Genomic DNA, 56352 nt, shown 5'->3' with positions numbered 1-56352 from the left:
AGGCGTGCAGACTTTTGAGAAGAACTGCATCGAGGGTGAAACCCGCGGGCAATGGTATCTGCGACAGATGCTGGGATCGGCAAACATCTCAGGGAATGCCCTGTTGCACTTCATGACTGGGAATCTTTCCTTCCAGATCGAGCACCACCTCTACCCGGACCTGCCCAGCAACCGCTACCAGGAAATCGCCCCCAAAGTGCAGGAATTGTTCGACCGGTACGGGTTGACTTACACAACCGGTTCGCTGCCGCGCCAGGTGGCCTCGGCATGGAAGAAGGTTTTCCGGCTGTCCCTGCCCAACGACTTCGGGCGCAAAGCGTCGGAAGTCCTCCAGCCCTCGGTCCTTCGCGACACGATGTTCGCCAGGCCGCGCCGCCAGGAGCAAGCCGCCTGACCCGGAGAGATCCCGCGTCAATGAATTCAGGCCAAACTCTGATGTTGGAAAACGATCCGTTTACCGAATGTTCGTTGACCGAAAACGGTTAGCTATCAACAACAGTGGGTATCTTGCGGAGATGCAGTGGTGGATGGAACCTGCGCAGGAAGGCGGGCCGCTTCCCCGCTGGGTCGTCCTCGGTTACAGCGGGGTACTCGCATCGACGGCGGGCTTCGTCAACGCCGTAGCCATCTTGCTGCTGGCGTTTCCGGTTGCCAACGTCACCGCGGCCACCACCCAGCTGGGCATGAACACGGCCAATCCTTGGCTTTACGAAGGTCGCCTGCTTGCGGCCATCATCTTCGGTTTCCTGCTCGGAGCGGCGATCTCCGGAGCAGTTCTGGCGCCGACCCGGACGCAGGCGGGTCCCCGTCATGCCGTCCTGCTCGGCGTCGAGGCGGTGCTGTTGGTGTTGGCCGCCGCCGGTCTAGAAGACACTCCGGTCAGGGCGCTACTGTCCACTCTCGGCATGGATCAGCCCATTGTTCAAGCGGTCTGTGCCGCCACAGCACTCGGCATGCAGAACGGGTTGACGTCGAGCTTTCGCGGAATGGCGGTGCGCACCACGCACTTCACCGGCACCATCACCGACCTCGGGTTGATTATCGGTCGCAGTCGCGAGCACGGCTGGGAGAAGTGGAAGGCCACCATGCTCGCCGTCACTTTCGTGCTGTTCCTGGCGGGCGGCGTCATCGGCCTCCTCGTGGCTTCCCGGCTCGGTGGGTACGCGCTGATCATTCCCGCGATGACCTGTCTGGCTGTCGCGTCCGGATGCCTGCTACACAGCCGTGGTCGCGATCGGCACAACCGCGACGCCGACATGGCCACCGTGTCGTAGGACTGCCGGGCCCAGGTGCGGAACTCCGTTATCGCTGATTCCCCCTGGGAAAGTTTGGGCCGGTCCCGGTAGATCTGGTTCTCCCAGACGGGAAGGTCCTGCTCGATCTGCTTGCAGAAGTAGGAACCAGCCCGTGGGGTAGTCCGCGAAGGGAAACCGCTGCGGCATGGTCATGCATCCCGCTTGCTCTTTCATGCACAGCAAAGAAAGAGAGTTGGCCTGCGCGACGCCGTTCCGCGCCCTGTGTGCAGCGCTCGTGGACATTGTGCCCGACTTAGCTGATCGACGCCGCGGGCACCGATGGATTCATGTTGAGTGATCCTTGAAAACAGATGGAATGCGAGTCCGGCTGTTTTGACAGACATCTCATTGCCGGAGACGATTGGGCAAAGCTCGACGCGCGATTTGGTCGCGCCAGAAAGTCACCGTCGCGCGGGTCATTCGGCGGATGCAATTCGTCCCCGCTCGGTTCGGCATTGCGGCACCGAGAAACGCGGTCAGGAAAGGTAGCATAATGAGCTTTCTTCGGTTACCTCCGGAGACTATTTCGGGAATGATGTTTGGCGGCGCGGGGCCGGGTCCGATGCTTTCGGCAGCGGCGGCCCGGGAAGGGTTGGCGGCCGAACTCGATGTCGCGGCGGAGGCGTTCGCGTCGGTGATTTCGGGACTGGCCGGTCAGGGCTGGCAGGGGCCCGCGTCCCGGGCCATGGCCGCCGCGGCGGTCCCTTATGCGGGCTGGTTTGGCACGGCCGCGGCCCACGCGTCGGCGTCGGCGGCGCAGGCCAACGCGGTCGCGGGCGTGTTCGAGTCTGCATTGGCCGCTACCGTGCATCCTGCGCTGATAGCCGCCAATCGTTCCAATCTGGTTTCTCTGGTCGTATCGAACCTGTTCGGACTGAACGCTCCCGCGATCGCTGCTACCGAAGGACTGTACGAAGAGATGTGGGCTCAGGATGCAGCAGCAATGGTCGGCTACCACGGTGGCGCCTCGGCGGCAGCTGCAGAATTGGCGGCGGCGACCACCGCAATTGTGCCGAATTTCGGGTACGGCAATGTTGGCAACGGCAATATCGGCCTCTTCAACAATGGCTTCTACAATGTCGGACTGGGCAATTCAGGCCTTGCGAACATCGGCATCCAAAACGCGGGTACCATGATCAACATCGGTATCGGCAACACGGGGAGCTTCAATTTCGGTATTGGCAACCGGAGTCCGCAAATAGCTATCGACGTCAACAAACCCGTTACTCCCGCGGTAACTTCCTTTGGCGGCGTCGGTGTCTTCAACAACGGCAGCGATCTGATCGGCGGCTGGAACACCGGCTTCCGGAACATCGGCATCGCCAATGTGGGTACCAACACGCGGGCCTCCCATTCAGCTATTTGAGCTTGCTGGGCGTGGGTAACCACGGCGACTTCAACTCGGGCCTGTTCAACACCGGCACCTTCAACACCGGGCTGTTCAACGCAGGCAACTACAACACCGGCATCTGGCTTACCGGCGACCACCTGACGGGCATCGGGCCGCTTCACTTCAGCAATGGTTCGGCCTCGGCAGCGTCTGCGGGACTTCCGAATATCGGCTACGGGAACAACGGCATCAACGACTTCGGCCTGTTCAATACCGGCAACTACAACATCGGTGTCGGGCTTCACGGCGATCACCTGCTGGGCGTCGGTCCACTGCACGTCAGCAGGTAGCGCCGTGCTCACGCGGTGGGGGGTTAGCCGCCCGCTGTGCCTGGGTATAGCTGAGTATGTCCGCCGGGAAATTGCACACGCGCCAGTACGCCTGTGCCGGAATGGAACTCGCGCCGCGGAGGAAGCGGCTGGGCAAACACCTGGGGGGCGCAGCGCTGGTTATCGCGGCCGCGAGCTTATGCGCGTGGCATTCCCGCGCCGTAGCCTATGCCGATACCAACCGCGAACGAGAAGCCTGTGCGCTGATGAGCGATTACGCCGCGGCCATCCACTGGGGCTACGGAAATTCGAGTTTGCATTATGCCTATGCGGTGCTGTCCAGGGAGATGCCGGCCGAGGACGCGGCGCACCTGCTGTATGCCGCCACTCGCGACCAGTGCCCGGATCATGCGGCCGACCTGCCGGCCGGCTGGCGCTGAGCCGCCCGCAGCGCGACCTCCAGCAGCGAAAGTGCCCAGAGTTGCGCCGTCGATACCTCGATCACCGAATCAGGGCCGAACCCGATCGGATCCGTGGATGAGACTCAGGGCCCCTTCGCTGAGCGCGACGGCGGCTTCAATGACGTTGTAGCAGATCGTGGCGGCGCCGAAAAGCCAAATGCGGCGGCCAAGTACCACGCGCCGCGCCTCGGTCAAGCTATCCCGATCCTAGTGAGCCGGGTAGGCGTGGATAAGTGCGGTGCTCAACTTAGGAACGGCGTGGGTCAGGTCGTGTTCGGCGTCATGCGCGATCCAGTGTGCTTCGCTCAGGTTGAGCGTCGGGTCGATGTCCAGCTCAGCATCAGCGTGTAAGCGGTGGCCGATCCAGCGCATGCGGACGCTGCGGACGGATCGCACGCCTGGCCGGGCGGCGAGGGTTCGCTCGGCTGTCTCAACCAGTTCGGGGTCCACACCATCGAGCAGGCGGCGGAACACGTCGCGGACCGCTGTGCGCAGCACGGCCAGGATCGCCACGGTGATCAACAAGCCAACAATTGGATCAGCCAGCGGAAAGCCCATCGCAACGCCTCCTGCGCTTACAAGCACCGCCAATGAGGTGAAGCCGTCAGTGCGCGCGTGCATGCCGTCGGCAACCAGGGCGGCGGAGCCTATCCGGCGACCAACCCTGATTCGGTAGAGGGCGACCCACTCGTTGCCGATGAAGCCGACCACGCCCGCCAGCGCCACCCACCCAACATGCTCAATCGGCTGCGGGTGAATGAGCCGCGCGACCGCCTCGTAGCCCGCGGTGATTGCCGACATCGTGATCATCGCTACGACGAACAGCCCGGCCAAGTCTTCGACGCGCCCGAAGCCGTAGGTGTAGCGGCGGGTCGCCGCCTTGGTGCCCATCGCGAACGCAATCCATAGCGGCACAGCCGTCAGCGCATCGGAGAAGTTGTGGATCGTGTCGGCAGCGAGAGCCACCGATCCCGATACGATCACGATAGCTACCTGAGCGAGCGCGGTAACCCCTAGGACCAGCAGGCTGACCTTGACGGCACGAATACCGGCTGCCGAGGATTCGAGCGCGTTGTCAACGCTGTCCGCCGAGTCGTGAGAGTGCGGCGCGAACATCTCCTTTATCGCGCCCCTGAGTCCTCGGGGATGTTCGTGCGGGTGTCCGTGGTCATGTGAGCGCTCGTCTTGGGACAAGTGGGTCATTGCTACTGAGCCTTCCGGGCTGTCGAATCGGCGAGCAAAGTGGGGTCGCTCCGGTGGTGAGACGGCACACCAGGGCCAGCGTGTTCAGCGTTGAACACCGCGTCAGTGACCAACTGGCGGACGTGTTCGTTTTCTAGGCTGTAGAAAATTGTTGTTCCAGCGCGGCGTGTGCGGACCAACCGCGCCATCCGCAACTTGGCCAAGTGCTGTGAAACAGACGGTGCGGGCTTGCCCACCAGCTCAGCAAGTTCGTTGACCGATAACTCGCGGTCGGCGAGTGCCCACAACACTTGGATGCGCGTCGGGTCGGCCAGCATCCGAAACACCTCGACCACCAAGTGCGCCTGATCGTTGGCAAGAGGCCCAGGATCACCAATACCTGCATTCATACGCAGATAGTAGCTCATGACTCCCGGATGCTCGAACGATTGCCAGGTCCGAGTTTGCCGACTGTTCGGCTCGAATTGCCACGTCGTAGAAGATTGGTTTCCCCAAGTCGCCGAACTACCCTGTGCCACAATGTATCTCGCAAGCTTCTTGCCGCGCTAAGTGGCATGGCCGCCATGATCGCAACCGACAGACCGCCGTCCGTTCGCGTAGCCGGAGCATTGACTCCTGGCGCGCTCGCTCGGCGTCCAGGCATCCACCGCGGCGAGACCGGCGGCCCTCGGGCTGCGCCCCGGTCGGCGTTGTCGTGGAAGCGGCGCGCGTTCACCCGACGTAGAAATGTCAAGCATCAGCCGAGGTCATACACGACATCTGTGCCCCCGGCAGGATTCGAACCTGCGACACCGGCTTTAGGAGAGCCGTGCTCTATCCCCTGAGCTACGGGGGCGGGAACGTGTCAATACCTGTCAAGACCTCGGAACGGTAGGGGTGATTGTCGGCTCGTCATGGCGTCCTGGCCGAGCTGGCGCTCGGTGTTGGCCGGTCAGAAGGGGCAGGCCCGAGTGTAGCGGGCATGATTGGCCGTCGGCGTTCGAGTCCGCAGACATTCGGCTATCGATGGGTCGGACTCCGAAAATCGAAACCATCAGGAGGTGGGCGAAACCACCGTTATCGCAGCGTCATAAGAGCGTTGAATCGCTACCGGCGGACACCGGCTCGCCGCTCGGGCCTCTGGCGGTTGGCCGCGGAACTTCCCCGCCGGAGCTCAGGTTTCGACGGTCGCGCGCGGGCGGGGAAACTGGGTGGCCAGGAAGCAGTCCCACATTCGGTCGCTCATGAGCCGGTTCATCCGGATCAGCACCGAGGCGGACGGCGTCACCCGCATCCGTGGCTTCGGCCGCTTCGCGGTGATCGCTTTCTCGACGGCCTTGGCAACGGTGTCGGGCCCACCTCCGAGCTTGGCCAGCGCCCCTTTCTGGTAGACCTCTTCGGTGTTCTTGGCGACCGAAGCGTTGAAATGCGCATACGGCCCGTTACCGGTGTTGAGCTCGCCGGTCGCGGTGCTGGCGAATTCGGTGCGGATCAGACCAGGTTGCACGATCACGACGTCGACGCCGAAGCCCTTCACCTCGAACCGCAAGGCGTCGCTGAGTGCCTCGACCGCATACTTCGATCCGTGATAGGCGCCGGCACCGGGGAAGGTGAAGTTTGCGCCCATCGAGCTGATGTTGACGATGCGTCCCCATCCCTGCTCGCCCATGCCGGGCAGCACCAGTTGGCACATGCGCACCAGCCCGAACACGTTGGTCTCGAACTGGCGGCGCAGATCAGACATGGGCAGCGTCTCTAGCGCGCCGGATTGCGAATAACCGGCGTTGTTCACCAGCGCACCGACCGCGCCCTGCTCGTCGACGACGCGTTTGACCGCGGCGCTCATCGACGCCTCGTCGGTGACGTCGAGGCTCAACGTGTGGGCGCCGGCTTGACGAAGGTCGGCGATCGACTCCTCGCGGCGGGCGGTGGCGTAGACGATGTGGCCGGCGCGGGCAAGTCGCTCTGCCGTGGCGCGGCCGATGCCGGTGGAGCAGCCGTTGATGAGAACGGTCTTTGATGTATTCGGCATAGTGGACACCCTTTCAGTTGGCTGTTGACAGCGATCCCACCGCGCTCGATGAGCCGGTGGTCTCAGCGCTGGATCTGGAAATCCAGGGCGGCTCGCAGACGCTCGTCGAACGGCGGACGAAGGCCGGCCATCCCGGCGATGTCCTGATCGGACTGCACGGAGACGCCTTTGGCGTGGCTGAAGGTGCGGAAGCCGTGGATGCCGCGATAGGCGCCCCTGCCGCTGGGCCCGACGCCGCCGAAGGGCAGGTCGTCTTGAGTGGTGTGCATGACGACGTCGTTGACGGTGACGTTGCCGGACGTCGTGCGGGCCAGGACATAGGTTTCTTCGTCGGCGTCGTGGCCGAAGTAGTACACGGCCGGCGGCCGATGGTGGGCGTTGAGGTAGGGCGGCGGCCTCGGCGTCCGCACCGGCAGGATCAGGCCGAAGATTTCCTCGTCGGCGATCTTCATGTACTCGCTTGTGTTCAGTACCAGCATCGGCGGGATGCTGCGCTCTGGGCCCGGTGGTCGGTCTGGTAATCGGTCGCGATGGCTTCGGTCATTGCTGCTGCTCTCCTGAGGCGCGCCTGCGCGGCTTCCAGATCATATGTTGACCGTTCAGCATAGGTCAAGGGGCAAGGGACGTGACAGCGGCGGTAGTCGAGCAAGCCGACGGGCCGTATGCACGGGGATCCGCACCGTTGGAGGCGCTACGACCGGGTGAGGTGCTGGTGCGGGTGACGGCGACGGGCATCTGACACAGCGGCGCCCGGGCCGACGGCTCGCACGCCCTCAGCCGAAACGGCGCCACCCTGCACAGCCACTTTTTCGGCCAGTCATCGTTTGCCGCCCCGGTTGTTCTCTGTGCTGCTCTTCGAAGCCCTCGGTCCCCGCCCGGAGCTGGTCCCCGATTTCGCCGCGTGCTGGCTGGATACACCGCGACTGCATCGAGCCCGACCGCGTCTACGCCGACCTCGAACGCACCCTGCTCGCCGGTCTGGCTCCTGGCCGACGACCGAGCGACCATCGTGACCCAGGTCTTTCACCGATCACTGGCCCTGGCCCAGGGAGTAGCCGGGTTGCCCGTCGAATCGGTACAGTCCCTCGGTCTTGATGAAGTCCAGTTCGGCGCTTACCAGCCGCTCGAGCAGCTGCAGGATGTGGCGGTGGGTGGCTGCGCCCGGGCTCGGTGCCTGAAAGCGAGCCCGCCAGTGGTCGGTGCAAAAGGTCTCGGGCAGGCCGTCGGGCCAGACCTTCACACCGCGGTTGGTGATCATCTGCAGCTGCAACCAGCTGTCTCCGGCAGCGGCGCGTAAGGCGGCCGCCAGGTCGTCGGGCCGGGTCTGGGATGCGTGCAGGAAGACGTCGACCCCGTCGAGGGTCTTGGTTGCTCGCGCAGTGGCCCCGCGGCCGGCCGGGACGGTGGGTTGGCTGAGCGGATAGTCCACTGCCGCGAGTTGCCGCGGGCGTTGCCCGAGATGGGCGATGACGGCGTCGGCGAAGGCGCGGGTGCCCAGCGGTGCTTGCCCGGGCGGGGCGATGTCGTAGGTGGCCGCGCCGGACTCCAACGCGGCCAGCCACGCGTTGTGCACGCGGGCGGCGATGTCGCCCTGACCGATGTGGACCAGCATCATCACCGCGGCCAGCAGCAATCCCGACGGGTTCGCGACGTCTTGTCCGGCCCGCCGCGGCGCCGAACCATGAATGGCCTCGAACATGGCCAGCTCGTCACCGATGTTGGCCGAACCCGCCATGCCCACCGACCCGGCGATCTGTGCGGCGACATCGGAGAGAATGTCGCCGTAGAGATTCGGCAAGACGACGACGTCGAAGGCTTCCGGGGAGTCGGCGAGTTTGGCCGCGCCGATGTCGACGATCCAGTGCTCGGCCGCGATGTCGGGATAATCGGCTGCCACCTCGTCGAACACCCGGTGAAAAAGCCCGTCGGTGAGCTTCATGATGTTGTCCTTGGTGAAGCAGCTGACCTTGGAGCGGCCGTGCCGGCGCGCATATTCAAACGCGTAGCGGCAGATCCGCTCACTGCCCGGCCGGGTGATCAGCTTGAGGCACTGAGTGACCTCGTCGGTCTGGCGGTGCTCGATGCCCCCGTAGAGATCCTCCTCGTTTTCACGCACGATGACCACGTCCATGCCCGGATGCCGGGTCGGCACGAACGGCGCGTACGCCACGCAGGGCCGTACGTTGGCGTACAGCCCGAGGCTTTTGCGCACCGTCACGTTGAGCGACTTGAAGCCGCCGCCCTGCGGCGTGGTGATCGGCGCCTTCAGGAACACCCGGGTGCGCCGCAACGACTCCCACGCCTGCGGCTCGATGCCCGCCGTGTGACCGCGGCGGTACACCACCTCCCCGATCTGGACCTCCTCGACCGCGAGCTGCGCCCCGGCGGCCGATAACACGCGCAACGTCGCATCCATGATCTCCGGGCCGATCCCGTCACCGCGGGCCACCGTGATAGGGACTGCCGTGGCTGACTGTGATGGAACCATTACGTTGCTGCCGGGCTGGGTGGGAAGAACCGATTGGGTGGTCATGGTAAGCCTTCCGCTCGGGAACCACATGTGCACTTGCGAACAGCATGACATGATTTGAAACATACGTAAACTACTTCATATTTCACGCGAAAAGCGCGCTAGCGAAACGGTGAATCTCGAAGGTTGAATCGTCGTCGTGACCGGCGCCGGCAGCGGCATCGGTGCGGCGCTGGCCGAACAGGCGGCGGCACGCACACCGTGTTCACCGCCCAGTGCGCCGTCGCGTGCCTGCGCCGGGTCATCGACGGGGATGCTCGGGCGGGCTACCGCACGCCCGCGGGCGCGTGGAGTAGCGACTTCGTGCTTGCGATCCCGGGTGTGACACGCCACGACGTGCCCCGCTGAGTCATCGCCGCGGGCGGACTAGCGAGCCCGCAGCCCGTCCATCGCGAGCTCGTCCAGGCTCCGGTAGAGCGGGTCGAGGTCCAGCTCGGGGTCGATGAGCCGCTGGTAGGCGATGCCGCCCACCGCGCCGATCAGGACGGTGACGACGGCGCGCGGATCGGCGTCGGCACGGATTTCGCCGGCTTTCTGGCCGGCGGCGATCCACTTCTCACAGAGGTTACGAAGATGGGTGTGCAGTTGCGCGAAGCGCACGCGCAGGTCGTCGCGGGGGCCAATGGCGTCGAACATCAGCACGTAGAACAGCCGCAGGCGTGCGGTGTCGCCCTCGAGAAAGCGGCGGTGTGAGCGCAGCGCGGCACGGACGGCGTCAAGTCCGATGGCGTCGCCGACGTCGGGCACCAGGACGGTCGTCTCCCACTGGGCGAAGGCCTCCTCGACGACGGCCCACAACAGCCCATCCTTGGAGCCGAAGTGCCACGCCACCGACCCGCGGCTGATGCCCGAGCGTTCGGCGATGTGCAGGATCGAGGTGCCGGCGTAGCCCTGCTCGGCGAACAGCTCACTGGCGGCGTCGATGAGGCGTTTGCGGGTCTGCGCGGACTGGGCGGCCTTAACGCCGATCGCCGGGGCGGGTTCACTCACCCTGGTGATGATAGCCACTCGACAAATCCGCCCGCCGCAACCTATGCTGAATGTCCAACACAGGAAGGAATCGCGCGTGGACATCAAGGGCAGGCCGGTTCTCGTGGTCGGTGGCGCAACGGGATTGGGGGCCGCCACGGTACGTGCGTTGGCGGCCGAAGGCGCGAACGTCACGGTTGCCGACGTCAACGTGGAGCAGGGCCAAGCGCTCGCCTCGGAACTGGACGCCACGTTTGTGCGGTGCGACGTTCGCGACGAGGTCCAGGTCGCCGCCGCGGTCGACGCGGCGGCCCAGCGCGACGGCGGGCTTCGCGCCGCGGTGTGCTGTGCGGGGACGGGCTGGGCGCAGAAGGTGGCGAGCTCCAAGGGCCCGCATCCGCTGGAGTCTTTCCGGATCATCCAGGAGATCAACCTGTTCGGGACGTTCAACGTGCTGCGCCTGGCGGCGGCGGCGATGCGCGACAACGAGCCCGACGCGGGCGGGGAGCGCGGCGTCTGCGTCCTGACCGCCTCCGGCGCGGCGTTCGAGGGCCAGATCGGACAGGTCGCGTACGCGGCCTCCAAGGCGGCGATCGTCGGCCTGACGCTGCCGGCCGCCCGCGACCTGGCCGACCGCGGAATCCGGGTGGTGTCGATCGCCCCGGGCCTGTTCGACACCCAGCTGCTGGCCGCGCTGGGCGACGAGGCCAAGGCGGCACTCGGCGCGACGGTCCCCTTCCCGCCGCGCCTCGGCGTTCCGGCCGAGTTCGCCGCCCTGGTGCAGGCGGTGGTGGCCAACCCGATGCTGAACGGCACCACGATCCGCCTCGACGGTGGGTTGCGGATGGCGCCGCGCTGATGGCCGCCTCGCGACACCCGTCGCTGCATAGCCCGGCACGTGCCGGCGAGCGGGTCGCACTGCACGGGTCGCGCTGCGCGCGCTGCGGTTTTTTGGCGCTGCCGCCCGAAGCGCTGGGGTGTCGGCGCTGCGGCGCGCCCGCTGCCGAACATGAGCCGCTGACACTCGACGGCTCGGCGCTGGTGCGCGTGTGCACGATCGTCCACAGCGATCCGATGGGCACCATCCCGACCCCGTACACGCTGGCGCGGCTGGCTCTCGACGCTCCCGGCGGCCAGCCGCTCGTGGCGGACGGGCTGTTGGCCGGCGGCCCGGTCGAGACCGGCAGCCGCGTTCAGGCTCGGCTGGTCGAGCTGGGCGAGGATCGCCTCGAGGTACGTTTCGCGGCCGAAAGCGAGGAACCGTGACCGGCCGCGAGGTGGTGGTGGCCGGCGTCGGCTGGCATCCCTACCAGCGCCCCAGTGCCGCTCCATACCCGGTGCTGGGCCTGACCGCGGCGCGGGCCGCGCTGGCCGACGCGGGTGTGGCCTGGACCGCGGTGCAAGCGGCCTGCGTCGGCACGGCGATGCTGGGCATGGCGGCCGGCTGGACGATGCTGCGCCACCTCGGCGCGACGGGCATCCCGGTCACGCAGGTGGAGAACGCGTCGGCGACCGGCTCGACCGCAGTGGCGGCCGGGGTCACCGAGGTGGCGTCCGGGCGCTCGGATCTGGTGCTGGTGGTCGGCGTCGACAAGGTCGACCTGCCGCGTCTGGCGCCGTTCAAAACGGGCGCGCAGCGGCTGGGGCCGGACGGTTTCCTGCCGGCGGCGGGGTTCGCCCTGGACGCGCTCGAGCACATGGCCGCCTACGGCACCACGCGCGAGCAGCTGGCCGCCGTGGCCGCCAAGGCCCACGCCAACGCCGCGCAGAATCCCAACGCGCAGCGCCGCAAGCCGCGCAGCGCCGACGAGATCCTGGCGGCGACCCCGGTCGTCGACCCGTTCACCGCGCCGATGTGCACACCGCTCGGCGAGGGCGCCGCGGCGCTGGTGCTGGCCGCCGGCGACGCGCTGGGCCGGCTGGGCATCCACCGCCGCCGCGCGGTGCGTGTCCGCGCGTCGGTCACCGCATCCGAGCCGCTCACCGATCCCACCCGATCCATGCAGGCTCAGCTGACCGCCTCGACCGCGACCGCGGCCTACACCCAGGCGGGTGTGGGACCGTCCCATCTCGACGTGGTGGAGGTGCACGACGCGTTCGCCATCGAAGAAATCCTCTACGCCGAGGCGCTCGGCCTCGTCGATGAGGGCAAGGGCGGTCCCGCGGTGGCGGCCGGCGCCACCGCGATCGGCTCCGGATGCGCGGTCAACCCGTCCGGCGGGCTGATCGCGATGGGTCATCCGTTCGGCCCCACCGGCGTCGGGCAGATCGGCGAGCTCACCAGACAGCTGCGCGGCGAGGCCGGCCCACGCCAGCAGCCGAACGCCCGCATCGGGCTGGCCCAGATGGTCGGCATCGGCGAAGTCTGCGTCATCCACATCCTCGAAAAGGCAGCCACATGACCGATCCCGTGACCACCGAGGTCGTCGACGAACGCATCCTCGTCGTGACCATCGACCGCCAGGACGTGCGCAACGCCCTGGACCCCAAGACCAGCCGGCAGATGGCCGAGGTGTTCGAAGCCTTCGCCGCCGACGACGACCTGTGGGTCGGCGTGCTCACCGGCGCCGGCGACAAGGCCTTCTGCGCCGGGATGGACCTGCGCGTGCAGGCCAGCGAGGGACTGGACTTAAACGCGTTTCCACCGTCGGGCTTCGGCGGGTTGACGCACCGCACCGATCTGGACAAGCCGGTGATCGCCGCGGTCAACGGCCTGGCGCTGGGCGGCGGCTTCGAGCTGGCCCTGGCCTGCGACCTGGTGGTGGCCGACGAGCGCGCCGCTTCGGGTTACCGGAGGCCCGCGTCGGCACCGCCGCGGCGGCCGGCGGGCTGCTGCGGCTGCCCCGCCAGATCGGGCCCAAACGCGCCGCGGAACTCGTCCTGACCGGCCAGCCGGTGGACGCCGCAACGCTGCACGACTGGGGAGTCGTCAACCGGGTCGTCCCGGCCGGCACGGTGATCGACGCCGCACTGGGGCTGGCGCGCGAGGTGCTGGCCTGCGCGCCGCTGGCCGTGCGGACCGCCAAGCAGGTGATGGCCGACGGCCTGCAGACCGGCCTCGACGAAGCGCTGCGGGCACGGCCCACCCACCTCGAGGCGCTCTTCGGCACCGCCGACTTCACCGAGGGCGCCCGCGCGTTCGTCGAGAAGCGCGCGCCCGTGTGGCAGGCACGCTGATGCGGCTGCCCGGCAAGGTGGTGGCCATCACCGGCGCCGCCCGCGGCATCGGCGCCGAGACGGCCCGGGTGTTCGCGGCGCGCGGCGCCCGCGTCGCCGCCGGCGACCTGCAGGCACCGACCGACCTTCCGCCCGGCGCGATCGGCCTGCCACTCGACGTCACCGACGAGGCCGCGTTCCTCGCCTTCCTGGACGCCACCGAGCGGCGCCTGGGACCCGTCGACGTGCTGGTGAACAACGCCGGCGTCCAGCACCTCGGCGCGTTCACCGAGGAGACCGACGAACGGCGCGATCGCCAGCTCGCGGTGAACCTGCTCGGACCGCTGCTGGGCTGTCGGCTGGCCGCCCGCCGGATGACCGGCCGGGGTGGCTGGATCGTCAACGTCGCCTCGGCGGCCGGCGTCCGCGGCTTCGCCGGCGGCGCCACCTACTGCGCGACTAAACACGCGGTCGTCGGGCTCTCCGACGCACTGCGAAAAGAGCTGGGCCCCAAGGGAATCGGCGTCAGCCTGGTGGTGCCCGGGGTGGTGCTGACCGACCTGGCGGCGGGGGTGCGCAGCGCGGGCGGCATCGCGCCGGTGACCCCGCTCGCCGCCGCGAACGCCATCGTCGACGGGGTGCGCGACGAGCGCCCCGAGATCTGGGTGCCGCGGTCGGTGGGCCGCGCCCACCGCGCGCTCCGCCTGCTGCCGCGGCGGATCGCGCGCGCCCTGGAGCACCGGACCGGCATCGACCGCATCCTGCTCGACGTCGACGACGACGCGCGCGCCGGCTACGAGGCGCGGATCAGCGCGATATGAGCACCGCCCCGGCTTTCGAACCTGCGGGCGTCGGTGTGGTCCGCGAGGAACGCCTCAGTGCCGCCGGCGTCACCACCCGGGCGCTGCGGGTCGGCGCGGGCCCGCCGCGCGCGGTGCTGCTGCACGGCTTCGCCGATGGCGCTGACGCGTGGCGCCCGGTGCTGCAGCTGCTCGGGCGCGCCGGGCTCGCCGCGATAGCCCTGGACCTGCCCGGCTTCGCGCTCGCCGACCCGCTGCAGCCCGACCGCGCGATCCTGCCCCAACTCGACACCTTCTTGGATGCGGTCCTGCACGAGCTGCCTGCCGACACCGTGGTGGGTGGCCACTCGCTCGGCGGCTGCGTGGCGTTGCGGGCCGCGGCGCGCGGACGCACTGGGGCGGTGGTCGTGGTGTCCGCGGCGGGGCTGGACATGGCGCCATGGTTCGACGTCATCGGCCACCGCGTGGTGGCACCGGGCCTGATTGCCCTGGCGGGTTGGATGCCGATCGGGGCGACCCGCTGGGGGGTGCGGCGCAGCTACCCCGGCGGGCTGTACGCCGACCCCCGCGGTGTGCGCCCCGACGTCGTTGCCGCCAATGTGGGTTACCTGCGTGACCGCGCCACCGCGCGGCGCCTGCTGGCCGATGGCCGGCGCCTGCTGTCCGAGCTGCGTTCCCCGTTCGACTGGCCGCGCATCGAGTGCCCGGTGGTCGGCATCTGGGGCGAGCGCGACCGGCTGTCGCTGCCCAGCAGCGCCGACCGGCTGCAGGCCGCGTTGCCCCATGCCGACGTGCGCCGGCTGACGGCGTGCGGCCATATGCCGATGGTCGAACGCCCCGGCGAGGTTGCCGGGGTGCTGGAAAGGATGACGTCATGACCGCTACCGACACCGTGGCGAAGGCTTTCGCCGCGCTGGGCCGCCAGGATCTCGACGGCGTCCTGGCGCAGATGCACGACGACATGGTCGACGTCTTCCCGACCCGCACCTGCCGCGGCAAGGCGCCGATCCGCGGCTACTTCACCGAGCTGTTCGCGTCGTTCCCCGACGCGGCCATGACCGTGGACCGCATCGTCGGCGACGAGTCGACGGCCGTCGTCGAGTGGACGCTGCGGGCCACCTTCACCGGCGCGCCCTACGAGGGCGTGCTGGCCAACGGGCGGCGCGTCGAGCTGCGCGGTGTGGACGTGATCGACGTGGCCGACGGCCTGGAGCGGCACAACCGAATCTATTACGACACAGGCGATTTCCTGCGCCAGATCGGGCTGTTACCGGCCGCCGGGTCGCCCGGAGAGCGGTCGCTGCGCGGGTTGTTCAACGCCGGCACTCGGGTGCGACGAGCGGTCTTTAAGTAGGCGCCCTCGCGCGCCGCGACCCGCCGGCGCACGTGGGTTCCGCGGATCCGGCGAGCAGCACGGTCGCGTCATGCCTGCCGATCGGCTTCCAGGTATTGCCGTAGCAGGGCGTCGGGTTCGTGAGCCGTTTCCACCCACGCCCACCAGCTGATCGTCCCTCGCGACTCGAACACCGCATCACCCGTTACGGGGCAGACCGGTCGGCGCGCTAAGACCTTCGCCGCTGCGCCGGCGTGCCTCTGGAACGAACATCGGCCATCGTCGTGATCTGACGGCTCAGGACAGGTCTTCGACCCGGATCGGCCAGCCCGGTAGAGCGCATGGGTCGCCCAGGATGAGAAACCGGTGAACAGTTGGGCGATGCCGGGCACCAGTGACCGGCGGTGCTGCTTTACGGCAGGTTTGCTCATCGTGTTCCTCATCGCATGAGTGACGGGTGCAGATGCACCGTTTGATCCGAACACGTCGCCACCCCATGCTGGTAGCGGCTAAAGTCGCCCGGCAGTTGATTTCATCGCATGTGCTGCGCGGACGACTCAGCCTCCGGCTGGCCGTTGCGATGCAACTGCAGACCGCTTAAGCCAATGCACGCTCGACCAGATCCGTATAGGCTCCGGGGTCGGTGAGTGCGGCAGCGTGACCGAGTTGCCCGAGACTGATCAGCTCGGCGCGGCGCCCAAACAACCGTTGGTACCGGGGAATGTCCTTGCTGCTCTGCGTAGGATCGTTTTCGGCGGTCAACACGATGACGCGACCACCCCATTCCAGGAACGCAGCGGGCGTGACAATCTGTGTGCGTATCAAGTCTGCGGCAACGGCGAAGTGGGAGAACACATCTGCGCGAGTCACCTGATCATGCACGATCCTGCGAAGCAGGTGCGCCAGTTCGCGCCGTTTGTCCGGCGGTAACTGACGGGTTAGCCTGACCAACCCGAACCCCACCAATTCCTTGAGGATATTCTCCGGCAGGACCTTGGCGAGCCATATGAGTACGGTTTCTACCGCCAGCCAGCCGCGTTCGTAGTCGGCCGGGCCGGTGCTCGATAAGACAATGCGGTCGATAGCATCTGGCCGGTGCGCGAGATACGCCTGCGCCAACATCCCACCGTACGACTGGCCCACGAGTGCCGTGCTACCGACCGACTCGGCTTGCAAGATGGCGTCCAATGCGGCCATGAACTCGGCGACGGTGAGTACGGGCGAATAGTCGGGCGCGATGACGGTATGTTGGGCGGCAAGCCTTTCCAGGAATTCCGAGCCGATTGCAGCCCTACGAAGTCCACCGGTCAACCACAGCACCGTCGGGCCCGCACCCAATCGGTAGTAGTGCCAAAGAACGTCGCCGACAAGCATCTGCTTGCCGTATCGGCTGGCGAAGCGCGCTGTGGGGTCAACGGTGACCGATGGGGGGCTTTCGTGGATGGTCGGTGATGTTGCCGTGTGCCCTGCCCAAGCTGAATCATTCGGCCGCTGTGGCGCGGGCTCGGGCCTCATTTTCAGGTAGCTCTCGATGTTGAACCGGTAGAATGCACGTCGTCGGCGAGGTGTCAGCTGTTTGGCCGCGGTCGCGGCGTCGATGATCTGTGGATCGACGGCCTTGTACGTTTCCCCGTGCAGTCGGATGGTGGCTTTCTTGGCAGCCTGCACATTGTGCAGCCAATCCACACGTGTGCCATAGGGCAGTGGGGATGATAAAGCCGTCGTTCACCCGCTCCGCGACGACGGGTGTGGCATAACCTTTTCCGGTGCGTCGCCCAGTGTGTTCCATTACTCCGGCGTACCAATGTTTTCGGCCGGCCATCTGCATCATGGCTGGGTTCAGAACGTGTCTGTTGAACACCCGCACGGTATCAAGGACCGCCATGATCAGCCTTCTCTCTGCGGGTCGGCACATTAACTGGCGCGTGAAATATGCTCGTGCAGTTTCATCTTGAGGCCGACCCATGGTAGGGCACGCTGCCTGCCAGGTCCTAGGGCCTTTGGTCCCTGCTGCGGCGCACCGTCAGCCGTCGCAGCCGGCGTTCCCGGCGATGATGGGTTGACCAGCGAGGCCTGGAAGCCTTGTGGCACAATCGGTTTGTTGAATGTCATCCTTTGCATCCCGTTAGTTTCGGACGAAGGGGCCCGATGGGCCGCCAAAAGGCGTGACGGCGATATCGCCATCGTCTCGATGCATTCGGGACCCAACTGGGGCTACGCGATCAGGCCGGCAAGGCCGGTGCGGCCGGTGATGGTGGCCGGGGTGATCCGGGACTTCGGCACACCACTTGATGGGGCTTCCGGGCCAAACGTCGCCGCCGCGAAAGGCCCAATGGCCCTAGAACGGCGCGGTCATCACTTCTAGATTCCGGACTAACCGAAGTTTCAGGAGGAACGCGATGGCCACCGCCCAGGAAATCATGCACACCGGCGTGATCTGTGTCGGCGAACACGCAAGCCTCGCGAAGACGATCTGCGCAGCGCAGGTTATCACCAGCCAATAACCCCTCGACCAGATGGACCACAAGCCATGACTTTTCCCTACGGGACCGGACCGGCACCAGGCGAGTACAGCACCGAGGACGACAACCAGCTTCAGCCGGAGGACACCCTCGTCGACCGTGGCGTCGATGACATCCTTGATGAGGGTTATTCACCGCCCGAAAGACCCTACGCGCGTGGCGCATTCGGACCAACTGCGAGCATGGACCAGCTGCTTGCGGAGGAAGAGCCGGATCCGGCAGCGCGCATCGATGTGTTGCTCGACGAAGAGGAGCAGCAGCGCTCCGATGAAGCCGAGCGCGAAGCCGAATTCCCGCAACGGCGAGAAGTCGGGCGGGCAAGAGCGGGCCGACTTGTCGCGCCGGACGGCGGCTTTGGCGAAGACGCAGAGGCAGAACTGGTCGCCGAGGACGTCGGTATCAGCGGAGGTGCGGCATCCGCCGAGGAAGCGGCGGTTCACATCATCGAAGACGCGGAGTAGTCGGCGCTTGACCGATGGAGACCGATGGTCGAGACGGTGAGACCAGTGAAGTTCGGAGCTAATGGTCACCCACCCGCACTGCACACGGTGCACACAGCCAACCGGATCGGGTTTGGCTCTACATCACTGCTTGTCGCCGCAGCCAGGCCGCAACGTCCCATGACTGCGCAGTCCTTATTCATGTGCCCGGCGAGTGCCCGCGGCCCGGGGAGCACGTTGCGTCAACCTAACTGAGACGTAACGTCATTGGAGCGCTGGCGATGATTCATGCAGAGGACAGCAATGGTTGAGCGCGCCACCGATGGGCCGAATGTATCGTCAGCCCGATGACATCGTCAGGTTGGCGGCCAGCCACTTGGCCGCGCCGTCTGCCGAGCGGGGGTCGGCAGTGAGGCGTTGGATGAGCAGTCCGTCGACGATGGCCAACATGGCCGACGCGGCGGCGGCGCGGCGGCGCGGTGGGACGAGAAGACGATCGCTGATCCATTGGTGCCAGCCGCCCGTCACACGCTGGGCGACGGTCACGAAAGGTTGGACCCCTCGTGCGGCGAGCGCGTCAACTTCCAGGTATAGCCGCAGCGGGGCGTCGAGTTCCGGGTTCGTGAGCTGTTTCCACACCCGGGTGAGTAACAATGCGGGCGGGACACGTGCAGTGGGTGCTTGTTCGCCCAGCGCGTTGTGCAGCTGGCCGCTAGCCGCGTCGAGGATTTCGACGATGAGGGCGTCGCGAGTGCCGAAGTAGTACAACAGCATCCGGTCACTGGTGCCCAGGCGGGCCGCCATGGGCCGCAGCGACAAGTCCGCGATTCCGTTCGCCAGTACGTAATCCAACGCGTCGGCAAGGAAGCGCCGTCGTTGTTCGGGTCGCCCCGGTGGCTTTGCCTGTGTCATGTAGCCAACGCTACATCACGCTGCTAAGCTGACGTAGCAGTTGCTACATCAGGAGGTCGTTATGCCTGGCAAATTGCTAGTTTCCAAGCAAATCGTCTACCTGGCGTTGGTGCTGGCGGGCACCGCCGTTCCGATGGCGCAGTTCGTGCCGTGGCTGTTCGCCCACGGACTCGACGTGCCGCTGTTCCTGCACCAGTTGTTCGCCAATTCGATCAGCAGCTTTTTCGCCTGGGACGTCATCCTGGCCGTGGTCACACTGCTTTTCCTCGCCAGCGTCGACGACGAGCTGGGCGCTCGGCCCCGTGCGGTGGTCGCGGCTGCCGCGCTGCTGGGTGCCTCGGTCGGATTGCCCATGTGTTTGTGGCTGCGCGAACGCCGGCGCCGCCGCGTCGACCTGCCGCCGGCCGCGAAGTCCGGCGACGTGCGATGAATTCCTCCCAGTTCCTGCTGGCCTCCGCACTGCTGCAGGCCGGATTCGGGGTGGTAGTGGGCTGGCCGCTCGCGGTGCTGCGTGCCGGATGGATCCCAGCATCGCCCGAGACGCAGAAACGCGTGCTGCAGTGCCACTTGGACAATCTGTTCATGGCCGCGCTTCAGTTCGGTCTGGCCGCAACTGTGAGTGTCCCGATCTGGGTGGCGGCGCTGATCGTCATAGGATCGTGGACCAACGCACAACTGTTCCTGATACCTGTATTCTCGCCGCGCCTGTCGGTCGGCAGCCCGTGGATCGCGGTGCCCTCACTGCTGTCATTCATCACGATCACGGCGGGCTGGCTCGCGGCGGTGGTGTTATCGCTGCAAGCGCTGACCACTGCGGCGTGAGGTGCTTCCCTGACCGGACTGGACTGAGCCAAACCAATGACACGCGCTGCACCGCACGCGCCGGCCAGCAGCCAGTGCGGCCGCGATAAGCATGGCGGCACGGACCCGGTGCGGGCGGTCCCACCGAATGCGGTCCGACTTTCAGCTTGCCGCAAGCGCATTGAGGTCCCACGCGACGATTCGATTGTTGATCGGTAACGGCGCCGGATGGACGGCGCCAATGCAGCTGGCGCGGCGCAGCACTTGGCCAAGTAGGTGGTGAACGAGGACCGGCAACCCAACTCCGCGATCCTCCGAATCGCACTGACCCACGCACGGATCTACCCGCCCGCGGCCAAGAGGCGCAGTCAAGGTAGCTCCGCGGTGGCACCTCACCTTGCCCTCTTGGCAAACTTCCTTGAATGTCAGTCGCGGCGGCGTGCCAAGGCCACATCAATGAGCAGATCCGCCGCTTGCAGAACGGGATCGACATCGAAGGCCGCCCCGCGTACGGAACGCTGAGCCATGGCACCGTCCATCACGTCATCAGTTGTGTGGCCAGTCCGTACGGATCGGTAACACCCGTTGCGATTCCCCTCTCCGTCGCCCACGCATGGAGAATCCGCCGTTGCGGTTGTACGGTTCGGCGGCGATGAACGCGTGCGCTGCCTCGGCCGTCGGGGCTTCGACGACGATGATCATGGTTTGCGGCGGCCCGTCGGGGCGGGAGCGGGCGGGGCCGCCGAAGACGATGTCGCTTTGGTGGGCGATCAGGAAGTCGTAGTGTTCGGCGCGTTTGGCGCCAGCATGTTCAACTTGGCATCCGCGCGGATCGATTGATGCCGGACCGCCGCGCGGGCTGGCGACTATCACCTGGGCGTCCGCAGCGAGCAAGGCCGCATAGGGCTCTGAGAACTCCGGACGGGTATATCGCCGCACGTGCTCAGTCCAGCGCAATGGCCCCTCGCTTCCTCTCTATTGCGACACCTTCATGCTGTGCGCTCCGGACGTGAATGACGTTGGCAGCGAGCTTGGTTGAGCGCCGGCGGTACTTGGCGCACGCATCGGCTGGAGCAACACCAGGACGGGATGAGTAGAGTCAATCGCCATGGTCAACGAGCGTGGTCCGCAGATCCGACCACCTACCATCGCCATTCATTGCCGGAGCGCCCTCGCGGTGCATCGGCAATGAGCGACACCCGACTGCGCGAGTTTCCTGACGATTGGCGCCGCGCGCTGGCTGTGGTTGCGCATCCAGACGACGTCGAGTACGGGATGGCCGCTGCGGTGGCGCACTTCACCAGAAGGGGGAAGTGGGTTGGATATGTGCTGGCCAGTCGTGGCGAAGCTGGCATCGACAACCTTCATCCCGATCAGGCCGGACCGCTTCGCGAGGCCGAGCAGCGCGCCGCAGCCGCGGTGGTCGGAGTTCACACGGTCGAGTTTCTTGGGCATCCCGACGGCGCCATGGTCTATGGTCTGCAACTGCGCCGCGATATCGCCGCGGCGATCCGCCGGCATTGTCCCGACGTGGTGTTCACGCTGAATCACCACGACTGGTTCGGTCCGGGCGCGTTCAATATGGCCGATCACCGCGCCGTCGGCCTGGCTGCTATTGACGCTGTGCGGGACGCCGCCAACCGGTGGGTGTTTGCCGACTTGGCCGCGCAGGATCTGGCTGCGTGGCAAGGAGTCTCGACCGTCGCGGTGGCGGCTTCGCCGCAGGCTACTCACGCTGTCGACGTCACCGACACCTTCGATATCGGACTGGCCTCGTTGGCCGAGCACCGTGCCTATCTTGCCGCTTTGGGCCCCGGTGCTGATCCGGCCGAGATGCTACGCAGCTTCGCCGAAAGCGATGGTCGTCGGCTGGGTACTCGGTTGGCGGCTGCGTTCGAACTCATCAAGGTGTAGCGCCTCCCGGTGCAGCGAGCGAGGACCGCATCAAGTGACCGATACGCCTGAAGACGTTGGTAGACCGGCTGGGACACCCGCGCCGGCCCAGACATCGGTGGCCGTGGTCACTGGGGCCAACCGCGGTATCGGACTGGAGGTGGTACGCGAGCTGGCCGGCCGTGGCTGGACCGTTGTCCTTGGAGCGCGGGACAGGGCGAGGGGCGAGCTGGCCGCGAGCCAGCTGACTGCTTTGGCGGGACGGGTTTTGGTCTGGTCCCTCGACGTGGCCAACGATGATCACGTCAATGCCGCGGCGGACAGGGCGGGCGAGGAGTTTGGCCGCATCGATGTACTGGTCAACAACGCCGGCGTGGACTATGACGACGACGAGCGGGCGCTCGACGCCGACCTCGCCAGGGTCCGTGCGGATATGGAGATCAATCTCCTTGGGGCGTGGCGGGTCACCCACGCGTTCGCCCCCCTGATGTCTCGTGGCGGACGGATAGTCAACGTGTCCAGCGGCTCCGGATCCTTTGGCGAGACGGCGGGCAGCGCCAGTACGCCCGCCTACAGCGTCACCAAGGCCGCGCTGAACATGCTCACCGTCAAGCTCGCGGCCGACCTACGCGGCCGCGGGGTACTCGTCAACGCCGTGTGTCCCGGGTGGGTCGCCACTGACATGGGCGGCTCCGGCGGCCGGCCGGTCCATCAAGGTGCCGCAAGTGTGCTGTGGGCGGTCGACCTGTCCGCCGACGGCCCTACCGGTGGATTCTTTCGCGACGGCAACGCAATTGCGTGGTAGGGCGAAAGGGGGACGCTGAGGGAGGGCTCCAAGCGACCTTCACCCTCAGACTTCGGTCCGGACGCGGCTTTTCGGGGCGATCGGCTTTTCGTCGAGTCCGTCGTTCGCTGCTGGGATGTGGCACGCACGATGGGCATCCCCTTCCCCGTGCCAGCCGACGTCGTCGGCGCGGCGGTCCCATTGGCCCTTGCCGTCGCTGACGACCAACTACGTGAGGGCGACGGCGCCCCGTTCGCCCATGCGATCCCGTTCGCGCCGTCGACCGACGACCTCGACCGCTTGCTGCTCCATCGTGGTCGATCTCCGGACTGGGCGACGCCCGAAGAGCTGTTGAGCGCCAACTATTGCCGCGTTGGCGTTGGTGGCGGGGAACTTGAGCTTGACGATCTCGACACTGTCAAAAGGGCAAAGACACGCCGAGAAGGCGCGCCCAGGTTTCAGTTTCGATCTCTGAAGGATCGTCGTGCTTGGCTCTCGATATGGCGTAGAAGATGAATGCTCGGTGATGTCCTTGGCGGCGAGCGGCTCTACGTTCAGGCACGCTACGACACGCCGGTACCGCTGATCGGCCCGACTCGTACACCAACTTGGTGGACGCAACCCTTGGCCTTCCGCCGAAGGATGCGATCAGCGAGGTGTATCGCCCTCGCCGGCGGCCTTCAGCAGCGGCTCTTCGAGGGATCGCAGCAGTTTGGTGAGGGCGGTCGCGATGTATTGCTGCTCGCCTTCGAGCAGCGCGCTCAGCGCCCGCCGCTCGGTCTCAAGCGCAACGTCCTCTGCGAGTTGCAATTTACTCAGTCCTCTCTCCGTCAACCGCATCGCGCTGGCAGCCCCTGGACTGGTCACCGGTCGTTCGACTAACCCGAGTCTGATCAGGCGACGCACCAGAGTGGCGGTGGCCTGCGGGGTAGTCAACAGAACCCGCGCCAGATCGGCGCCGCTGAGGCCGGGTGAACGACCGATATGGGCCAAAGCGCTGAATTGGGTCAACGTGATCCCTTCATGTCGCAGCAGCGCCCGGTCCAGCACGAGTTGCAGTTTTTGGCTGACCTTGGCCAGCAGATACGTGAGGTGAGTGTCAGGTTTCACGTCAAGTTGGCTCTTGGCAGACTTCTTGCGCATGCGATCTCCCGTCTCCAGTCGGCGATCCATAAATATGTTGATACACCCCCAACATGTTGCTAGTCTCGGTCTGGTCAAGGGCGGAGGGACCGTCCTTCGGTCACGACACTCAACGATCTTCGGCAACTAGGGGTTTTGCGATGAACTCGGTGCTTCTGATTGGTGCTACAGGGCATCTGGGGTCCTATATCGCTCGAGCGCTCATCGAGCGGGGCGCCGATCTGCGACTGTACGTTCGCCCCGACAGCCGCCACAAGCTGGGCGACGACATCGCAAGTGCCCGTCACGTCGAAGTCGTCGGAAGCGAACGGGGCGCGTTCGATGGTGTGCAGACGGTGGTGTCCGCGGTTCAGGGCGGCCCCGACGTAATCATTGACACTCAATTGCGGCTACTGGACCAGGCGCGGGCAGCCGGTGTGCGCCGATTCATTCCCTCAACGTTCAGCTTCAACCTATTTGGGTTGGGCGAGGGCGAGAACATCAATTCTGACTGGCGCCGCGAGTTCGCACGCCGCGCGGACAATGAGCGTGGGTCGGTCGACGTGGTGCATGTGCTCAATGGCTGTTTTCTGGACGAAGGTGTTTTCTTCGAGTTCGTTCGCGGCGTCGACCTCGACTTGAACGAGGCCTATTTATGGGGTGACGGCAACGAGAAGATGCAGTTCACCACCTTTGCCGATACCGCGGCCTACACCGCCGCGGCGGCCCTTGACGACCGCGAGCTACCGCGGGAATTCTTTGTAGCGGGTGACATGCTCACGTTTCACGAGTTCGTCGACGCCACCTCCGCCGGCTTGGGCCGGCCGATCACCGTGATTCCGATGGGCAGCCTGACTGATCTGGACGCCGAAATCGATCGGCGCATGCGGCAGGAGCCCGATAACATGCTTTCGTGGCTGCCCTTGATGTACTGGCGCGGCATGCTCAATGGCAAAGGCAAACCGGGCCCATTGCTCAACGATCGGTATCCCGATATCAAGCCGATCGGAGTCCGCGAATACGTAGCCGGGCTGTCGCGGCAACAAGGGTGAAAACGTCGGGTTTACCCGTATAGCCGGGACTTTCAACGGCCGATACCACTCAATAGCTGAGAGTGACGAATCGGAAGTATTTCATCTGCAGCAATCAGGTGGACGGCGCAACGGATCAAAAAGAATTGCAGTTGATGGGCTAGTCTCGCGCCCTATTGTTGGCGGTGCTTGCTGCCTCCTTCGCCGCGATCTTCGTAAAGCGTTTGCTTGACCGGACACCTACCCTGACAAGCGAATCGTCAGAAAAGTTATCCGCATGTACGCGAACGCGAAACAATGTCGCTGGCCGAGTTGGAGTACGCAAAGCAGGTCGTTGCGCCTCGCAGCTCGTTGGCGGCAGAGCGCATCCCCGGCACCCTCGTCAATGATCGGATGCTGCTATGTATTTGGCAGCCTTGCGCGCTTGCATGGAGCGGCGCGGGCTCGATTCACCCGATGCTCGCTCCTGCGGATGTCACCCTGCAGGTGGCATCCGCATCCTGATCGTTGCCGGGATCGCTTGTTTCGGCACCCTGGGGCTGACGTGAGTCGGGGCACCTCTCGAGGTCTCATTGCCCTATCGATGAGCAGACCGGACCCAGTCTGCGACGAGCCGTGTAGCGGGAGACTGGAGCCCCGGGGTTGCAACTCCCCGGTGCCACCCGCCGGTTTACTCGGGTGGGTTGCAGGCAGACCGTTCGGCGTCCAGAGTGTGTTGCAGTGATCCGGGGGTTTGTTCGGGTATCACCTGGCTCCACGAGCGGACGGTGACGCTCGAGAATCCGCCGTTGCGGTTGTAGGGCTCTTCGGCGATGAACGCGTGCGCTGCCTCGGCCGTCGGCGCTTCGACCACGATGATCATGGTTTGCGGCGGCCCGCCGGGGCGGGAGCGGGCGGGGCCGCCGAAGACGATGTCGCGTTGGTGGGCGATCAGGAAGTCATAGTGTTCGGCGCGTTTGGCGGCCAGCATGTCCAGCTTGGCCGGGTCGACGGTGCATTCACACAGGTAACGGGCCATGGCTAGGCGCCCTTTGAGCGCAGCACTGACACAAAAGCCTCGGCGGTCGCCGCCGCCGAGGCCGGATTCTGCCCGGTCACCAGCAGACCGTCGATTTCGACATGCACGCTGCGGGGCGGCTGTGCGACAAATTTCGCGCCTTCCGCAGTCATCCGGTCTTGCAGCGAGAACGGCATGTAGGCGAACAGTGCGTCGGCGGCGTCCTCGCCGCGGGTGAATCCGGTGACCCGCCGTCCATTGAGCAAGGTAGTCCCCGAGGACAGGGCGACGTCCAGCAGAGCAGCCGGACCATGGCATACCGCGGCGATCGGTTTTCGGGCCGCCCACGCGGCCGCGATGCAGCGTTTGGCGGTCGCATCGGAGGCCAAATCGAACATCGGCCCATGCCCGCCGGGGAAAAATAACCCGTCGAACTCGTCGATGTTGACCCGGTCGAGATGCACGGTGGCGTTCAGCGCCGCAAGCGCGTCGCGCACCCCGGCGATGTCCTCGCGGCTGGGGTATCCGCGAGGATCGATTGGCGCCGGACCGCCGCGCGGGCTGGCGACTGTCACCTGGGCGTCCGCAGCGAGCAGGGCCGCATAGGGCTCTGAGAACTCGGTGAACCACACGCCAGTCATGGGTGTGCCGCCGATGTCACAGTGGTTGGTGACAACCATCAAAATCGCCAGCGGTCGGCGCATCGTGATGCCTTTCGTGCTTAGAGAAAGGTCAGGGGTCGCCCGGTGACGCCCACGTCGAGGCGCACCAGTTTGGCTTCTTGAACCACCCCGTTCAGCGGCATCACGATGCCACCGGTGGTTGTGACGAACAGGCTTTCGCTCTCATCGGATGCGGTGCCGAACACGCATGCGGTCGAACCTGCCATTCCTTGATCGGGCCCGGCGACGGCGACTCGTTTTCCATCTGGCTTCAACCGAATCACGGTGTTGTGAATATGGTTTGCGATGAATAGGTCACCGTTGTCGGCGACCGCCAGGTCGTCGCCGCGCAAGTGTTCTGCAACTGTGTCGATGGTTCCGACTGGTGAACCGGAGTCGTCCAGCGGCGCCTGCAGCACCAGGGCGCGATCGGTGTTGGTGATATATAAGGCTCGGTCGCCGGCCTTGATCCCGTTGGCGCCGGGCAGCATTGGCTCGTCGGAAATCTTCGTCAAACGCTCGTCGGCCACCACCGCCTGTGATGCGCCGCTGTCCAGATCGATGGCGATCACGGTGCCGGCAATGGAATCCACGGCGTAGCCGATGCCGTGCGGGCCCGGAGTAAACCCGTTGAGAAACAACGTGTCCGGAATTGCCGCCCGTTGTACGACCTCGCCCACGAGGGTGACCTCATAGAGATGATGCGGCCCTTGGCCGGGTTCACCGGCGACGACGAAAACCGCGGTTTCGGTGGCGACCATGCCGGCCGGCGGGGCGGGCATCGATACCCACCGGTGATGCTGGCCGCGCGAGGTAGCCCGGTGCAGTTCCTTACGGTTGTGCACCGAGATGACAAGATCAACGTCCGGCAGGATCGCGATGTTCTCCAGGAAAAAGCCCACCGGCCACGTCGCGATCAGCGTGTGCGGCACCGCGGCGAGCTCAACGTCGTCGTGCTGGGCTGGTTGGCCGGCCATCGAATCCTCCGTCGTCGATGCGACCACTGTGACGATCCGAGACCGGCGCGTCTTTCACGTTTCGGGATTGCACAATGCGCGGTCTATCCGCACGTGCGCCGGACGTGTTAGACAACGTAGGTGAGCGCCGCGTATCCCGCCGTGCCGCGCGCATCGTCGTGGACGGTCGCGCAGGTGTTCTTCCCGGCCGGTACTTACCGGCATCCCCCGACCGGGCTGGTGCAGCTGCGCCTGGTGCGCCGTGGAAGCTCTTGCGCCGACATCGATCTCGGCCTCGGGCTGGGGGCGCGCCGGGTTTTCACCCGACCCGGCGACTTGTTGCTGACCCTGCCGAACCGGCCCACCATGTTTCGGATCGACGACGGCCGTGAACTGACATTGCTGCAAGTCCTGCCCGCGCTGGCAACGCGCCTGCTGCGCCAATGTGGCGGCCGCTCCCTCGACGACCTTCTTCCGCTGTTGCGCCGTCCGGTGCGCGAGCCGCTTGTCGCCGAGATCCTGCGGCGGCTTGAAGGTGGCGAGCCACAGACAGCGGCGCCGGAAGAGTGGGCACTCGGAGTCGTCTTTTCCAGCCTGCTGCGCGCCGCCCGCAAGGTCGCCGTCAGCGCTACACTGCCAGCGCTGTCGGCCGAAACGCTCAACGCGCTTCTTGCCCGGGTGGCAGCCAACCTCACCGAGCATTGGCCGGTCGACCGCTTAGCAGGAGAAGCCGGCCTGTCAAGACGAACCTTCGCCGCCGCCTTCAAAGGTGCCAAGGGAATGTCCGTTCACCAGTACATTCTGCGGCTGCGCGCCGACCACGCCGCGGCGCTGCTGCGCGAAACCAAACTGCCCTTCGCCGAGGTGGCGCTGCAGAGCGGCTTCGCCAATCAGGCACATATGACGCGTGCGATGAATCGATTGACACGACAGACCCCGGGCCGAATCCGCGGGACCAACTGATGCCGCGCAACGAATTTCGCTCGCGCGAAGCGCTTTCGGCAACGCCCCCGTGGTTGCAACGAAAGGCCAAAGATGTTGCCCGACAACACAAGTAACACGTCAGCCCGGCAACCTTCCGCGCCGATACCCGTCATCGATATGTGGGCGCCGATCGTGCCGTCCGCTGAGATCATCGATGACCTTCGCGCCGGGTTTCCCGCCGAACAACTTCAGTACCTCGAAGTGTTCACCAAAAGACAGGTCAGCGCCGAACAGTTCAACGCCTACGCCGAGTCGCTGCGCCGCAGCGACGACGCCATTCTTGCCGAGCTCGACGCCGCGGGCATCGGTCGCGCGCTGATCACCGGATTCGACGAACACTCCACCTGCGGCGTCACTTTCGTGCACAACGAATCGGTGGCCGCGCTCGCCGCCCGTCATCCCGAGCGGTTCATCCCCTTCGCCGGCGTGGACATCATGGGCGGCAACGCGGCGCTGGACCAACTGGAGCACTGGATTACCGATCGGGGGTTCCGCGGCCTGAGTCTGCGACCGTTCATGATCGGTCGACCGGCATCCGACCCGGCCTACTTCCCCTACTACGCGAAGTGCGTCGAACTCGGGATTCCGCTGAGTATCCACACCTCCGCCAACTGGACCCGGACCCGCCCCAGCGAGCTTGGCCACCCCAGCCACATCGACCAGGTCGCGTGCCGCTTCCCTGAGCTGACCATCCTGATGAGCCACGGCGGATACCCCTGGGTCCTCGAGGCGTGCATGATCGCCTGGAAACACCCGAACGTCTACCTCGAGCTGGGCGCGCACCGGCCCAAGTACTTCGCCGCACCCGGCGCCGGCTGGGACGCGCTCTTGCGATTCGGGCACAGCACCATCCGCGACAAGATCCTCTACGGCACCGGCGCGTTCCTCATCAACCGTCCCTACCAACAGCTCTGCGACGAGATGCGCGGACTTCCGCTGGACCGGCAAACCCTCGAACACTGGCTCTGGCGCAACGCCGCACGACTGCTCAACATCGCCGACGGCGACTGAGCCCGCGCACTCGTCCTCGGCGGCGGGCCCGCACCAGCGCCTTGGCCAGCGGCGCCAGGGCACGCAGCCGCGCTCGTCGTGAGCTGGAGAACAGCACCGGCAGCGCCGCGAGTAGCGCGTCGTAGCTGCCGCGGCGATAGGGGTACCAGTAGAACGCGTGGCGCAGGTGCAGCCGTTCTTCGGAGACATGCAGCTCGTCGACCATCTCCAGTAGCCCGCGCTCGCCGCGCGTGAAGCCCAGCCCGCTGGCGCCCTGCCCGCCCCACGGCGTCTCGATCGAAGTCGCGCCGGCGACCGCGTCGTTGTGCAGCACGACGCTGGCGCGCACCCGGCGGGCCGCGACGTCGGGTCGGTGATCGACGCGGGCCAGCGCGAGCTGGTTGCCGCCCATGTGCAGGATGCCGTCGACCGCGGCGCCCGGGTGCTCACCGGCGGCCGGGCCCGCGACGACCTGCCCGGCACCTCGTTCGAGCCGACCGTGCTCGTCGACGTGCCCCGCGATGCCCGCATCCTGCGCGAGGAGACCTTCGGGCCGGTGCTGCCGATCGTCCGCGTCCGCGACGCCGACGACGCGGTCGCGCTGGCCAACGCCACCGAATTCGGCCTGACCGCCTCGATCTGGACCCGCAGCCGCACCGACGCGATGCAGCTGGTCGTCGGGGCCGAGCCGCAGCGCGTCGGTGCGGGCGACGATCCGCTCGGTCAGAGCTTCGGCGACCTCGTCGACGGCGAGCACCCGCTCGACGCTGGCGCAGATCTGGCCGGCGTTGGCGAATGCGCCCCACACGATGCAGTCGGCGGCCTGATCGAGGTCGGCGTCGGCCAGCACGATCGCCGGGTCCTTGCCGCCGAGTTCGAGCGTGCACGGGATCAGCCGCTCGCCGCAGCGTGCCGCGATGCGCCGGCCGGTAGCCACCGAGCCGGTGAACGACACCCGGTCCACATCGGCGTCGACCAGTGCCCCGCCGGTGGCGCCGGGACCCTGGACCACCTCCAGCACGCCGGCCGGCAGCCCGCCGGCGCGGAACAGCTCGGCGATCAGCTCGCCACTTGCCGGGGTTTTCTCGCTGGGCTTGAGCACCACGGTGTTGCCCGCGACCAGGGCCGGGATCGTCGGCCAGAGCGCCAGCGCCATCGGGTAGTTCCACGGCGCGATTGCTGCGACCATCCCGCACGGCACCTTGAGCACGTGGCTGACCCGGTGCGGGAACAGCCGCGGTCGCAGCGTCTGCGGCTTGAGCAGCCTTGGTGCGTGGGCGCAGTAGTAGCGCAGCGTCTCCAGCACCGCGAGCACCTCACCCTGCAATGCCTCGGCGCGGATCTTGCCGTTCTCGGCCGCGATGCGGCCGGCGACCTCGTCGGCGCGATCGATCAGCACGTCTCCGACGCGGCGCAGGATCGCGATCCGCTCGTCCAGGCCGAGGTCCGCCCAACCGCGCTGGGAGGCGCGGGCCCGCGCGACGGCGGCGGCGACGGCGCCGGCGTCGGCGACGGGCAGGTCGGCGAGCACATGGCCCTGATGGTCGGTGGAGACCAGGCGGTCGGCGGTCAGCGTGGCACTCATCGCTACTCCTTGGTGGAACGACGGGACGGTTGGCGACGAACTCGCGGTCGGTGAGCAGGCCGACGCACAGCGCGCCTCACGTGGGCATCAACTCCCGCGCGGCACTGGTCAGGCCGTCCATCAGCACCGGCAGGTCGGGGACCGCTTCGGCGTCGGCGTTGACGCCGAGCTCAACGTGCCCGTTGTAGGAGACCAGGACGAATACCACGGCGTTACGCCGGGGGCGCGGTGATGAAGCTCATCCGCTATGCCGATGACTTCGTCGTTCTCGTCCGCGGACCCCGCCAAGAGGCCGACGCGTTGTTCGGCGAAGTGGCCACAGTGCTGGCTCCGATGGGCTTGCGCCTGTCGGAGGAAAAGACCCACCTCACCCATATCGACGACGGGTTCGACTTCCTGGGCTGGCGCATCCAGCGCCGAGCCTGGCAAGGACGCGGCGGGCTCAAGAAAACGGTCTACACCTACCCCTCGAAGAAATCACTTTCTTCGATCAAGGACAAGATCCGTGTCTTGACCCGCCGGAACGCTCATCGCACGCTCGCAGACCTGCTGCGTCGGCTCAACCCGGCCATCAGAAGCTGGTGCACGTACTTCCAGCACGGGGTTTCCAAACGAACCTTCTCCTACGTCGACCATTTCGCCTTCTGGCGCATCGTCGGCTGGCTGAAGAAACGCCACCCCAAACTTAACGTGCACACCGTGATCCGCCGCTACCTGCCCAGATGGCACATCGCGGCCGACGGCATCGAGTTCTTCCGCGCACCCACGGTCCCCGTGACCAGGTACCGCTACCGAGGAACCCGCATCCCGAACCCATGGACGAGCATCCCCGCGGCATAAATCAAATGGAGAGCCGGATGCTCAGGAATGGGCACGTCCGGTTCGGAGGGCGGGCCGGGGAAACCCACCAGCTGCAAGGCCGGCAGGGCGCCCCGGTCCGACCCCTACACGTTCGTGCCGACCTGGGCCGGCGTCGCTTATGTGTGTTTCATCGTTGATGCGTTCTCGCGGATGATCGTCGGCTGGCGGGTTGCCTCCCACATGCGCACCACCATGGTGCTCGACGCCCTGGAGATGGCCCACTGGAACCGAGGCAACCTGTTGGCGGGCTTGACATGTCACTCCGATGCAGGATCGCAGTTCACCTCCATCCGCTACGGTGAACGGCTCGCCGAGATCGGCGCGGTCCCCTCTATAGGCTCGATCGGGGACAGCTTCGACAACGCTCTCGCGGAGACGGTGAACGGCTACTACAAGGCTGAGCTGATCTACGGTCCGGCGCGCTGCGGTCCATGGAAGACGGTCGAGGACGTCGAACTGGCCACCCTGGGCTGGGTGTACTGGCACAACACGAACCGCCTACACGGCTACCTCAGAGACATCCCGCCGGCCGAGTTCGAAGCCGCGTTCTACGATGCACGACAGACCGACCAATCCCTGGTCGAAATCCAATGAGCCGAGCCTCCGGCAGTACCAGGGCGTTTCAGTGGTGGCGATTCCGGCCGTCGCGGTGATGATAATGGCGGCCACTTCGTGTTCGACCCCGAGCAGTTGAGTGGTGCGTTGGCGGATGTCGGCGGCAAATGCTTGGGCTTGGGCTTGACGAGCCGCCTGTTCTGCGATGGTGCGGTTGGTTCGGGTATCGGTGAACCGAGAAGTCTTCTCCGACAGCAAAACCCGCGTTGTGGGCGTCATCAACGGCATGGAGGACCCTGCGCTGCGCGGTGCCGATGGTGCCGGCACAATCACGGGCGGTCTTGGCAGCTTGGCGGAGTTGGTCGGCTTTGGCGCTCACGACCGCGAAGTCAGCACCGTTCGCTCCCCTAGCTCCTAGCGCATCACCACCGGCGCCTTCCCACACCAGCATGTGGGATTGATTACGCATCTGCAGGAATACGTCTTCCCACTGATCGGTCGGGGTTGGTCCATTAGCTGGCTGCCTCGATCAGATGCTCGGTGCTCCACGCCCGGACTTGAGAAAGAGTCGGCACTACTCACTCCAACCGCGCTGCCACTGCTGCCATCTCGGCCGCCGCAGTTGTTTCGTTGCTGACATACCCCATAGCACCGGCCTCCGCCGCGCTAGCTGTCGCATGGGTGGTCAACGCCGCGGAGGCCGCGTCAACTGCTTCGTGGGCACTGCCCACCGCAGCCGTGTTGGGTTGAAACGGCGGCCCCGGTGACGGCGGTTCTAGTACCGCAAGTTCAGTGTTTCGCTTACTCCATTGGCCGGCCGTGCTTGGCAGCTGTTGGACATCGATCCGCAGCTGACCCGGCTCCATCCTGAGGAAGTGTAATGGCGAGACTCGGGGGAGCAACTGATCGCCTGCAAGCCGAGCTGGCTGCAGTTGGCCGCGAATTTCGACGACGGCGACGCCACCCGGAAGCCGGCGCTCAGCGCCAGCCGGAGTCCGCCGCCGATGGCGGCACCGTGGATGGCCGCGACAACCGGCTTGCGCGCCCGGAACAACCGGATGGCCTGAGTGTAGGGCTCGCCGGAGGATGAGCGGTTCGACGCAGGGCGAGAGAAGTCGGCGCCGGCGCAGAAGTGCTTGCCCTGCGCACACAGCACGATCGCTCGGCAGTCGAGGTCGTCGTCGAGTCGCTGGTGGGCGTCGGCCAGGCCGCTGACCAGTTCGACATCGAAGAAGTTGTTCGGCGGCCGGTGCATCTCCACGACGGCAACGTGGTCCGCGAGTTCGACCGTCACGTCGTTCACAACCGCCCTAACAGTTCGCGGACCGCAGCGTTGAAGGTGTCGGGCTGGTCCATGTTCGCCGCGTGACCGGCTTCGTCGATGACCAACTTGTGGGAGTTGGGGATGTGGCGGTGCATGTAGTCGGCCCCGGCCAGAAAGTCCGTGTCTTGAGCTCCCACCACCACCAGGGTCGGCACCGCGATCGTGTCCAGTGATTCGATCACGCGGGCGTCGTGTTGGGCCATCGCGCCCCGGGCGGCACGAGGCAGCCCCTCGGGATGCTCATGCACCGCTCGGGCGACCTCGGGTGACAACTGCAGCGGCTGTTCGCCGCGCTCAAGCCGCTGGGCGACTTTCTCCACCCAGTCGTTCCATTTGTTGCGGGCGGCGTCGTTGCGGTAGCCGGGCCCGGTGTCGACCAGCAGCAGCGCGGCCACCCGTTGCGGATACGCCAGATGGAACGCCAGGCACAGGTAGCCGCCCAAGGACATCCCGCCCAGCGCGGCCCGCCCCGCCCCCGCGGCGTCCAGAATCGCGGCCATGTCCGCGACGCTGACGTCCCGGCCATAGCAGGCCATGTCCTCGTGTGCGTCGCTGCTGCCGTGCCCGCGCTGGTCCCAGACGATCACGGGGCGGTCAGCCGAGAGCGCGTCGATATTGCGATCCCACATTCCGGCCGTGGCGCCGAAGCCATGGGTGAGTAGCAGCGGAACCCCGGGCGCGCTCGGATTGTGCACCCCGAACGCCAGCTCGACGCCGTCCGGACGCGTCAGTCGGTCCATGTCAGGCCCCGAACTGGATCGCTGGACAGCGTGTCGGGACCGGCCGCCAGCAGCGACTGCCCGAGCCGGGCGGCCCAGCACCGGGGCCGCGTTCTTGATCGGACGCGGTCACGCCGCGCAGAGGTGTCGAGCACGGACGCAATCGTCTCAGTCGTCGATGTGCAGCGCTTGGGTGGGGCAGTCCATGCAGGCTTGTTCCCTCTGGTCGCGCCGGTCTGGGGGAGGGTGCTCTTCAAGGATCCTCAGCGCGCCGTCGTCGGCGCCGAATAGTGCCGACGGAGGAGCCCACCAAATAATATGTTGGACGATCAACATAGGAATGCTAGAGTGCGGGTCACGTCACGCAGCAAGGAGACCCGACGTTGACCGACGCCGCCGCACCCGAATCCGCCCCCGCGCCCGGCAGCCTGGAGTTTCTCGCCGATGCCGATCCCGATGCGATGGCGATCACGGACGGCGAGCGGTCACTGACCCGCGGCGACTGGGAGCGCCGGGCCAGCGCGCTCGCGCGTGGCCTGGCCACCGAGTACGGCATCGGCGCCGGGTCACGGGTCGCGGTCAAGACCTACAACCGCGCCGAATACTTCGAAATCACCTTCGCACTGGCCAAACTGGGCGCGACCCCGGTGGCCGTCGGCTTCAAGCTGGCCCCGGCGGAGGTGCGCCACATCCTCGACGACTCCGGTGCCGCGTTGCTCGTCACCGACGACGGCGCCCTGGACGGCCTGCACCTCGGCGACGAGTACGAGGCACTGCTGCGGCGCCACACCGAGGGTCGGCGACCGCTGTCGGAGGCCAGCCCGGCCGCTGCCTCGATCGTGTACACATCGGGCACCACCGGGCGGCCCAAGGGCGCGGTGCGCGAATTCGACGCCGAGAAGATGGCCGCACTCGGTGAGACGATCGGCGACATGCTCGGACGACTGCGGTTCGCGCCCGGCGGCGTGCACCTGATGGTCTGCCCCAACTACCACGCCGCTCCGCCGTTCTACGCGAACTTCACGCTGGCCTTCGGTGGTCGGGTGGTCATCCAACCCCGTTTCGACCCCGAGGGCGCCCTCGCGCTTATCGCCGCCGAGCGGGTGACCAGCACGTTCATGGTGCCGACAATGCTGCACCGGATTGCCGCGTTGCCGCCGCACGTCCGCGAGCAATACGACATCTCCTCGCTGCGGGCGGTGATTTCCGGCGACGCCCCGTTCCCGGCCACGCTCAAGCGGCCGGTGATCGACGCGCTGGGCGACGACGTGCTCTTCGACATGTACGGCTCCACCGAGACCGGCAACGTGACACTGCTCGAACCCGCCGACCACGAGCGCAAGCCGGGCTCGGTCGGGCGGCCGCTCCGGGGTGTCGAGGTGCGCATCCTCGACCCCGACGGCGCACCGGTCGCCGCCGGCGAGCGCGGCGAGGTCTACATTGCCAGCCCGATGACCGTCTCGGGCTACCACGGCAACCCGGAAGCCACCGCGGCGTCACTGCGCGACGGCTTCTTCACCGTCGGCGACATCGGCTACCTCGACGACGACGGCTACCTCTACATCGTCGACCGGATCAAGGACACGATCATCGCCGGCGGCGTCGACATCTAACCAACCGAGGTCGAGGAAGTGTTGCGCGAGCATCCCGGCGTGTTCGACGTCGCCGTCATCGGCGTCCCGGACGACGACCTGGGTGAGCAGGTACACGCCGTGGTGCAACCCGAGCCGGGCCGCACCGTCGGCGACGACGAGCTGCTGACGCTCGCCGGGCAGCGCCTGGCCAAGTACGAGTGGCCCCGCTCGTTCTCCCATATCGACGAGTTGCCCCGTAACCCGTTCGGCAAGGTGCTGAAGAAGGAACTGCGCGCTCCCTACTGGCAGACCGCCGGGCGGGAGATCTGATGGCCCGCGTCACCGGTTTCGTCGTCGGGTACCTCAGCGCGCCGGCCGGCATGTGGCGCTTGGGCGACCCGCTCGATGTGACTGTCAGCATTCCGGTGCCGGTCTACCTGATCGAGGCGAACGGCCAGCGCGTCCTTGTCGACACCGGTCTGCACCCCAAGGCGGGGGTGGAGCGCTACGGGCCTGCGGCGGAGTTGCTGGGCTGGGCGCCGCCGGCCGCCGCCGGACGTCGACCCGACCGTCATCGTGCTGGCCCACCTGCACTTCGACCACGCCGGGAATCTCGACGCGTTTCCCGGGGTAGACGTGGTCGTCCAGCGCGCCGAGTGGGAGGCCGCGCAGGGTGGGAGCAACGCCGACGCTGCGTATGCACAGGTGGATTACGCCGACGTCAGCCCGCGACTCGTCGACGGCGAGCACGATCTGTTGGGTGACGGCAGCGTCATCTTGTGTCCGACGTATGGCCATACGCCGGGTCATCAGTCGGTGAGGGTGCGCCTCGACGACGGTCGCCGCGTGATCATCGCCGGGGATGCGTGCTACTTTCCGGAAAACCTCGACACGGAGGCCGCTCCGCCCTACGGCTGGGACCGGCGCCGCGAGGTCGCGTCGCTCCGTTGGCTGCGAGACCGACGCGACGTCGGCGATGTGGTACTGACCGGGCACGACCCGACCGCAGGGACCTTCTGCGGCTGAGGATCCGCATCGCCGAGGGGTCCGAACTCCGCGGCTTTATCGAAGTTCGGCAATCACATTCGCGAAGTTGTCGATGTGGTTGTCCTGCACGGTGAAGTGGGTCACCCCGTATTTCTCGCGGTGGCCCAACAGTTTCTCGGCCATCTCGCGTGGTGATCCGCTGAGCACCGAGTGCATGGCCAGCAACTGATCGTCGGACAGATCCGGGGCGTTGCGGCGCGCCAATGACACATCGGGGACGGTCTCGTCGGGACCCGGCACCGCGAGAATGACCAGGTTCAGTTCGAGCGCGCTGAACCGGTCACCCGCCGCGCTGCGGACGAAATCGATGCGCTCGGCCAATGGGTCCTCGACGTCGCGCACCCGGGCGCCGGTGAGTCCGACGATGTCGGCGTGCCGGGCGGCCAGGGTCATCACCCGGTCGCCGCTGCCGGCGATCATGATCGGGACCCGGGAGTGATGCTCGGCCAGGTATTCCGTCATATGTTGGAGATGGTCGACCCGTGCACCGGCGTTTGGATACGGCAACTCGGCGGCCTCGAATTCCTCTCGCACGTAACCGGTTCCGAGCCCCACCTCCAGGCGCCCGTCACTGATGATGTCCAGCGCACCGATGTCTCGGCTCAGCAGGGCCGGCTGGTAAAAACCCGCATTCAACACGTACATGCTCAGGCGGATCCGCTCGGTGACCATCGCCGCCGCCGTCAGCGTGGGAAACGGCGCGGCCGCCCCGAGATGGTCTGGTACGCAGAGCACATCGAATCCGACATCCTCGGCCCGCTTGGCTATTTCCACCAACGCCTCGCGCGACTTGAAATATCGGATGCTCAAACCGAAACGAAATTCCTTGTCCACCAGAGTGTCCCATCAACTCGAAAAAAACTGCCACGAACGCGCTGCCGCGGCCAACGCCCGGGCCAAGCCGGAAGTGACCGGCGACAGGCCGTCCGGACCCGGGAGGGCACTGCGCGGGCTCAAACCCCGGATCCGAACCGGCAGTTCCAGCTGTGTCCCCCCGTCCCGGACCCGGTTCACCGGGTTGTCCGGATGCAGACCTCTGAGCTCCGAGGGGATGGCGGCGAGGTCGGTAACCACCTGATACCCCGGCAGCCGGACGTGCCCGGCCACGTGCGCAGCCAGGGCGCGGTTCCATCCGCCGGCCAGCAGCTGCGTGCTGCGCCCGATCCGGCCGTAACCGTGCAGCGAGACGGCGACGTCGACGTGGTCGAGGAACGCGGCCAACTGAGCAGACTCAGCCGGATCGAACCGCGCCGACGGCAGGTGGTGCCGGTAGCGGTCAGGGTGGCGAAGCACATACACCGATGCGCCGGCGGCCTCGGCGGCACGTTCGGCGATCACGTCCGTCATCTGCTCGAGCCCGCCGCCGTGGATCGCCAGAAAGCCGAAGCGGGACCCCAACAGGCTGTACTCCACCATGCCCGGCTCGCTCAACAACTCTGAAAGAGATTGTGGCCCAGTACCATCGGAGGACGCCGGCAGCGGCCACCGGGTCGGATCCCAGCGGCGCAGAAAGTCGATCCAGCGTTGCGGCAGGCCGTGGTGGATGGCGCCGTCGATGATGCGCGACAGGTAACCCGGCCGGGGCGGACCGGGCGTCACCCGATGGTCGATGTACACCCACGCCGGCGACGGGCCCGAGTCGGTGTGCACCTTCAGTTGGTCCCGCCGATACCGCAGCGGCACTCCCTCGGCGCTGTCCAGGACGGTCAGGTCACGGTCGGAAAGCCGCCACAGCACGCCGTGCACTTCACCCCCCGTGCATGGTTCGACCGTGGCCACGCCGCGTTCGTTGATCAGCCAGTCGTGGTCGCCCAGCACCGCAGGACGCGGGTCAGCGGCATCCGGGCAGCGTAACGCCATCTGTCGCACACACAGGTTGGATCCGTATGCGAAGTAGAGGTGCCGGCGGACCGGCATTCAACCCGTCACAGTCAGATAGATCAGCGCCACGTTAAGCAGACTAATCAGCACCGCGACCGCCCAGCCAACGACGGACGTAGCGGGGTGGTTGGCGTCGTCGCCCATCAGGCTCCGGCTGGCAGTCAGGCGGATCAGTGGCAGGACGGCGAACGGAATGCCGAAGGACAGCACCACCTGAGAGAGCACCAGGGTCCGGGTGGGGTCGACGTTCAGTGCCAGCAGCGCCACCGCCGGGCCGAGCGTGACGAGGCGGCGCACCACCATCGGCACCGACCAGTGCAGCAACCCATGCATGATCATGGCGCCGGCGTAGGCGCCCACCGACGACGACGCCAGCCCTGATGCCAGCAACCCGATCGCGAACAGCACCGCGATCGCGGGTCCCAACGTGTCGCGCACCGCGCCGTAAGCATCGTCAATGGATGCCACATCTCCGTGGCCGCGCATGTTGTACGCGGCGACCAGCAGCATCGCGGCATTCACGCCGCCGGCGATCACCATGGCCCCCCCGACGTCCCAGCGGGTGATGCGCAGCAGCCGCCGCCGTGCAGGTCCCGGCTCGGGTTGCCCATGCCGATCGCGGGCCAGGCCGGAGTGCAGATAGACCGCGTGCGGCATGACGGTGGCGCCCAGAATGGCGGCGGCCAGCAACACACTTTCGGTCCCCTGGAACCGCGGCAACAGCCCTGACAGCACGTCCCCTGCCGGTGGCGTGGCGACGAAAAAGCTGGCGGTGAATCCGAGCGCGATCACCAGGAGCAGTCCGGTGATCATGGCCTCGAAAAGTCGTTGTCCGCGGCGGTCTTTGATCAGCAGCAGCACCAGCGAGATGGCTCCGGTGATCAGCCCGCCGAGCGGGAGCGGCAGCCCGAACAGGATGTGCAACGCGATGGCCCCGCCGATCACCTCGGCCACATCGGTGGAGATCGCCACGATCTCGGCCTGCGCCCAATAGGCCAGCCGGGCGGGGCGCCCCATACCGTGGGCGATCGCCTCGGGCAGCGAATGTCCGGTCACCAGGCCGAGTTTCGCCGACAGGTATTGCACCAGGCCGGCCATTATGTTTGCTAAGACGATGACCCACAGCAGCAGGTACCCGAATTTGGAGCCGGAGCTGACGTTGGCGGCAACGTTGCCGGGATCGACGTAGGCGATGGCTGCGACGAACGCAGGACCCAGCAGATACCAGCCCGCCTTGTTCGAGCCAGCGGTGTCCGGGACTTTGGTGTCCTGCGCCAATTCGTCGACCTATCCCTAACGTACGAAGTAAAAAGTTAGGCTAGCCGAAACCTTGCCGGACGCCCGCACCGGCCGTCAGCTGCGGTATTCGGGATTGGCGAAACTGGGTCGGCAGCCGGCATCCCATTGGGTGCGCTGATTACCGTCGGCCGGTATGCCTCCGTTGGCCTTCAGCAGCCGTGCGAGATGCAGAAGGTTGTAGGTCATAAATGATGTGTTCCGGTTGGTGAAGTCGTTCTCGGGGCCGCCCGATCCGGGGTCGAGGTAGGACGGCCCCGGGCCGGCCGGGCCGATCCAGCCTGCGTCGGCTTGAGGGGGAATCGTGTACCCCAGATGCTGCAAGCTGTAGAGGATGTTCATTGCGCAATGCTTGACGCCGTCTTCATTGCCGGTGATCAGGCATCCGCCCACGCGTCCGTAGTAGGCGTACTGTCCCTGGTCGTTGAGCAGATGCGAGCACGCATAGAGCCGCTCGATCACGCGTTTCATCACCGAGCTGTTGTCGCCCAGCCAGATCGGTCCGCAGAGCACCAGGATGTCTGCGGCCAGCACCCGTTCGTAGAGGGCCGGCCATTCGTCGGTCTCCCAACCGTGTTCGGTCATGTCCGGCCACACGCCGGTGGCGACGTCATGGTCGATCGCACGCAACGTGTCGACCTGGACGCCCTGTTCGCGCAAGATGTCGGCGCTGCGCTCGATCAGCCCCTCGGTGTGGCTGACTTCAGGGGAACGTTTGAGCGTCGCATTGATGTAAAGGGCGCGAAGGCCGTCGTCAGAAGTCAAGGTTGCGCACCTGCCGCTCGGAGGGGTGTTTCGCGCTGAGGATACGACGTCCCCGTGCGGCGGATTGCGGTGCCTAGTCGGCCGGGAGATATAAGCCCCGGCCGGGGATCAGAGGCAGATCCAGGGTGGTGCGGATCCCGGGCGGGGCAGCTACCACGGCGGGAATCGCGTTGACCACTCGCATCGCGGTGGCCACCAACCCCGCGTGGTTGTGATCGCCGTGGCGGCTGCTCAGGCAGATGTCCATGGCGTAGGAGGGTTCTCCGGTGATCTCGACCCGATAGGAACCGCCGGGTTGCGCGGGTTGCGGCCACTCCGGGCACAGGTCCTGACGCAGTCGGGTGATGTGTTCGAGAACTACGGCGGGCCGGCCGTCGACCATGCCCATCACCTCGAAGCGCAAGGCTGCGGCACTTCCCTCGGGAATGTGGCCGGAAGCTATGTCGAAGGCCTCTGGAGCCGGGACCCGGGCATACTTCTCGGTGACTCTGTCGAGCGAAATGTCAAGGCCCGCAGCAAGTTGCCGAACCACCGATCCCCAGGCCAGGCTCAGCACCCCGGGCTGTAGCAGCATCGGGGTCTCATCGAGCGGCTTGCCGAAACCCATCACGTCGAACATGACGACGGCGCTGTCGTAGGTCGCGTAGTCGACGATCTCCAGGCACCGCACCTGCTCGACGCTCTGACAGGTCCCGGCTAACGCCATCGGCAGCAGGTCATTGGCGAAGCCCGGGTCGATGCCACCGACGAACAGGCTCGAATTGCCTTCGCGCGCAGCATCTTCGATCGGTTTGATCAACTCCTCGGGCAGCACCTGCCACGGATACTGCAGGAAGACTGGGCCGCTGCCCACTATGTTGACACCTGCGGCGAGCACGCGGCGATAGTCTTCCAGCGCCTCGGGAAGGCGGTTGTCCGCCATCGCGTTGTAGACCGCGCACTGCGGTGCGGTGGCCAGAACGCCGTCGAGATCAGTGGATGCCAGCACGCCGGTAAGCTCCTGCAGGCCGGCGAGCTCAGCTGCATCCTTGCCGGCCTTGGCGTCCGAGGACACCCATACGCCGGTAAGCGCGAACTCCGGATTGGTGATCAGTGCTTTCAGGGAGTGGATCCCGACATTGCCGGTGCCGAGTTGAGCGACTCGTATTGCCATGGTCGGTTCCTCACAGGTCAGGTACGGGGATATCGAGGTTGGGGTAGGTGAGTCCGCCGTCGACCTCGAGTGTCTTCCCGGTCAGAAACCCACCGGCCGGCGACGCCAGATACACCGCGGCGGCGGCGATATCGATCGGATCACCGAGGCGGCGCAGCGGTGTCGCCCGCTCCATCGGAGCGCGCAGCTCCTCGTTGCCGGCCACCACGTCGAGCGCGGAGGTGAGAATCGAGCCCGGCGCGATGGCGTTGACCCGGATGCGCGGGCACAGGTCCAGCGCCGTCAAGCGGGTGTAGTGCGACAATGCCGCCTTTGCGGTTCCATAGGCCGCGAAGCCCCGGCCGGCCAACCGGCCGACCGCCGAGGTGATGTTGATGATGCTGCCCCCGCCGGAGTGCGCGAGCATCAGGGGGACGGCCGCGACGGTCAGGGCGTGGGCGGTGGCCACATTGAACGTAAAGGCGTCCTTGAGGTCCTTGGTGGAGGTGGTCAGCAGCGTGTTGGGCATCGTGCCCCCAACATTGTTGACGACGATGTCTAGTTTCCCGAAGGAGTCGACGGCCGCGCCCGCCAGTTGCGCCGTGTCCTCGGGATGTGCCAGGTCGGCGGTGACCACGTGCGCACGGCGTCCGGCTGCCCGGACCTGCTCGGCCACCTCGTCGAGCTGGGATTGGGTTCGTGACGAAATGACGACGTCGGCACCGGCTTCGGCGAAGGCCAATGCCATCGCCGCACCAAGGCCGCGACCGGCTCCGGTGATGACGGCCACCTTGTCGTCCAGACGGAACCTGTCGAGGATCACTGCGGCCTCGCTTCAGTTGTCGGCCGAAACGGCGGCGGTGTCCACCGTCCCGGAAGCGCTTTTGTAACAGGTTCTAGTTTGGCACACCGTCCGGGGAACATGACGGCAGGAGCCGTCAGATGGTCCCGCGCGGCATCAACCAACGATGCTGACAGGTCAGAACGGTTGTGGTGAAACCGCTATTCAACACCGGTAAACATGAGTGGCGAGCCCGTCAAATGGTGCGACGCCTAGGCCGGAAATGGCTGCAGTCGCCGGGCAGGCTGCGCCACGACGCTGAAATGCGTTCAACCACATGGTGTTTTGTCTGGACCGTTCCCCGAAGTCGCGGTTGGGGCGGCGAACGCACCGGAAGAGAGAGCGTGGCAACGCTTTCGTCGACTCTTTCACCGCCCGTTACCTGTTGTTAATGTAGCGGCAAGGGAGTGAGTAAAGGGTCTGGTCGGACTATGCCGTAGCGGAGGGGCGGCGGTTAGTATGTTTCATCTCAACCGATAGGAACTGATTTGCAACTCAACCGATTTGGTGCGGCGCTCGGTGTCCTGGCTTCAGGCGCACTGGTTCTGTCTGCGTGTGGTAGCGACAACAACAACGCAAGTGGGGGCGGCCAGGGAACGTCGGGCGGCTCGTCGGGCAGCGTGAGTTGCGGCGGCAAGAAGACGCTGAAGGCCAGTGGATCCACCGCGCAGGCCAACGCCATGACCCGGTTCGTCAAAGCGTTCGAATCCGCCTGCCCAGGGCAAACGCTGAACTACACCGGCAACGGATCCGGCGCGGGTATCAGCGAATTCAACGGCAATCAAACCGATTTCGGCGGGTCTGACTCGCCGCTGAGCAAGGACGAGGCAGCCGCGGCGCAGAAGCGCTGCGGTGACGCGCCGGCCTGGAATCTGCCGGTGGTGTTCGGCCCCATTGCGGTCACGTACAACATCGGCGGCGTCAGCTCGCTGAACCTGGACGGGACGACCCTGGCCAAGATCTTCAGCGGCGCCATCACCACCTGGGACGACCCGGCGATCGCGGCGGTCAACTCCGGCACCAATCTGCCGGCCACGCCCATCCACGTCGTGTTCCGCAGCGACGAGTCCGGAACCACGGACAACTTCCAGCGCTACCTTGACGCAGCATCCAATGGCGCCTGGGGTAAGGGCACCGGCAAGGCCTTCAAGGGCGGCGTCGGCGAGGGCGCCAAGGGCAACGACGGCACCTCAGCGGCGATCAAGAACACCGAAGGCTCGATCACCTACAACGAGTGGTCGTTCGCCCAGGGACAGCGGCTGAATATGGCGAAGATCATCACGTCGGCCGGACCGGAGCCCGTTGCCATCGGCACCGACTCGGTGGGCAAGACGATCGCGGGCGCCACGATCGCCGGGCAGGGCAACGATCTGGTGCTCGACACGCTCTCGTTCTACCGGCCCACCCAGCCTGGTTCGTACCCGATCGTGCTGGCCACCTACGAGATCGTCTGCTCGAAGTATCCGGATGCCCAGGTCGGGACGGCCGTGAAGGCTTTCCTGCAGTCGACCATCGGCGGCGGCCAGAATGGGTTGGGTGACAACGGTTACGTTCCCATTCCGGACTCGTTCAAGTCGCGGTTGTCGACCGCGGTCAACGCGATCTCCTGATCTGAGGCTTACGTGGTCAAAGCCCCGCTAGCAAAGCACGCGCTGGCGGAGGTAGACGCGCGCGCGGCGCGGCGGGCGGATCGCCTGTTCCGGCTGATCGCTTCGGCGGCAGGATCCACCATCGTCGTGGCGATCCTGCTGATCGCGGTGTTCTTGCTGATCAAGGCGATCCCTTCGCTGCAGGCCAACCACGCCAACTTTTTCACCAGCGCGCAGTTCGACACGTCCTTCGACGACAAGCTGGCGTTCGGCATTCGCGACCTTTTGATGGTCACGGTGCTCAGTTCGGTCAGTGCCCTGGCCCTGGCGGTGCCGATCGCCGTGGGTATCGCCGTGTTCATCACCCAGTACGCGCCCAAGCGGCTGGCCCGTCCGTTCGGGGCGATGGTCGATCTGCTGGCGGCGGTGCCGTCGATCATCTTCGGGTTGTGGGGCATCTTCGTGCTGGCGCCGAAGCTGCTGCCGCTGGCGACCTTCCTCAACCACAACCTGGGCGGGCTGTTCCTGTTCAAGAGCGGCAACGTCTCGCTGGCTGGTGGCGGCACGATCTTCACCGCGAGCATCGTGCTGGCGGTGATGATCCTGCCGATCGTCACCTCGGTGTCGCGAGAAGTGTTCCGGCAGACCCCGCCCATGCAGATTGAGGCCGCACAGGCACTCGGTGCGACGAAGTGGGAGGTGGTGCGGATGACCGTGCTGCCGTTCGGTCGCAGTGGTGTGGTGGCCGCGTCCATGCTGGGTCTGGGACGTGCGCTGGGTGAGACCGTGGCCGTGCTGATCATTCTGCGGTCGGCCGCCAGGCCGGGAAACTGGTCGCTGTTCGACGGCGGCTACACGTTCGCCTCCAAAATCGCCTCAGCCGCTTCGGAATTCAGTGAGCCGCTGCCCACCGGGGCGTATATCTCGGCAGGCTTCGCGTTGTTCGTGCTGACGTTCATGGTCAACGCCGCGGCCCGGGCGATTGCCGGCGGAAAGGTCAACGGATGAGCCAGCTGAGTGCGACTGCGCTGGAGCAGCCGGTGAAGGTCGTGGTGTTTCGGCGGCTGAGCATGGCCCGCCGCGTCAAGAACAACCTCGCGACCATCTGCTTTTTTGCCTGTTTCCTCATCGCGCTGGTCCCGCTGGTATGGCTGCTGGCGGTGGTGATCGCCCGCGGCTGGCATGCGGTCGTCCAGATGGACTGGTGGACGCACTCCCTGCGGGGCGTGCTGCCGGAGGAGTTCACCGGCGGCGTCTACCAGGCGTTGTACGGGACGGTTGTGCAGGCGGGTGTTGCGGCAGTGATCGCGGTGCCGCTGGGATTGATGACCGCGGTGTATCTGGTCGAATACGGGACCAGTCGACTGGCGCGGGTGACCACTTTCATGGTCGACGTCCTGGCCGGGGTGCCCTCGATCGTGGCCGCGCTGTTCATCTTCAGTCTGTGGATCGCCACACTCGGATTTCAGCAGAGTGCGTTTGCGGTGTCCCTGGCGCTGGTCCTGCTGATGTTGCCGGTGGTGGTGCGCTCCACCGAGGAGATGTTGCGGCTGGTGCCCGACGAGTTGCGGGAAGCCAGTTACGCGCTGGGCGTTCCGAAGTGGAAGACGATCGTGCGGATCGTCGGGCCGATCGCGACGCCCGGCATCATCTCCGGGGTATTGCTGGCCGTGGCGCGCGTGATCGGCGAGACCGCCCCGGTGCTGGTGCTGGTCGGGTACAGCCGTTCGATCAACTACGACATCTTCAACGGCAATATGGCGTCGCTGCCGTTGCTGATCTATACCGAACTGACCAACCCGGAACACGCCGGTTTCCTGCGTGTCTGGGGAGCCGCGCTCACCCTGATCATCATTGTGGCGCTGATCAATCTGATCGCCGCAGGGATCAAGTTCGTTGCGACGCGGGGCTTCACCTACGGTGCAATGAAGGCGATGACCCGGTTATTCGTGAGCTTCTCGCGCAGTTAGCCCCAATTCCGCTCACGACCCCGGCGGAAGGCGCAATACCCTGCCGTTGCCACGGTCGGCGACGTACACGTTCCCCTTTTTGTCCACCGCCACCGACAGTGGAGTGTTCAAACCGTTGAATGGCAGTTGCACCGAAGCGGTAGCTCCCGCGGGCAACTTCGCCACCACGTTGTTATCGTGCTCGGTGACATAGACGTTGCCCCCGCTGTCGACCGTGATGCCCCAGGGCGCGCTGATGCCGGTGAACGGCAACACCGTCTGGTTGCTGGTCCCGGCATCGAGCATCAGCACGCGGTTGTTGTCGGTGTCAGTGACGTAGATATTGCCCTGACCGTCGACCGCCACTCCGTCGGGATTCTTCAGGCCGTTGAACGGCAGATCGGTCTGCGTGTTACTGCCGGCGGCCAACTTGACCACCCGGTTGTTCCCGCGGTCGGCGACGTAGACGTTGCCCTGCGGGTCCACCGCGACACCTTCGGGGTAATTGAGGCCATTGAACGGCAGCACGAGCTGGTTGTTCGACCCGCCCGCCAGAGCCACCACCCGGTTGTTGAAGTCGCTGACGTAGATCTTGCCGGCGCCGTCCACGGCGATGCCCTGCGGCTCGTAAAGACCGTTGAACGGCTTCACCGTCGGCGACGAGGACCCTTCCGGCAACGCCACCACCCGGCCGTACATCGTCTGATTGGTGACGTAGACGGTGCCGCTGCCGTCGACCGCGACCCCGCCCGGAGCGAAGCGGAAGTTCAGCCCGTTGAACGGCAGCACCTGCTGTCCCGTCGCGTTTTGCGTACCCGCCCCGCCTCCGTGGGACCGGGTGAGCAGAAATGCGGTGGCGGCGATCACGACCAGCAGGACGGCGGCTGCGGCGGCGCCGAGGATCAATGCCTTGCGTGACTTGCGTGGTGGCGGTGGTGGCGCCGTGGCATGCGGCTGCGACGGCTGGTGGTGAGGCGGCGCACCCATGGGCACGGGCCCGGAGGGCGAGACACCGGGATTGCCGGCCCACGCGGCGGCGGAGACCGGCGCGGCCTGCGTGAACTGGTCGGAGTTGGTGCCGGGCCGCTCACGCCATCCAGCGGCTTTGGACGACACCGGCTGGACCATCGTCTGGTCGCCGCTTGGGAACTGCGGAACGGGCGCTCGCACGGTTGGGCTGCTCGGGTACGAGCCGGAACCGCCTTGGCTCGGCCAGCCACCGGCGCCCGGATCCACCGCGGGAAGCATCAGTGTCTCGTTGTCCCCGTGGCGCAGGATGGAGGCCTCCTGGCGCTGCTCGGGTGTGCTGAGCGCCTCGTGCGCGGCCAAAGCCAGATCCCCGGCGGTCACGTAGCGCTCGTTGGGGTTCTTGGCCATGCCTTTGGCGATCACGTGGTCAAGCGCCGCGGGGACGCGGCCGGGTCGGATCACGCTGGGCCGCGGGACGGGTTCCATCAGATGCGATGCGATGAGTCGCTCGACGCTGTCGGCCCGGTAGGGCGGCGCGCCGGTCAAACACTCGCCCAGCACGCAGGCCAATGCGTAGATGTCGGCCCGGTAGGTGACGTCGTCGCCGGTGAAGCGTTCCGGAGCCATGTAGTTGTAGGTGCCTACGGCCATGCCGCTCTGCGTCAGATTCGGGTCGTGGGCGGCGCGGGCGATGCCGAAGTCCACCAGATAAGCGAAATCGTTCTGGGCGACCAGGATGTTCTCGGGTTTGACGTCGCGGTGGGTGATGCCGCTGGCGTGCGCGGCGTCCAGCGCTGCCGCCACTTGCCGGATGATCGCCACCGTCCGGGCTGGGGAGAGCGGCCCGAATTGTGTCAGCATGGAACGCAGCGACACCCCGTCGATCAGGCGCATCTCCACGAAGAAGTGTCCGTCGAGTTCGCCGTAGTCGTGGATCGGCACGATGTGCGGCTCGTTCAGCCGACCGGCGATATCGGCCTCCCGCTGCATCCGGGAGCGGAACACCGGGTTGTTGGAGTATCGCGTGGAAATCAACTTGAGCGCGACCACCCGGTGCTTGCGGGTGTCCTCGGCTTCGTAGACTTCGCCCATCCCGCCCCGGCCGATCAAACGCACCAACTGGTAGGGCCCAAAGCGTGACCCCACCCGCGACTCCGACCCGGTGTTGGTCACTGTGGATGCTCCCTTCGCCCGGCAGCCGCCACCGGCACCGCCGCGCCATAACTGATGGTTAACACACGGTAAATCCTCCCGGAGGAGGCACACAACAAAATCCGGCGACTCGGAATGAATTTTCAATCACGACTGAGTAACGGAAGCCGGCGCGCACCATCGTTTCGTCTCCATAGCTCATACGCGCCGAAATCCGTTGGTGGCCAAAGGCAGTCATGGCCGGCGGTGGAACCGACGGCGTCGCAATGCGTCCGGCTACCGGACGGTCACGCGATGGCGTTGACGACCGGGACCAGTTTCGATTGAAAAGGATTCGGCAGCGGGATGTATCCGTACTCGTCCAAACCGATCTGGCCGTCGCCAATTGTGGCTTGCATGAAGGCCTTTACCGCCTGACCGGTCGGAGTGTCCGGATATTTCGAGCAGACGACCTCGTAGGTGACCAACACGATCGGGTAGGCGCCGGCCTGCGTCGGCTTGTAGAACGACGAGGTGTCGACGATCAGGTCGTTGGCGTCGCTCCCGGCCTTGAAGGTGGCCCCCGCGATCGTCTTGCCCACCGTCTCGGCGCTGATCGACACCGCCTGCGGCCCGGCCGAGGTGATGATCTGAGCCATGTTCAACTGGTGGCCCACGGCGAACGACCATTCGTTGTAGGTGATCGACCCGTCGGTTCGTTTCATGGCCTGCGACGTACCGTCGTTGCCGGCGGCACCTTCGCCAACCCCGCCGTTGAACGCCTGCCCGGTGCCTTTGCCCCAAGCGCCATTGGATGCCGCGTCCAGATACCGCTGAAAGTTGTCCGTGGTGCCGGATTGATCGCTGCGGAAGACGACGTGGATGGGGGTGGGGGGCAGGTTCGTACTTTGATTGAGCGCCTTGATGGCGGGGTCGTCCCACCTGGTGATGGCGCCATTGAAGATCCTGGCGACGGTGGAGCCGTCGAGACTCATCGAATTGATGCCGTTGATGTTGTACGTAACGGCGATCGGGCCGAAGACGACCGGAATGTCCCAGGCCGGTGAGCCGCACCGCTCGCGTGCCCGGTCGGGTTCGCCCTTGTCGGGGTTCATCGGGGAGTCGGAGCCGGCGAAGTCGGTTTCGCTGCCGAGGAATGCTTTCATGCCCGCACCTGAGCCGTTGGCGGCGTAGTCCAGGGTGTGGCCGGGGCAGGCGTGGATATAGGCGTAGACGAACTGTTCCATCGCGTTCTTCTGTGCGGTCGAGCCGCCGGCGAGGATCTTCTTCTTGCCGCCGCAGTTCACCGGGACGACGGGCGCGGCACTCGATGACGACGACGCCGATTTCCCGGAATTGCCGCCACAACCCGACAGCACGAGAGCGCTGACAACCAGAAGGCTGAGGGCGACGCCAGATCGGGTGAACTTCACGGCAACTCCTGACTCGGTGCTCATTTGCTGGTGGCTTTGGTGGCGGCCTTTTTAGCCGGAGCTTTCTTGGCCGGAGCCTTCTTGGCCGTTGTGGCGGGCGTCTTCTTCGCGGGCTCCTTCTTCGCGGGCTCCTTCTTGGCGCCCGAGCGGGCCTTCACGCTGGCCTCCAGTTTGGCGAGCAGATCGGAGACGTCTTCGGTCTCGTCGAGTTCGGTCGGCTGCTCTTCGACCGTAAACGCTTCTCCGCCTTCGAGTTTGGCGTCCACCAGTTCCTGCAACTGCTCCTGGTAGGTGTCGTGGTACCGGTCCGGGTCGAAGTCGTCGGCCATCGACTCCACCACCTGGCCGGCCATTTTCAGCTCGGCCGGCTTGATCTCCACCTCTTTGTCCAGCACCGGGAAATCGGGGTCGCGGATCTCGTCCGGCCACAGCAATGTGTGAATCACCATGACGTCACGCTTGCCGAAATCCTTGACCCGCAACGCAGCCAACCGGGTCTTGTTGCGCAGCGAGAAGTGCACGATGGCCATCCGGTCCGTCTCGGCGAGCGTCTTGGCCAGAAGCACATAGGATTTCGAGGACTTCGAATCGGGCTCCAGGAAGTAGCTGCGGTCGAACAGCATCGGGTCTACCTCACTGGCCGGGACGAACTCCAGTACCTCGATTTCGCGGCTGCGTTCTTCGGGCAGGGTGGCGATGTCGTCGTCGGTGATGATCACACTCTTGCCGTCGTCGGACTCGAACGCGCGGGCGATGTGGCTGTGTTCGACGACCTCTCCACACACCTCGCACACACGCTTGTAGCGAATGCGGCCATTGTCCTTGTCGTGCACCTGGTGGAACTTGATGTCGTGGTCCTGGGTGGCGCTGTACACCTTGACCGGCACATTCACGAGCCCGAAAGCGATCGAGCCCTTCCAGATGGAGCGCATTTTGTCAGTATGCCCCGTGGGCATGCCGGTAACCGGGTGAAACTCGTGAGCGAAACGCGCTCGCCTGCAGCGCGGCCCGGTCCGGTAGGTCAGCACCGGCATGGGAGACCGTCAGGGCGGACGTGGTGGCGCCGACATCGAGTGCTGCCCTGAGCGTGTCGAGTCCGATCCCGCGCAGCTGCTCGCGCCGCTCTGCGCCAAGCAGGCCGAGCCCCCAGAGGGCGTCGAGCAGTCCGACCATGAACGCGTCGCCGGCGCCGACGGTGTCCACGACCCGCACCTGCTTGGCCGCCACCTCGATCTCGCCTGCCGCGCAGAACGCCACCGCGCCCCGTTCGCCCAGCGTCAGCGCGACGATGGCCGGTCCGCAGGCCAGCCAACACCGCGCCGTGTCCCGCGGGTCGCGGTGGGGCACCAGCCAGCGCAGGTCCTCGTCGCTGACCTTGACGACGTCCGCCCACGCGAGCAGCTTGTCGATGCGTTCGCGCGCCTGGTCGCGATCGACGATCAGGGACGGCCGCACGTTGGGGTCGAGAGTGACCGTCGCCGAGATCCGGTAGGCATCCACCAGGGCGGCGACGGCCAGACAGCCCGGCTCGCGCACGGCGGCGATGGATCCGGTGTGCACCAACAGCGGGGGCGGGACCGGCGGAGTGCCCGCGAGCCGCCAGTCCAGGTCGAAACGATAGGTGGCCGAGCCGTCCTCGGCGATGCTGGCGACCGCCACCGGCGTCCGCGTGGCGTCTGTGCTCCCCGGAACGAGTTGCACACCAGCGCTTTTCAGATGATCGGCGATGCGCAGCCCAGCGGCATCGGTACCGATGTGGGTCAGGAAAGCGACCTCCCGGCCCAACCTGGCCAGTCCGACGGCGACGTTCAACGGACTGCCGCCGACATGCTCGGACTGCCCGTCGACTTCCTGGCAGATCACGTCGATGAGTGCTTCTCCGATGACCAGCCCACGGCTCATGCCCGACACGTTACGTTGACAGTATGAGTGCGGCGACGCAGCAGCGGGTCAAGCTGACCAACGCCGACAAGATCCTGTATCCGGCCACCGGGACCACCAAGGCCGACGTCTTCGACTACTACACCGGGATCGCCGAGGTGATGCTGCCACACCTCGCAGGGCGGCCGGCGACCCGCAAGCGCTGGCCCAACGGTGTCGAGCAGGATTCATTCTTCGAGAAGCAACTGGCCTCCTCGGCACCGGCCTGGCTGCCCCGCGCGAGTGTGAGCCACCGCTCGGGCACCACGACCTACCCGATCATCGACAGCATCGACGGTCTGGCCTGGATCGCGCAGCAGGCGGCGCTGGAGGTGCACGTGCCGCAGTGGCGGTTCGTGGCGGAGTGGACCCGCGCCGGGGAGAGCCTGAAGCCGGGCCCGGCGACCCGCCTGGTCTTCGACCTCGATCCCGGTGAGGCTGTGACGATGGCCCAGCTGGCCGGCGTGGCGCGCGAAGTCCGAGATCTGATGGCCGACATCGGGCTGCGAACTTACCCGCTCACCAGTGGTAGCAAGGGCCTGCACCTCTACAGCCCGCTGGACGAGCCGGTGAGTAGCCGGGGCGCCAGTGTGCTCGCCAAACGTGTTGCACAGCAATTGGAAAAGGCGATGCCGAAACTGGTCACCTCGACCATGACCAAGAGCCTACGGGCCGGCAAGGTGTTCGTGGACTGGAGTCAGAACAACGGTTCGAAGACCACCATAGCGCCGTATTCGCTGCGCGGCCGCGAAAACCCGACGGTCGCGGCGCCGCGTACCTGGGAAGAACTCGACGACCCCGACCTGCGCCAGCTTCGCTATGCGGAGGTGCTGGACCGGGTCGCGCGTGACGGTGATCTGCTCGCAGAGCTCGACGCCGATGCTCCGGTCGCCGATCGCCTGAGCAAATACCGCAGCATGCGTGACGCGGCGAAAACCCCCGAGCCCGTCCCCAGGGCGAAACCGGCCACCGGCCAGGACAATACGTTCGTCATTCAGGAGCACCACGCCCGGCGGCTGCACTACGACTTCCGGCTGGAACGCGACGGCGTGCTGGTGTCCTGGGCGATCCCGAAGAACCTGCCCGAAACGACGTCGGTGAACCACTTGGCGGTACACACCGAGGACCATCCGCTGGAATATGCCGGCTTTGAGGGCACCATCCCCAAAGGCGAGTACGGGGCCGGCAAGGTGATCATCTGGGATGCCGGCACCTATGAGACCGAGAAGTTCCGCGATGACGAAGTGATCGTCACGTTGCACGGCAGCCGGATCTCCGGGCGGTATGCGCTGATTCAGACCAACGGTGACCAATGGCTGGCACACCGGATGAAGGACCAGAAGGTATTCGACTTCGACGGGCTCGCTCCGATGCTCACCACCCATGGATCGGTGGCGGGCCTGAAGAAGGGGCAGTGGGCGTTCGAGGGCAAGTGGGACGGCTACCGGTTGCTGGTGAATGCCGACCACGGCGCCATGGCGCTGCGGTCTCGCAGCGGTCGCGACGTCAGCAATGAATTCCCCCAAATACGTTCTGTGGCAGCCGATCTGGCCGACCACCACGTGGTGCTCGACGGTGAAGTGGTGGCGCTCGACAACCACGGCGTGCCGAGTTTCCATCAGATGCAGAATCGCGTCCGCGCCACCCGCGTCGAGTTCTGGGCTTTCGACCTGTTGTACCTCGACGGCAGGTCGTTGCTGCGGGCAAAGTATTCCGATCGGCGTAGGCTGCTGGAAACCCTCGGCGCCGCAGGAGATCTCATTGTTCCCGCGCTGTTGCCCGGCGACGGCGACGAGGCGCTGGAGTACTCCCGCAAGCACGGCTGGGAAGGCGTGGTGGCCAAGAAGCGGGATTCCAGCTATCAGCCCGGGCGGCGCTCGGCTTCCTGGATCAAGGACAAGCACTGGAACACCCAGGAGGTCGTGATCGGCGGCTGGCGGCAGGGGGAGGGCGGACGCACCGGCATCGGCGCCTTGCTGATGGGCATCCCGGGTCCGGACGGGCTGCAGTTCGCCGGTCGGGTCGGCACCGGCTTCACCGAACGCGATCTGGCCAACCTCAAGAAGACGCTGACGCCGCTGCACACCGACGAATCCCCATTCAGTACAAAGCTTCCCGCCCGCGACGCCAAAGGCGTCACCTTCGTCAAGCCGACCCTGGTCGGCGAGGTGCGTTACAGCGAGTGGACTCCGGACAACCGGCTTCGCCAACCGAGCTGGCGTGGGCTACGGCCCGACAAGAATGCGAATGAGGTGGTGCGCGAATGAAATGGGTTACCTACCGCAGTCCCGAAGGCGAACGTACCGGCGTGCTCTCCGGTGAACAGATCTACGCCGCGGCGCCGGGAACGACGTTGCTCGATCTGATCGGTGGCGGCCCGGATGGGCTGCGCGCCGCCGGCGAAGCCGCGTTGGCCGCGCCGGCATCGGTGGTGGCACTCGCCGATGTCGATTTGGCCGCCCCGATCCCGCGCCCGCCGTCGATCCGGGACAGCCTGTGCTTTCTGGACCATATGCGCAACTGCCAGGAAGCCGTCGGCGGCGGCCGCGTGCTGGCCGACACCTGGTACCGCATCCCGGCGTTCTACTTCGCTTGTCCGGCAACGGTGTTGGGGCCTTACGACGACGCGCCGTCGGCACCCGGCAGCGCCTGGCAGGACTTCGAACTGGAGATCGCGGCCGTCGTCGGCACTGCCGGGAAGGACTTGACGGTTGAGCAGGCCGAGCAGGCGATCATCGGCTACATGATCTTCAACGACTGGTCGGCGCGGGATCTGCAGATGCTGGAGGGCCAGCTGCGGATCGGGCAGGCCAAGGGCAAGGACAGCGGGGTCACCCTGGGCCCGTACCTGGTTACTCCTGAGGAGCTGAAACCCTACCGCCGCGACGGAAAGCTCACCCTCGGCGTGAGCGCCCTGGTCAACGACACCGTCATCGGAACGGGGTCCACCGGTGCCATGGACTGGACCTTCGGTGAAGTCATCTCCTACGCCTCGCGCGGCGTCAGCTTGCGCCCCGGCGACGTGTTCGGCTCCGGCACCGTGCCCACCTGCACACTCGTCGAGCACCTCACGAAACCGGAGTCTTTCCCGGGCTGGCTGCGCGACGGGGATGTGGTGACCTTGCGGGTCGAGGGACTCGGGGAGACCCGGCAGACCGTGCGATTCACGCCGGCGCCGGTCCCGTTGGCGGCCCGGCCCAATCCGGCGGCCCCGGCCGCGCCGGTGCGTGTCAATCCGGCGCCCGCCAAGGTGCCCTACACGCGCGGACTGCACGAGGTTGGCGACCGGGTGTGGGCGTGGACGTTGCCGGACGGCGGATTCGGTTGGAGCAACGCAGGTTTGGTCGCCGGTGACGGCGCCTCGCTGTTGGTGGACACACTATTCGACCTTCCGCTGACCCGCGAGATGCTCTCGGCGATGCGTCCCATCACCGACGGCGCGCCGATCACCGACGCACTGATCACACATTCCAACGGCGACCACACCCACGGCAACCAGTTGCTGGACCCCGGCGTCCGGATCATCGCCGCTGCCGCCACCGCAGAGGAGATCGCGCACGACGACACGGCAGATCAGCTTGTCACCATTCAGGTGGCGGACCTGGGCCCGGTAGCCACCCGATTCGTGCGAGACCGGTTCGGGCACTTCGATTTCCGCGGCATCAAGGTGCGCAATGCCGACCAGACCTTCGACCGCGAGCTGACCATCGACGTCGGTGGCCGCAGGGTCGATCTGCTGAACCTCGGTCCTGCCCACACCGCGGCCGACTCGGTGGTGCACGTGCCCGACGCCGGGGTGCTATTCGGTGGCGACCTGCTGTTCATCGGTTGCACGCCGATCGTGTGGGCGGGCCCGATCGCCAACTGGATCGCGGCGTGCGACGCGATGATCGCACTCGATCCGTCCACCGTCGTGCCCGGCCACGGCCCGGTCACCGATCCCGACGGGATCCGTGCCGTCCGTGACTATTTCGTGTACATCACCGAACAGACCGACGCCTTATACGGCAAGGGCCTGTCGTTCACCGAGGCCGTTGACGCCGTCGACCTCGGTGAGTATGCGTCCTGGCTGGACTGCGAGCGGGTGGTCGTCAATATGTATAAGCGCTACTGCGAACTCGATCCCGAGACGCCGGCACAGGAGGTGCTGGCGTTGGTCGTGATGCAGGCCGAGTGGCTGGCCAGGCGACAGCAGGGGTGAACGGCCCGGCAGCCGTCTGGGTCGACGGTCGACTCTTGATCGTCCCGCCTGGCCGATGACGACGGTTAA

Annotated in this window: 55 protein-coding genes, 1 tRNA gene and 5 pseudogenes (1 of these 61 only partly in view); 31 read left to right on the top strand and 30 right to left on the bottom strand. The window is 66.1% G+C overall.

Annotation, left to right across the window (positions count from 1 at the left end):
- From ACX9NE_RS25120 to ACX9NE_RS25100, 5 genes and pseudogenes are all read left to right on the top strand, one after another.
- A protein-coding gene (locus ACX9NE_RS25120) for a fatty acid desaturase family protein (protein WP_459364284.1) crosses the window boundary here: on the top strand, window positions 1-394 show its end. Its footprint begins 767 nt before the window's first position; the window shows 394 of its 1161 coding nt (coding positions 768-1161); the start codon falls outside the window, past its left edge; the stop codon is at window positions 392-394.
- A 121-nt stretch (window positions 395-515) separates the two neighbouring features.
- Window positions 516-1274: a YoaK family protein gene (locus ACX9NE_RS25115; protein ID WP_459364285.1), complete on the top strand. Its 759-nt coding sequence runs from the start codon at window positions 516-518 to the stop codon at window positions 1272-1274.
- Window positions 1275-1788: 514 nt separating this feature from the next.
- A pseudogene (locus tag ACX9NE_RS25110) lies at window positions 1789-2424 on the top strand (PPE family protein); the annotation flags it as partial.
- A gap of 248 nt (window positions 2425-2672) precedes the next feature.
- The gene (locus ACX9NE_RS25105; protein ID WP_459364286.1) at window positions 2673-2975 is read left to right on the top strand and encodes a hypothetical protein; all 303 of its coding nucleotides are present in this window, start codon (window positions 2673-2675) and stop codon (window positions 2973-2975) included.
- Between the two features lie 56 nt (window positions 2976-3031).
- Window positions 3032-3394, top strand: a complete 363-nt coding sequence (locus ACX9NE_RS25100; RefSeq protein WP_459364287.1) for a hypothetical protein — start codon at window positions 3032-3034, stop codon at window positions 3392-3394.
- A gap of 228 nt (window positions 3395-3622) precedes the next feature.
- Here the strand turns inward: ACX9NE_RS25100 and ACX9NE_RS25095 are convergent, their stop codons facing one another.
- The 7 genes from ACX9NE_RS25095 to ACX9NE_RS25065 all read right to left on the bottom strand — a co-directional run bounded on the left by ACX9NE_RS25095 (window position 3623) and on the right by ACX9NE_RS25065 (window position 10149).
- The gene (locus ACX9NE_RS25095; protein WP_459364288.1) at window positions 3623-4618 is read right to left on the bottom strand and encodes a cation diffusion facilitator family transporter; all 996 of its coding nucleotides are present in this window, start codon (window positions 4616-4618) and stop codon (window positions 3623-3625) included.
- 2 nt (window positions 4619-4620) lie between these two features.
- The gene (locus ACX9NE_RS25090; RefSeq protein WP_459364337.1) at window positions 4621-5007 is read right to left on the bottom strand and encodes an ArsR/SmtB family transcription factor; all 387 of its coding nucleotides are present in this window, start codon (window positions 5005-5007) and stop codon (window positions 4621-4623) included.
- A 373-nt stretch (window positions 5008-5380) separates the two neighbouring features.
- Window positions 5381-5453 (bottom strand) — tRNA-Arg (locus ACX9NE_RS25085).
- 318 nt (window positions 5454-5771) lie between these two features.
- Entirely contained in the window at window positions 5772-6629 is an 858-nt protein-coding gene (locus ACX9NE_RS25080) for an SDR family NAD(P)-dependent oxidoreductase (protein ID WP_459364289.1), read from the bottom strand.
- A 62-nt stretch (window positions 6630-6691) separates the two neighbouring features.
- Window positions 6692-7117, bottom strand: coding sequence for an aldehyde dehydrogenase family protein (locus tag ACX9NE_RS25075; RefSeq protein WP_459364338.1), 426 nt, complete (start codon window positions 7115-7117; stop codon window positions 6692-6694).
- Between the two features lie 542 nt (window positions 7118-7659).
- Entirely contained in the window at window positions 7660-9162 is a 1503-nt protein-coding gene (locus ACX9NE_RS25070; RefSeq protein WP_459364290.1) for an NADP-dependent isocitrate dehydrogenase, read from the bottom strand.
- 363 nt (window positions 9163-9525) lie between these two features.
- Window positions 9526-10149 (bottom strand): TetR family transcriptional regulator, encoded by a 624-nt coding sequence (locus ACX9NE_RS25065; protein WP_459364291.1) that lies wholly within the window; start codon window positions 10147-10149, stop codon window positions 9526-9528.
- 76 nt (window positions 10150-10225) lie between these two features.
- Here ACX9NE_RS25065 and ACX9NE_RS25060 point away from each other — a divergent pair, with 76 nt between their 5' ends.
- The 7 genes and pseudogenes from ACX9NE_RS25060 (at window position 10226) to ACX9NE_RS25030 (ending at window position 15438) form a co-directional block, all read left to right on the top strand.
- Window positions 10226-10987, top strand: coding sequence for an SDR family NAD(P)-dependent oxidoreductase (locus ACX9NE_RS25060; RefSeq protein ID WP_459364292.1), 762 nt, complete (start codon window positions 10226-10228; stop codon window positions 10985-10987).
- Window positions 10987-11394 (top strand): PhlB family protein, encoded by a 408-nt coding sequence (locus ACX9NE_RS25055; RefSeq protein ID WP_459364293.1) that lies wholly within the window; start codon window positions 10987-10989, stop codon window positions 11392-11394. The genes ACX9NE_RS25060 and ACX9NE_RS25055 overlap by 1 nt, the downstream gene beginning before the upstream one ends.
- Window positions 11391-12530, top strand: coding sequence for a thiolase family protein (locus ACX9NE_RS25050; RefSeq protein WP_459364294.1), 1140 nt, complete (start codon window positions 11391-11393; stop codon window positions 12528-12530). Before ACX9NE_RS25055 ends, ACX9NE_RS25050 begins: the two co-directional genes overlap by 4 nt.
- Window positions 12527-13305: pseudogene (locus ACX9NE_RS25045) on the top strand (enoyl-CoA hydratase-related protein). The gene ACX9NE_RS25050 and the pseudogene ACX9NE_RS25045 overlap by 4 nt, the downstream one beginning before the upstream one ends.
- Complete coding sequence (locus ACX9NE_RS25040) at window positions 13290-14105, top strand: SDR family NAD(P)-dependent oxidoreductase (RefSeq protein ID WP_459364295.1); 816 nt, start codon at window positions 13290-13292, stop codon at window positions 14103-14105. The pseudogene ACX9NE_RS25045 and the gene ACX9NE_RS25040 overlap by 16 nt, the downstream one beginning before the upstream one ends.
- Entirely contained in the window at window positions 14102-14962 is an 861-nt protein-coding gene (locus ACX9NE_RS25035; RefSeq protein WP_459364296.1) for an alpha/beta fold hydrolase, read from the top strand. Before ACX9NE_RS25040 ends, ACX9NE_RS25035 begins: the two co-directional genes overlap by 4 nt.
- On the top strand, window positions 14959-15438 hold the full coding sequence (locus ACX9NE_RS25030) for a nuclear transport factor 2 family protein (protein WP_459364297.1): 480 nt from the start codon (window positions 14959-14961) through the stop codon (window positions 15436-15438). The genes ACX9NE_RS25035 and ACX9NE_RS25030 overlap by 4 nt, the downstream gene beginning before the upstream one ends.
- Window positions 15439-16014: 576 nt before the next feature.
- Here ACX9NE_RS25030 and ACX9NE_RS25025 read toward each other — a convergent pair.
- Window positions 16015-17103 carry an alpha/beta fold hydrolase gene (locus ACX9NE_RS25025; protein WP_459364298.1) on the bottom strand — a complete coding sequence of 363 codons (1089 nt, stop codon included), beginning with the start codon at window positions 17101-17103 and terminating at the stop codon, window positions 16015-16017.
- An 844-nt stretch (window positions 17104-17947) separates the two neighbouring features.
- Here ACX9NE_RS25025 and ACX9NE_RS25020 point away from each other — a divergent pair.
- A complete protein-coding gene (locus ACX9NE_RS25020) occupies window positions 17948-18400 on the top strand; it encodes a DUF5709 domain-containing protein (RefSeq protein WP_459364299.1) in 453 nt (150 codons plus the stop codon).
- A gap of 318 nt (window positions 18401-18718) precedes the next feature.
- On the opposite strand, the gene ACX9NE_RS25015 is transcribed toward ACX9NE_RS25020, so the two are convergent.
- Window positions 18719-19291, bottom strand: coding sequence for a hypothetical protein (locus tag ACX9NE_RS25015; RefSeq protein WP_459364300.1), 573 nt, complete (start codon window positions 19289-19291; stop codon window positions 18719-18721).
- A gap of 61 nt (window positions 19292-19352) precedes the next feature.
- Here ACX9NE_RS25015 and ACX9NE_RS25010 point away from each other — a divergent pair, with 61 nt between their 5' ends.
- Both ACX9NE_RS25010 and ACX9NE_RS25005 read left to right on the top strand, forming a co-directional pair.
- On the top strand, window positions 19353-19721 hold the full coding sequence (locus ACX9NE_RS25010) for a DUF2834 domain-containing protein (RefSeq protein WP_459364301.1): 369 nt from the start codon (window positions 19353-19355) through the stop codon (window positions 19719-19721).
- A complete protein-coding gene (locus ACX9NE_RS25005; RefSeq protein ID WP_459364302.1) occupies window positions 19718-20113 on the top strand; it encodes a hypothetical protein in 396 nt (131 codons plus the stop codon). The genes ACX9NE_RS25010 and ACX9NE_RS25005 overlap by 4 nt, the downstream gene beginning before the upstream one ends.
- 525 nt (window positions 20114-20638) lie before the next feature.
- Here ACX9NE_RS25005 and ACX9NE_RS25000 read toward each other — a convergent pair.
- The gene (locus ACX9NE_RS25000) at window positions 20639-21031 is read right to left on the bottom strand and encodes a YciI family protein (protein ID WP_459364303.1); all 393 of its coding nucleotides are present in this window, start codon (window positions 21029-21031) and stop codon (window positions 20639-20641) included.
- A gap of 249 nt (window positions 21032-21280) precedes the next feature.
- Between ACX9NE_RS25000 and ACX9NE_RS24995 the strand changes: the two genes are divergently transcribed.
- The gene (locus tag ACX9NE_RS24995) at window positions 21281-22006 is read left to right on the top strand and encodes a PIG-L deacetylase family protein (protein WP_459364304.1); all 726 of its coding nucleotides are present in this window, start codon (window positions 21281-21283) and stop codon (window positions 22004-22006) included.
- Window positions 22007-22040: 34 nt separating this feature from the next.
- Window positions 22041-22790 (top strand): SDR family NAD(P)-dependent oxidoreductase, encoded by a 750-nt coding sequence (locus ACX9NE_RS24990; RefSeq protein WP_459364305.1) that lies wholly within the window; start codon window positions 22041-22043, stop codon window positions 22788-22790.
- A gap of 627 nt (window positions 22791-23417) precedes the next feature.
- On the opposite strand, the gene ACX9NE_RS24985 is transcribed toward ACX9NE_RS24990, so the two are convergent.
- A complete protein-coding gene (locus tag ACX9NE_RS24985; RefSeq protein ID WP_459370827.1) occupies window positions 23418-23912 on the bottom strand; it encodes a MarR family winged helix-turn-helix transcriptional regulator in 495 nt (164 codons plus the stop codon).
- A gap of 140 nt (window positions 23913-24052) precedes the next feature.
- Here ACX9NE_RS24985 and ACX9NE_RS24980 point away from each other — a divergent pair, with 140 nt between their 5' ends.
- Window positions 24053-24943: an NmrA family NAD(P)-binding protein gene (locus ACX9NE_RS24980; protein WP_459364307.1), complete on the top strand. Its 891-nt coding sequence runs from the start codon at window positions 24053-24055 to the stop codon at window positions 24941-24943.
- A 649-nt stretch (window positions 24944-25592) separates the two neighbouring features.
- Here the strand turns inward: ACX9NE_RS24980 and ACX9NE_RS24975 are convergent.
- The 3 genes from ACX9NE_RS24975 to ACX9NE_RS24965 are packed head-to-tail and all read right to left on the bottom strand — an operon-like array spanning window position 25593 to window position 27558.
- Window positions 25593-25940 (bottom strand): YciI family protein, encoded by a 348-nt coding sequence (locus tag ACX9NE_RS24975; RefSeq protein ID WP_459364308.1) that lies wholly within the window; start codon window positions 25938-25940, stop codon window positions 25593-25595.
- A 2-nt stretch (window positions 25941-25942) separates the two neighbouring features.
- On the bottom strand, window positions 25943-26623 hold the full coding sequence (locus tag ACX9NE_RS24970; RefSeq protein WP_459364309.1) for a type 1 glutamine amidotransferase domain-containing protein: 681 nt from the start codon (window positions 26621-26623) through the stop codon (window positions 25943-25945).
- A 17-nt stretch (window positions 26624-26640) separates the two neighbouring features.
- Complete coding sequence (locus ACX9NE_RS24965) at window positions 26641-27558, bottom strand: SMP-30/gluconolactonase/LRE family protein (protein ID WP_459364310.1); 918 nt, start codon at window positions 27556-27558, stop codon at window positions 26641-26643.
- A gap of 120 nt (window positions 27559-27678) precedes the next feature.
- On the opposite strand from ACX9NE_RS24965, the gene ACX9NE_RS24960 reads away from it, so the two are divergent.
- The 3 genes and pseudogenes from ACX9NE_RS24960 to ACX9NE_RS24950 all read left to right on the top strand — a co-directional run.
- Window positions 27679-28500, top strand: a complete 822-nt coding sequence (locus tag ACX9NE_RS24960; protein WP_459364311.1) for a helix-turn-helix domain-containing protein — start codon at window positions 27679-27681, stop codon at window positions 28498-28500.
- Window positions 28501-28572: 72 nt separating this feature from the next.
- Window positions 28573-29532: an amidohydrolase family protein gene (locus ACX9NE_RS24955; protein ID WP_459364312.1), complete on the top strand. Its 960-nt coding sequence runs from the start codon at window positions 28573-28575 to the stop codon at window positions 29530-29532.
- A 304-nt stretch (window positions 29533-29836) separates the two neighbouring features.
- Window positions 29837-30124: pseudogene (locus tag ACX9NE_RS24950) on the top strand (aldehyde dehydrogenase family protein); the annotation flags it as partial.
- Window positions 30125-30175: 51 nt separating this feature from the next.
- Here ACX9NE_RS24950 and ACX9NE_RS24945 read toward each other — a convergent pair.
- Both ACX9NE_RS24945 and ACX9NE_RS24940 read right to left on the bottom strand, forming a co-directional pair.
- Window positions 30176-31096, bottom strand: a pseudogene (locus tag ACX9NE_RS24945) (aldehyde dehydrogenase family protein); the annotation flags it as partial.
- A 76-nt stretch (window positions 31097-31172) separates the two neighbouring features.
- Window positions 31173-31304: a WS/DGAT domain-containing protein gene (locus ACX9NE_RS24940; protein WP_459364313.1), complete on the bottom strand. Its 132-nt coding sequence runs from the start codon at window positions 31302-31304 to the stop codon at window positions 31173-31175.
- Between the two features lie 23 nt (window positions 31305-31327).
- On the opposite strand from ACX9NE_RS24940, the gene ACX9NE_RS24935 reads away from it, so the two are divergent.
- Together ACX9NE_RS24935 and ACX9NE_RS24930 are read left to right on the top strand one after the other, a co-directional pair.
- Window positions 31328-31936, top strand: coding sequence for a group II intron maturase-specific domain-containing protein (locus ACX9NE_RS24935; RefSeq protein WP_459364314.1), 609 nt, complete (start codon window positions 31328-31330; stop codon window positions 31934-31936).
- A gap of 108 nt (window positions 31937-32044) precedes the next feature.
- Window positions 32045-32551, top strand: a pseudogene (locus ACX9NE_RS24930) (IS3 family transposase); the annotation flags it as partial.
- Between the two features lie 539 nt (window positions 32552-33090).
- On the opposite strand, the gene ACX9NE_RS24925 reads toward ACX9NE_RS24930, so the two are convergent.
- The 3 genes from ACX9NE_RS24925 to ACX9NE_RS24915 are packed head-to-tail and all read right to left on the bottom strand — an operon-like array spanning window position 33091 to window position 34576.
- Window positions 33091-33378 (bottom strand): hypothetical protein, encoded by a 288-nt coding sequence (locus tag ACX9NE_RS24925; RefSeq protein ID WP_459364315.1) that lies wholly within the window; start codon window positions 33376-33378, stop codon window positions 33091-33093.
- Window positions 33288-33806: an enoyl-CoA hydratase/isomerase family protein gene (locus ACX9NE_RS24920; RefSeq protein WP_459364316.1), complete on the bottom strand. Its 519-nt coding sequence runs from the start codon at window positions 33804-33806 to the stop codon at window positions 33288-33290. Before ACX9NE_RS24920 ends, ACX9NE_RS24925 begins: the two co-directional genes overlap by 91 nt.
- Before the next feature lie 5 nt (window positions 33807-33811).
- Window positions 33812-34576 (bottom strand): alpha/beta fold hydrolase, encoded by a 765-nt coding sequence (locus ACX9NE_RS24915; protein WP_459364317.1) that lies wholly within the window; start codon window positions 34574-34576, stop codon window positions 33812-33814.
- Between the two features lie 362 nt (window positions 34577-34938).
- Between ACX9NE_RS24915 and ACX9NE_RS24910 the strand changes: the two genes are divergently transcribed.
- Window positions 34939-36168 carry a class I adenylate-forming enzyme family protein gene (locus tag ACX9NE_RS24910; RefSeq protein WP_459364318.1) on the top strand — a complete coding sequence of 410 codons (1230 nt, stop codon included), beginning with the start codon at window positions 34939-34941 and terminating at the stop codon, window positions 36166-36168.
- Between the two features lie 18 nt (window positions 36169-36186).
- Window positions 36187-36459 carry an AMP-binding enzyme gene (locus ACX9NE_RS24905; protein WP_459364319.1) on the top strand — a complete coding sequence of 91 codons (273 nt, stop codon included), beginning with the start codon at window positions 36187-36189 and terminating at the stop codon, window positions 36457-36459.
- Here ACX9NE_RS24905 and ACX9NE_RS24900 read toward each other — a convergent pair.
- A complete protein-coding gene (locus ACX9NE_RS24900; RefSeq protein ID WP_459364320.1) occupies window positions 36429-36704 on the bottom strand; it encodes a hypothetical protein in 276 nt (91 codons plus the stop codon). The genes ACX9NE_RS24905 and ACX9NE_RS24900 overlap by 31 nt on opposite strands.
- A 1-nt stretch (window position 36705) precedes the next feature.
- On the opposite strand from ACX9NE_RS24900, the gene ACX9NE_RS24895 reads away from it, so the two are divergent.
- Entirely contained in the window at window positions 36706-37155 is a 450-nt protein-coding gene (locus tag ACX9NE_RS24895) for an N-acyl homoserine lactonase family protein (protein ID WP_459364321.1), read from the top strand.
- A 36-nt stretch (window positions 37156-37191) separates the two neighbouring features.
- Here ACX9NE_RS24895 and ACX9NE_RS24890 read toward each other — a convergent pair whose 3' ends face one another.
- From ACX9NE_RS24890 to ACX9NE_RS24865, 6 genes are all read right to left on the bottom strand, one after another.
- Window positions 37192-38010, bottom strand: a complete 819-nt coding sequence (locus ACX9NE_RS24890; RefSeq protein WP_459364322.1) for an LLM class F420-dependent oxidoreductase — start codon at window positions 38008-38010, stop codon at window positions 37192-37194.
- Window positions 38011-38022: 12 nt separating this feature from the next.
- Window positions 38023-39093, bottom strand: coding sequence for a poly-gamma-glutamate hydrolase family protein (locus ACX9NE_RS24885; protein ID WP_459364323.1), 1071 nt, complete (start codon window positions 39091-39093; stop codon window positions 38023-38025).
- Window positions 39094-40335: an Nramp family divalent metal transporter gene (locus tag ACX9NE_RS24880; protein WP_459364324.1), complete on the bottom strand. Its 1242-nt coding sequence runs from the start codon at window positions 40333-40335 to the stop codon at window positions 39094-39096.
- Between the two features lie 75 nt (window positions 40336-40410).
- Window positions 40411-41118 carry a flavodoxin family protein gene (locus tag ACX9NE_RS24875; protein ID WP_459364325.1) on the bottom strand — a complete coding sequence of 236 codons (708 nt, stop codon included), beginning with the start codon at window positions 41116-41118 and terminating at the stop codon, window positions 40411-40413.
- A gap of 73 nt (window positions 41119-41191) precedes the next feature.
- Window positions 41192-42271, bottom strand: a complete 1080-nt coding sequence (locus tag ACX9NE_RS24870) for an NAD(P)H-dependent amine dehydrogenase family protein (protein WP_459364326.1) — start codon at window positions 42269-42271, stop codon at window positions 41192-41194.
- Window positions 42272-42281: 10 nt separating this feature from the next.
- Complete coding sequence (locus tag ACX9NE_RS24865; protein WP_459364327.1) at window positions 42282-43073, bottom strand: SDR family oxidoreductase; 792 nt, start codon at window positions 43071-43073, stop codon at window positions 42282-42284.
- Window positions 43074-43579: 506 nt separating this feature from the next.
- Between ACX9NE_RS24865 and pstS (ACX9NE_RS24860) the strand changes: the two genes are divergently transcribed.
- From pstS (ACX9NE_RS24860) to pstA, 3 genes are read left to right on the top strand one after another with little or no spacing between them, the layout of a single operon-like run.
- On the top strand, window positions 43580-44701 hold the full coding sequence (gene pstS, locus ACX9NE_RS24860) for a phosphate ABC transporter substrate-binding protein PstS (protein ID WP_459364328.1): 1122 nt from the start codon (window positions 43580-43582) through the stop codon (window positions 44699-44701).
- A gap of 12 nt (window positions 44702-44713) precedes the next feature.
- The gene (pstC, locus tag ACX9NE_RS24855) at window positions 44714-45688 is read left to right on the top strand and encodes a phosphate ABC transporter permease subunit PstC (RefSeq protein WP_459364329.1); all 975 of its coding nucleotides are present in this window, start codon (window positions 44714-44716) and stop codon (window positions 45686-45688) included.
- Entirely contained in the window at window positions 45685-46650 is a 966-nt protein-coding gene (pstA, locus tag ACX9NE_RS24850) for a phosphate ABC transporter permease PstA (RefSeq protein WP_459364330.1), read from the top strand. The genes pstC and pstA overlap by 4 nt, the downstream gene beginning before the upstream one ends.
- Window positions 46651-46662: 12 nt before the next feature.
- On the opposite strand, the gene ACX9NE_RS24845 is transcribed toward pstA, so the two are convergent.
- The 4 genes from ACX9NE_RS24845 to ACX9NE_RS24830 form a co-directional block, all read right to left on the bottom strand.
- Window positions 46663-48771, bottom strand: a complete 2109-nt coding sequence (locus ACX9NE_RS24845; RefSeq protein WP_459364331.1) for a serine/threonine-protein kinase PknD — start codon at window positions 48769-48771, stop codon at window positions 46663-46665.
- Window positions 48772-49037: 266 nt separating this feature from the next.
- Complete coding sequence (gene pstS / locus ACX9NE_RS24840; RefSeq protein ID WP_459364332.1) at window positions 49038-50162, bottom strand: phosphate ABC transporter substrate-binding protein PstS; 1125 nt, start codon at window positions 50160-50162, stop codon at window positions 49038-49040.
- 20 nt (window positions 50163-50182) lie between these two features.
- The gene (gene ku / locus ACX9NE_RS24835; RefSeq protein WP_459364333.1) at window positions 50183-51094 is read right to left on the bottom strand and encodes a non-homologous end joining protein Ku; all 912 of its coding nucleotides are present in this window, start codon (window positions 51092-51094) and stop codon (window positions 50183-50185) included.
- Between the two features lie 4 nt (window positions 51095-51098).
- Window positions 51099-52064, bottom strand: a complete 966-nt coding sequence (locus tag ACX9NE_RS24830; RefSeq protein ID WP_459364334.1) for a carbohydrate kinase family protein — start codon at window positions 52062-52064, stop codon at window positions 51099-51101.
- A gap of 23 nt (window positions 52065-52087) precedes the next feature.
- On the opposite strand from ACX9NE_RS24830, the gene ACX9NE_RS24825 reads away from it, so the two are divergent.
- Together ACX9NE_RS24825 and ACX9NE_RS24820 are read left to right on the top strand one after the other, a co-directional pair.
- Window positions 52088-54349 carry an ATP-dependent DNA ligase gene (locus ACX9NE_RS24825; protein WP_459364335.1) on the top strand — a complete coding sequence of 754 codons (2262 nt, stop codon included), beginning with the start codon at window positions 52088-52090 and terminating at the stop codon, window positions 54347-54349.
- A complete protein-coding gene (locus tag ACX9NE_RS24820; protein WP_459364336.1) occupies window positions 54346-56283 on the top strand; it encodes a fumarylacetoacetate hydrolase family protein in 1938 nt (645 codons plus the stop codon). The genes ACX9NE_RS24825 and ACX9NE_RS24820 overlap by 4 nt, the downstream gene beginning before the upstream one ends.
- The last annotated feature ends 69 nt before the right edge of the window (window positions 56284-56352 follow it).

This window comes from Mycobacterium sp. ML4, from assembly GCF_054515735.1.
The sequence above is the reverse complement of the archived record's forward strand: the minus strand, read 5'-3'. Positions and strand labels throughout refer to the sequence as shown.

Coding starts and splice junctions, on each gene's coding strand:
- ACX9NE_RS25030 (WP_459364297.1), top strand. CDS start 14,959: ATGACCGCTACCGACACCGTGGCGAAGGCTTTCGCCGCGCTGGGCCGC.
- ACX9NE_RS24830 (WP_459364334.1), bottom strand. CDS start 52,064: ATGAGCCGTGGGCTGGTCATCGGAGAAGCACTCATCGACGTGATCTGC.
- ACX9NE_RS24965 (WP_459364310.1), bottom strand. CDS start 27,558: ATGGCCGGCCAACCAGCCCAGCACGACGACGTTGAGCTCGCCGCGGTG.
- ACX9NE_RS24995 (WP_459364304.1), top strand. CDS start 21,281: ATGAGCGACACCCGACTGCGCGAGTTTCCTGACGATTGGCGCCGCGCG.
- ACX9NE_RS24825 (WP_459364335.1), top strand. CDS start 52,088: ATGAGTGCGGCGACGCAGCAGCGGGTCAAGCTGACCAACGCCGACAAG.
- ACX9NE_RS25100 (WP_459364287.1), top strand. CDS start 3,032: ATGTCCGCCGGGAAATTGCACACGCGCCAGTACGCCTGTGCCGGAATG.
- ACX9NE_RS24915 (WP_459364317.1), bottom strand. CDS start 34,576: ATGGACCGACTGACGCGTCCGGACGGCGTCGAGCTGGCGTTCGGGGTG.
- ACX9NE_RS25095 (WP_459364288.1), bottom strand. CDS start 4,618: ATGACCCACTTGTCCCAAGACGAGCGCTCACATGACCACGGACACCCG.
- ACX9NE_RS24980 (WP_459364307.1), top strand. CDS start 24,053: ATGAACTCGGTGCTTCTGATTGGTGCTACAGGGCATCTGGGGTCCTAT.
- ACX9NE_RS24970 (WP_459364309.1), bottom strand. CDS start 26,623: ATGCGCCGACCGCTGGCGATTTTGATGGTTGTCACCAACCACTGTGAC.
- ACX9NE_RS25115 (WP_459364285.1), top strand. CDS start 516: ATGCAGTGGTGGATGGAACCTGCGCAGGAAGGCGGGCCGCTTCCCCGC.
- ACX9NE_RS25005 (WP_459364302.1), top strand. CDS start 19,718: ATGAATTCCTCCCAGTTCCTGCTGGCCTCCGCACTGCTGCAGGCCGGA.
- ACX9NE_RS24935 (WP_459364314.1), top strand. CDS start 31,328: ATGAAGCTCATCCGCTATGCCGATGACTTCGTCGTTCTCGTCCGCGGA.
- ACX9NE_RS24900 (WP_459364320.1), bottom strand. CDS start 36,704: ATGACGGTCGGGTCGACGTCCGGCGGCGGCCGGCGGCGCCCAGCCCAG.
- ACX9NE_RS24870 (WP_459364326.1), bottom strand. CDS start 42,271: ATGGCAATACGAGTCGCTCAACTCGGCACCGGCAATGTCGGGATCCAC.
- ACX9NE_RS25010 (WP_459364301.1), top strand. CDS start 19,353: ATGCCTGGCAAATTGCTAGTTTCCAAGCAAATCGTCTACCTGGCGTTG.
- ACX9NE_RS24985 (WP_459370827.1), bottom strand. CDS start 23,912: ATGCGCAAGAAGTCTGCCAAGAGCCAACTTGACGTGAAACCTGACACT.
- ACX9NE_RS25055 (WP_459364293.1), top strand. CDS start 10,987: ATGGCCGCCTCGCGACACCCGTCGCTGCATAGCCCGGCACGTGCCGGC.
- ACX9NE_RS25035 (WP_459364296.1), top strand. CDS start 14,102: ATGAGCACCGCCCCGGCTTTCGAACCTGCGGGCGTCGGTGTGGTCCGC.
- ACX9NE_RS25080 (WP_459364289.1), bottom strand. CDS start 6,629: ATGCCGAATACATCAAAGACCGTTCTCATCAACGGCTGCTCCACCGGC.
- pstA (WP_459364330.1), top strand. CDS start 45,685: ATGAGCCAGCTGAGTGCGACTGCGCTGGAGCAGCCGGTGAAGGTCGTG.
- ACX9NE_RS25070 (WP_459364290.1), bottom strand. CDS start 9,162: ATGACCACCCAATCGGTTCTTCCCACCCAGCCCGGCAGCAACGTAATG.
- ACX9NE_RS24820 (WP_459364336.1), top strand. CDS start 54,346: ATGAAATGGGTTACCTACCGCAGTCCCGAAGGCGAACGTACCGGCGTG.
- ku (WP_459364333.1), bottom strand. CDS start 51,094: ATGCGCTCCATCTGGAAGGGCTCGATCGCTTTCGGGCTCGTGAATGTG.
- ACX9NE_RS24925 (WP_459364315.1), bottom strand. CDS start 33,378: ATGGAGCCGGGTCAGCTGCGGATCGATGTCCAACAGCTGCCAAGCACG.
- ACX9NE_RS24975 (WP_459364308.1), bottom strand. CDS start 25,940: ATGGCCCGTTACCTGTGTGAATGCACCGTCGACCCGGCCAAGCTGGAC.
- ACX9NE_RS25090 (WP_459364337.1), bottom strand. CDS start 5,007: ATGAATGCAGGTATTGGTGATCCTGGGCCTCTTGCCAACGATCAGGCG.
- ACX9NE_RS24885 (WP_459364323.1), bottom strand. CDS start 39,093: ATGCCGGTCCGCCGGCACCTCTACTTCGCATACGGATCCAACCTGTGT.
- ACX9NE_RS25015 (WP_459364300.1), bottom strand. CDS start 19,291: ATGACACAGGCAAAGCCACCGGGGCGACCCGAACAACGACGGCGCTTC.
- ACX9NE_RS25020 (WP_459364299.1), top strand. CDS start 17,948: ATGACTTTTCCCTACGGGACCGGACCGGCACCAGGCGAGTACAGCACC.
- ACX9NE_RS24955 (WP_459364312.1), top strand. CDS start 28,573: ATGTTGCCCGACAACACAAGTAACACGTCAGCCCGGCAACCTTCCGCG.